The organism is Paracoccus sp. DMF-8, from assembly GCF_029309835.1.
In the GTDB taxonomy this organism is placed as follows: Bacteria; Pseudomonadota; Alphaproteobacteria; order Rhodobacterales; family Rhodobacteraceae; genus Paracoccus.
Map to the genome: position 1 here is coordinate 1 of NZ_JARJHL010000002.1, position 56,357 is coordinate 56,357.

General features: G+C 64.8%; 54 protein-coding genes, 3 pseudogenes and 1 riboswitch (1 of these 58 running past the window's edge). Of the genes and pseudogenes, 22 read left to right on the forward strand and 35 right to left on the reverse strand.

Features of this window, described 5'->3' with window-relative positions:
• The 10 genes from PE067_RS00290 to PE067_RS00335 form a co-directional block, all read right to left on the reverse strand.
• Positions 1-1,238: phage portal protein (locus PE067_RS00290; RefSeq protein ID WP_276187300.1), on the reverse strand; the 1,238-nt coding region annotated here is incomplete at its 3' end.
• 27 nt (positions 1,239-1,265) lie between these two features.
• The gene (locus PE067_RS00295; protein WP_276187301.1) at positions 1,266-3,038 is read right to left on the reverse strand and encodes a terminase TerL endonuclease subunit; all 1,773 of its coding nucleotides are present in this window, start codon (positions 3,036-3,038) and stop codon (positions 1,266-1,268) included.
• Positions 3,022-3,492, reverse strand: coding sequence for a phage terminase small subunit P27 family (locus PE067_RS00300; RefSeq protein WP_216033315.1), 471 nt, complete (start codon positions 3,490-3,492; stop codon positions 3,022-3,024). The genes PE067_RS00295 and PE067_RS00300 overlap by 17 nt, the downstream gene beginning before the upstream one ends.
• Positions 3,493-3,543: 51 nt before the next feature.
• Positions 3,544-3,789, reverse strand: coding sequence for a hypothetical protein (locus PE067_RS00305; RefSeq protein WP_062563245.1), 246 nt, complete (start codon positions 3,787-3,789; stop codon positions 3,544-3,546).
• The gene (locus tag PE067_RS00310; RefSeq protein ID WP_276187302.1) at positions 3,786-5,141 is read right to left on the reverse strand and encodes a ParB N-terminal domain-containing protein; all 1,356 of its coding nucleotides are present in this window, start codon (positions 5,139-5,141) and stop codon (positions 3,786-3,788) included. Before PE067_RS00310 ends, PE067_RS00305 begins: the two co-directional genes overlap by 4 nt.
• A 133-nt stretch (positions 5,142-5,274) precedes the next feature.
• Positions 5,275-5,613 (reverse strand): HNH endonuclease signature motif containing protein, encoded by a 339-nt coding sequence (locus PE067_RS00315; RefSeq protein WP_276187303.1) that lies wholly within the window; start codon positions 5,611-5,613, stop codon positions 5,275-5,277.
• A 138-nt stretch (positions 5,614-5,751) separates the two neighbouring features.
• Positions 5,752-6,132, reverse strand: coding sequence for a DUF6362 family protein (locus PE067_RS00320; protein WP_276187304.1), 381 nt, complete (start codon positions 6,130-6,132; stop codon positions 5,752-5,754).
• A complete protein-coding gene (locus PE067_RS00325; RefSeq protein ID WP_346429631.1) occupies positions 6,125-6,349 on the reverse strand; it encodes a hypothetical protein in 225 nt (74 codons plus the stop codon). Before PE067_RS00325 ends, PE067_RS00320 begins: the two co-directional genes overlap by 8 nt.
• 351 nt (positions 6,350-6,700) lie before the next feature.
• Entirely contained in the window at positions 6,701-7,171 is a 471-nt protein-coding gene (locus tag PE067_RS00330) for a hypothetical protein (RefSeq protein WP_276187306.1), read from the reverse strand.
• A complete protein-coding gene (locus tag PE067_RS00335; protein WP_018000084.1) occupies positions 7,168-7,368 on the reverse strand; it encodes a hypothetical protein in 201 nt (66 codons plus the stop codon). Before PE067_RS00335 ends, PE067_RS00330 begins: the two co-directional genes overlap by 4 nt.
• 123 nt (positions 7,369-7,491) lie before the next feature.
• Here PE067_RS00335 and PE067_RS00340 point away from each other — a divergent pair, with 123 nt between their 5' ends.
• Both PE067_RS00340 and PE067_RS00345 read left to right on the forward strand, forming a co-directional pair.
• Complete coding sequence (locus PE067_RS00340) at positions 7,492-7,731, forward strand: Arc family DNA-binding protein (protein ID WP_011748361.1); 240 nt, start codon at positions 7,492-7,494, stop codon at positions 7,729-7,731.
• A complete protein-coding gene (locus PE067_RS00345; RefSeq protein ID WP_011748362.1) occupies positions 7,728-8,162 on the forward strand; it encodes a type II toxin-antitoxin system VapC family toxin in 435 nt (144 codons plus the stop codon). The genes PE067_RS00340 and PE067_RS00345 overlap by 4 nt, the downstream gene beginning before the upstream one ends.
• Here the strand turns inward: PE067_RS00345 and PE067_RS00350 are convergent.
• Both PE067_RS00350 and PE067_RS00355 read right to left on the reverse strand, forming a co-directional pair.
• Positions 8,150-8,866, reverse strand: coding sequence for a sigma-70 family RNA polymerase sigma factor (locus PE067_RS00350; protein ID WP_276187307.1), 717 nt, complete (start codon positions 8,864-8,866; stop codon positions 8,150-8,152). The two genes, PE067_RS00345 and PE067_RS00350, sit on opposite strands and share 13 nt — an antisense overlap.
• Positions 8,867-9,290: 424 nt before the next feature.
• On the reverse strand, positions 9,291-11,453 hold the full coding sequence (locus tag PE067_RS00355; RefSeq protein WP_276187308.1) for a hypothetical protein: 2,163 nt from the start codon (positions 11,451-11,453) through the stop codon (positions 9,291-9,293).
• A gap of 333 nt (positions 11,454-11,786) precedes the next feature.
• On the opposite strand from PE067_RS00355, the pseudogene PE067_RS00360 reads away from it, so the two are divergent.
• Together PE067_RS00360 and PE067_RS00365 are read left to right on the forward strand one after the other, a co-directional pair.
• Positions 11,787-12,243 (forward strand): annotated as a pseudogene (locus tag PE067_RS00360) (DUF2924 domain-containing protein).
• 18 nt (positions 12,244-12,261) lie between these two features.
• Entirely contained in the window at positions 12,262-12,507 is a 246-nt protein-coding gene (locus PE067_RS00365) for a DUF4268 domain-containing protein (RefSeq protein ID WP_276187355.1), read from the forward strand.
• Positions 12,508-12,967: 460 nt separating this feature from the next.
• On the opposite strand, the gene preA is transcribed toward PE067_RS00365, so the two are convergent.
• From preA to PE067_RS00390, 5 genes are all read right to left on the reverse strand, one after another.
• On the reverse strand, positions 12,968-14,266 hold the full coding sequence (gene preA / locus PE067_RS00370; RefSeq protein ID WP_276187309.1) for an NAD-dependent dihydropyrimidine dehydrogenase subunit PreA: 1,299 nt from the start codon (positions 14,264-14,266) through the stop codon (positions 12,968-12,970).
• Position 14,267: 1 nt separating this feature from the next.
• Positions 14,268-15,605 carry an NAD(P)-dependent oxidoreductase gene (locus tag PE067_RS00375; protein ID WP_276187310.1) on the reverse strand — a complete coding sequence of 446 codons (1,338 nt, stop codon included), beginning with the start codon at positions 15,603-15,605 and terminating at the stop codon, positions 14,268-14,270.
• A gap of 114 nt (positions 15,606-15,719) precedes the next feature.
• Complete coding sequence (locus PE067_RS00380) at positions 15,720-17,102, reverse strand: ATP-binding protein (RefSeq protein ID WP_276187311.1); 1,383 nt, start codon at positions 17,100-17,102, stop codon at positions 15,720-15,722.
• Positions 17,099-17,761, reverse strand: coding sequence for a response regulator transcription factor (locus tag PE067_RS00385; protein ID WP_276187312.1), 663 nt, complete (start codon positions 17,759-17,761; stop codon positions 17,099-17,101). Before PE067_RS00385 ends, PE067_RS00380 begins: the two co-directional genes overlap by 4 nt.
• Positions 17,758-18,165, reverse strand: coding sequence for a hypothetical protein (locus PE067_RS00390; protein ID WP_276187313.1), 408 nt, complete (start codon positions 18,163-18,165; stop codon positions 17,758-17,760). The genes PE067_RS00385 and PE067_RS00390 overlap by 4 nt, the downstream gene beginning before the upstream one ends.
• A gap of 131 nt (positions 18,166-18,296) precedes the next feature.
• On the opposite strand from PE067_RS00390, the gene PE067_RS00395 reads away from it, so the two are divergent.
• The 6 genes from PE067_RS00395 (at position 18,297) to PE067_RS00420 (ending at position 26,474) form a co-directional block, all read left to right on the forward strand.
• Positions 18,297-19,142, forward strand: a complete 846-nt coding sequence (locus tag PE067_RS00395; RefSeq protein ID WP_276187314.1) for a hypothetical protein — start codon at positions 18,297-18,299, stop codon at positions 19,140-19,142.
• A 262-nt stretch (positions 19,143-19,404) separates the two neighbouring features.
• Positions 19,405-20,982: a glucan biosynthesis protein gene (locus PE067_RS00400; RefSeq protein WP_276187315.1), complete on the forward strand. Its 1,578-nt coding sequence runs from the start codon at positions 19,405-19,407 to the stop codon at positions 20,980-20,982.
• Between the two features lie 13 nt (positions 20,983-20,995).
• Positions 20,996-23,140 carry a glucans biosynthesis glucosyltransferase MdoH gene (gene mdoH / locus PE067_RS00405; RefSeq protein ID WP_276187316.1) on the forward strand — a complete coding sequence of 715 codons (2,145 nt, stop codon included), beginning with the start codon at positions 20,996-20,998 and terminating at the stop codon, positions 23,138-23,140.
• The gene (locus PE067_RS00410) at positions 23,137-24,276 is read left to right on the forward strand and encodes an OpgC domain-containing protein (protein WP_276187317.1); all 1,140 of its coding nucleotides are present in this window, start codon (positions 23,137-23,139) and stop codon (positions 24,274-24,276) included. The genes mdoH and PE067_RS00410 overlap by 4 nt, the downstream gene beginning before the upstream one ends.
• Before the next feature lie 33 nt (positions 24,277-24,309).
• Positions 24,310-24,933 (forward strand): nicotinate-nucleotide adenylyltransferase, encoded by a 624-nt coding sequence (locus PE067_RS00415; protein WP_276187318.1) that lies wholly within the window; start codon positions 24,310-24,312, stop codon positions 24,931-24,933.
• A complete protein-coding gene (locus tag PE067_RS00420; protein ID WP_276187319.1) occupies positions 24,930-26,474 on the forward strand; it encodes a D-alanyl-D-alanine carboxypeptidase in 1,545 nt (514 codons plus the stop codon). The genes PE067_RS00415 and PE067_RS00420 overlap by 4 nt, the downstream gene beginning before the upstream one ends.
• 60 nt (positions 26,475-26,534) lie before the next feature.
• Here the strand turns inward: PE067_RS00420 and PE067_RS00425 are convergent, their stop codons facing one another.
• Complete coding sequence (locus PE067_RS00425; RefSeq protein WP_276187320.1) at positions 26,535-26,957, reverse strand: tellurite resistance TerB family protein; 423 nt, start codon at positions 26,955-26,957, stop codon at positions 26,535-26,537.
• Positions 26,958-27,044: 87 nt separating this feature from the next.
• On the opposite strand from PE067_RS00425, the pseudogene PE067_RS00430 reads away from it, so the two are divergent.
• The 3 genes and pseudogenes from PE067_RS00430 to PE067_RS00440 all read left to right on the forward strand — a co-directional run bounded on the left by PE067_RS00430 (position 27,045) and on the right by PE067_RS00440 (position 31,041).
• Positions 27,045-28,627, forward strand: a pseudogene (locus PE067_RS00430) (lysine--tRNA ligase).
• Between the two features lie 124 nt (positions 28,628-28,751).
• Positions 28,752-29,558 (forward strand): glycosyl hydrolase family 28-related protein, encoded by an 807-nt coding sequence (locus tag PE067_RS00435; RefSeq protein WP_276187321.1) that lies wholly within the window; start codon positions 28,752-28,754, stop codon positions 29,556-29,558.
• Positions 29,443-31,041, forward strand: a complete 1,599-nt coding sequence (locus tag PE067_RS00440; RefSeq protein ID WP_276187322.1) for a hypothetical protein — start codon at positions 29,443-29,445, stop codon at positions 31,039-31,041. Before PE067_RS00435 ends, PE067_RS00440 begins: the two co-directional genes overlap by 116 nt.
• 11 nt (positions 31,042-31,052) lie before the next feature.
• On the opposite strand, the gene PE067_RS00445 is transcribed toward PE067_RS00440, so the two are convergent.
• Positions 31,053-31,589 (reverse strand): pyridoxamine 5-phosphate oxidase, encoded by a 537-nt coding sequence (locus PE067_RS00445; protein ID WP_276187323.1) that lies wholly within the window; start codon positions 31,587-31,589, stop codon positions 31,053-31,055.
• 222 nt (positions 31,590-31,811) lie between these two features.
• On the opposite strand from PE067_RS00445, the gene acs reads away from it, so the two are divergent.
• Together acs and PE067_RS00455 are read left to right on the forward strand one after the other, a co-directional pair.
• Positions 31,812-33,767, forward strand: a complete 1,956-nt coding sequence (gene acs, locus PE067_RS00450) for an acetate--CoA ligase (RefSeq protein ID WP_276187324.1) — start codon at positions 31,812-31,814, stop codon at positions 33,765-33,767.
• 109 nt (positions 33,768-33,876) lie between these two features.
• Positions 33,877-34,077, forward strand: a riboswitch (cobalamin riboswitch).
• A 141-nt stretch (positions 34,078-34,218) separates the two neighbouring features.
• Positions 34,219-36,108 carry a TonB-dependent receptor gene (locus PE067_RS00455; RefSeq protein ID WP_276187325.1) on the forward strand — a complete coding sequence of 630 codons (1,890 nt, stop codon included), beginning with the start codon at positions 34,219-34,221 and terminating at the stop codon, positions 36,106-36,108.
• Between the two features lie 3 nt (positions 36,109-36,111).
• Here the strand turns inward: PE067_RS00455 and PE067_RS00460 are convergent, their stop codons facing one another.
• From PE067_RS00460 to PE067_RS00490, 7 genes and pseudogenes are all read right to left on the reverse strand, one after another.
• Positions 36,112-36,609, reverse strand: a complete 498-nt coding sequence (locus PE067_RS00460) for a hypothetical protein (RefSeq protein ID WP_276187326.1) — start codon at positions 36,607-36,609, stop codon at positions 36,112-36,114.
• A gap of 66 nt (positions 36,610-36,675) precedes the next feature.
• The gene (locus tag PE067_RS00465) at positions 36,676-37,398 is read right to left on the reverse strand and encodes a molecular chaperone DjiA (RefSeq protein WP_276187327.1); all 723 of its coding nucleotides are present in this window, start codon (positions 37,396-37,398) and stop codon (positions 36,676-36,678) included.
• A 33-nt stretch (positions 37,399-37,431) separates the two neighbouring features.
• Complete coding sequence (locus PE067_RS00470; protein ID WP_276187328.1) at positions 37,432-38,055, reverse strand: lysoplasmalogenase family protein; 624 nt, start codon at positions 38,053-38,055, stop codon at positions 37,432-37,434.
• Positions 38,056-38,074: 19 nt separating this feature from the next.
• Entirely contained in the window at positions 38,075-38,557 is a 483-nt protein-coding gene (locus PE067_RS00475; protein WP_276187329.1) for a GNAT family N-acetyltransferase, read from the reverse strand.
• Positions 38,554-38,847: a VOC family protein gene (locus PE067_RS00480; protein ID WP_276187330.1), complete on the reverse strand. Its 294-nt coding sequence runs from the start codon at positions 38,845-38,847 to the stop codon at positions 38,554-38,556. The genes PE067_RS00475 and PE067_RS00480 overlap by 4 nt, the downstream gene beginning before the upstream one ends.
• The gene (gene trpA, locus PE067_RS00485; RefSeq protein ID WP_276187356.1) at positions 38,840-39,634 is read right to left on the reverse strand and encodes a tryptophan synthase subunit alpha; all 795 of its coding nucleotides are present in this window, start codon (positions 39,632-39,634) and stop codon (positions 38,840-38,842) included. Before trpA ends, PE067_RS00480 begins: the two co-directional genes overlap by 8 nt.
• Positions 39,635-39,805: 171 nt before the next feature.
• A pseudogene (locus PE067_RS00490) lies at positions 39,806-40,225 on the reverse strand (VOC family protein); the annotation flags it as partial.
• 60 nt (positions 40,226-40,285) lie between these two features.
• On the opposite strand from PE067_RS00490, the gene ychF reads away from it, so the two are divergent.
• Complete coding sequence (gene ychF, locus PE067_RS00495; RefSeq protein ID WP_276187331.1) at positions 40,286-41,383, forward strand: redox-regulated ATPase YchF; 1,098 nt, start codon at positions 40,286-40,288, stop codon at positions 41,381-41,383.
• A 65-nt stretch (positions 41,384-41,448) separates the two neighbouring features.
• On the opposite strand, the gene PE067_RS00500 is transcribed toward ychF, so the two are convergent.
• The 7 genes from PE067_RS00500 to PE067_RS00530 form a co-directional block, all read right to left on the reverse strand.
• On the reverse strand, positions 41,449-42,750 hold the full coding sequence (locus tag PE067_RS00500; protein ID WP_276187332.1) for an MFS transporter: 1,302 nt from the start codon (positions 42,748-42,750) through the stop codon (positions 41,449-41,451).
• A 272-nt stretch (positions 42,751-43,022) separates the two neighbouring features.
• Positions 43,023-44,105: a sn-glycerol-3-phosphate import ATP-binding protein UgpC gene (locus tag PE067_RS00505; RefSeq protein ID WP_276187333.1), complete on the reverse strand. Its 1,083-nt coding sequence runs from the start codon at positions 44,103-44,105 to the stop codon at positions 43,023-43,025.
• Positions 44,105-44,947: a sn-glycerol-3-phosphate ABC transporter permease UgpE gene (gene ugpE / locus PE067_RS00510; RefSeq protein WP_276187334.1), complete on the reverse strand. Its 843-nt coding sequence runs from the start codon at positions 44,945-44,947 to the stop codon at positions 44,105-44,107. Before ugpE ends, PE067_RS00505 begins: the two co-directional genes overlap by 1 nt.
• 4 nt (positions 44,948-44,951) lie before the next feature.
• On the reverse strand, positions 44,952-45,911 hold the full coding sequence (locus PE067_RS00515; RefSeq protein ID WP_276187335.1) for a sugar ABC transporter permease: 960 nt from the start codon (positions 45,909-45,911) through the stop codon (positions 44,952-44,954).
• A gap of 73 nt (positions 45,912-45,984) precedes the next feature.
• Positions 45,985-47,283 carry an extracellular solute-binding protein gene (locus PE067_RS00520; RefSeq protein WP_276187336.1) on the reverse strand — a complete coding sequence of 433 codons (1,299 nt, stop codon included), beginning with the start codon at positions 47,281-47,283 and terminating at the stop codon, positions 45,985-45,987.
• Positions 47,284-47,432: 149 nt separating this feature from the next.
• Positions 47,433-48,515: a signal recognition particle-docking protein FtsY gene (gene ftsY / locus PE067_RS00525; protein WP_276187337.1), complete on the reverse strand. Its 1,083-nt coding sequence runs from the start codon at positions 48,513-48,515 to the stop codon at positions 47,433-47,435.
• Positions 48,516-48,657: 142 nt separating this feature from the next.
• Positions 48,658-49,587: a class I fructose-bisphosphate aldolase gene (locus PE067_RS00530; protein ID WP_276187338.1), complete on the reverse strand. Its 930-nt coding sequence runs from the start codon at positions 49,585-49,587 to the stop codon at positions 48,658-48,660.
• A gap of 129 nt (positions 49,588-49,716) precedes the next feature.
• Between PE067_RS00530 and PE067_RS00535 the strand changes: the two genes are divergently transcribed.
• Together PE067_RS00535 and PE067_RS00540 are read left to right on the forward strand one after the other, a co-directional pair.
• Positions 49,717-49,962 carry a hypothetical protein gene (locus PE067_RS00535; protein WP_276187339.1) on the forward strand — a complete coding sequence of 82 codons (246 nt, stop codon included), beginning with the start codon at positions 49,717-49,719 and terminating at the stop codon, positions 49,960-49,962.
• Between the two features lie 18 nt (positions 49,963-49,980).
• A complete protein-coding gene (locus PE067_RS00540; protein WP_276187340.1) occupies positions 49,981-50,217 on the forward strand; it encodes a hypothetical protein in 237 nt (78 codons plus the stop codon).
• Between the two features lie 65 nt (positions 50,218-50,282).
• Here PE067_RS00540 and PE067_RS00545 read toward each other — a convergent pair whose 3' ends face one another.
• Complete coding sequence (locus PE067_RS00545; protein ID WP_276187341.1) at positions 50,283-51,479, reverse strand: phosphoglycerate kinase; 1,197 nt, start codon at positions 51,477-51,479, stop codon at positions 50,283-50,285.
• Between the two features lie 163 nt (positions 51,480-51,642).
• Here PE067_RS00545 and PE067_RS00550 point away from each other — a divergent pair, with 163 nt between their 5' ends.
• The 3 genes from PE067_RS00550 to PE067_RS00560 all read left to right on the forward strand — a co-directional run bounded on the left by PE067_RS00550 (position 51,643) and on the right by PE067_RS00560 (position 53,434).
• Complete coding sequence (locus PE067_RS00550) at positions 51,643-52,161, forward strand: peptidylprolyl isomerase (RefSeq protein WP_276187342.1); 519 nt, start codon at positions 51,643-51,645, stop codon at positions 52,159-52,161.
• The gene (locus PE067_RS00555) at positions 52,154-52,750 is read left to right on the forward strand and encodes a peptidylprolyl isomerase (RefSeq protein ID WP_276187343.1); all 597 of its coding nucleotides are present in this window, start codon (positions 52,154-52,156) and stop codon (positions 52,748-52,750) included. Before PE067_RS00550 ends, PE067_RS00555 begins: the two co-directional genes overlap by 8 nt.
• 120 nt (positions 52,751-52,870) lie before the next feature.
• Positions 52,871-53,434: a DUF2585 domain-containing protein gene (locus PE067_RS00560; protein WP_276187357.1), complete on the forward strand. Its 564-nt coding sequence runs from the start codon at positions 52,871-52,873 to the stop codon at positions 53,432-53,434.
• Positions 53,435-53,604: 170 nt separating this feature from the next.
• Here the strand turns inward: PE067_RS00560 and torT are convergent, their stop codons facing one another.
• Positions 53,605-54,681 carry a TMAO reductase system periplasmic protein TorT gene (torT, locus tag PE067_RS00565; protein ID WP_276187344.1) on the reverse strand — a complete coding sequence of 359 codons (1,077 nt, stop codon included), beginning with the start codon at positions 54,679-54,681 and terminating at the stop codon, positions 53,605-53,607.
• A 2-nt stretch (positions 54,682-54,683) separates the two neighbouring features.
• On the opposite strand from torT, the gene PE067_RS00570 reads away from it, so the two are divergent.
• Positions 54,684-56,357, forward strand: the 5' portion of a protein-coding gene (locus PE067_RS00570) for an ATP-binding protein (protein ID WP_276187345.1). Its footprint extends 1,272 nt past the window's final position; 1,674 of the gene's 2,946 nt are visible here — the first part of the coding sequence; the start codon lies at positions 54,684-54,686; its stop codon lies beyond the right edge, outside the window.

The following is a 56,357-nucleotide window of genomic DNA, read 5'->3' on the forward strand; positions in this document are numbered from 1 at the left end:
GCCGTCATGTTGGGCGGCGGATAATAGATGTCGCCGCCGTCACGTGGATTCTGGTCCTCGAGCGCGCGGATCTCGTTGGGGCTCCACACACCCCATTGCAGACCCTTCACATAGGCCTCCCAGCGGGCCCGGATGTCGCCCTTGACGAGGGCTGCGCGGTTGAAACGGGCATAGAGCAGATCATCCGCGCCGATCAGGTCGCGGTCGATCGCCTCCTCCCACATGGTCAGGTGATCCTCGAGCGTATAGGCCACGAAGCCGATCGACTGCTGCTCGATGCCGGTGCCCCAGCTGGTGGACTTCTCGGTATCGCCGATCATGTGCGGCGGCACCCCGAAGAACATGGCGATGTCGGTGCGGCTGAACTTTCTGCTCTCGATCCATTGCGCATCCTCGGCGGTCATCGCGATGCGGGCGTAATCCATACCTTCCTCAAGGATGAGGTGCTTGCCTTCCTGGTCACCGCCGGCTCGGAATGCCTCGAGCCCGGCCTTGAGATTGGCCACCGCCTCGGGTCCGAGCTTCTGCGGGTGCCTGAGCACGCCCGAGACCCGGGCGCCATTGCGGAAGGTGGTGGCGCCATGATCCTCCATTGCCAGCGCCAGCCCGATGGTCTCGCGGGCATAGGCGATGGGTGAGACCCCTCGCACCCCATCCAGTGTCAGCCCGACCAGATGCAGCACCTCGTCCTGCGCCAGCCGCAGACGCCTTCCATCGGGGCGGGTATAGAGAAAGCTCAGCGCCAGGTCCTTGTCCTGCACCACCTCGACCCGATCCGGATGCAGCGGGATCAGCGCCTGCACCGAACCGCGGGAGCGGACGATCATGGCATAGGCATTGCCGCGCAAGAGCAGATGCGCCTGCAGCATCCGGCGGAACTGCGATGGCGTTTGCCAGCGATTGGGCCTTCGCCGCAGCAGCTGCCAGATCGGGGCATCCGAGGCATCCTCGCGGGTCCGGGCATCGACCCGGCGCTTGATATGCAAGGGCAGCGTTGCCACCGCGCCGGAAATGATCCGCACGCAGGCATAGACTGCCGCCACCCGCATGGCGCTGTCCGGCGTCACCGCCATGCCGGAGCCGCTGACCGCCCCGGCCCTCAGCGCTGCGTCCAGCTCGCCAGCGGAGGTGATGACCAGCCCGCCACCCGCCTCCTGGACGGACGCGCGCGGTGATGGGGCGTGCGGAGGCGAGGCCGCAGGCGGGGCGCCTGCAAACCAGCGGGACCAGAAGGACATGGGCATTCTTTCCGTAAGACGGGTAGCCTACAGCACCAGGATGCTGCGGCTGTCATAGACCGAGCGGCCGGCATTGACGTCGCGCAGGAGCGCCCGGCCGAGGGCGTTGCAGATCGCGACAATGCCGTCGATGCGGTCCGAGGAGCGTTCCTTGTCCGGCTTGATATTGCCGGCCGGATCATGGCGCACGGCGACATTCGAGGCATTCCAGCGCAGCACCGGATGGCCGCCATGCCAAAGCATGCGCGAGACCGAGAGCCGCTCCAGTTCCGCCGTCGGTGCCGCCATGCTCAAAAAGCCCTGCCCAAATTGCACGAGGTTCAGCCCCTCATCCTGTAGATGCTGGACGATCTCACCGGCGAAGGTGCGGTCGTAAGAGAGCTCGCGCAGATCGTAGCGCCCCGCGAGTGCGATGATCTCCGCCTCGATGAAGCCAAAATCGGTGGCATTGCCGGGGGTGGCCACAAGGAAGCCCTGGTTGCGCCAGGTATCGTAGGGCACCCGGTCGCGCTTGCCGCGGCGCAGGATGTCCTCCTCCGGCACCCAGAAACGGGGCAGCACGATCCATTTCTCGGCGAGAACGCCGAGCGCAGGATCCAGCGTCGGCGGAAACAGCAGCACGAATGCCGAGAGATCGTTGACCCGGGCCAGGTCCAGCCCGCCATAGCACTCCCGGCCCAACAGCTTTTGTTCCAGATCATCCAGCCCGACGCGGATATCTCGCCAATCAGCCCCGTCACCCGGCCCGCCCTCGGCCCAGACGCCCATGTCGAGCCAGCGGGTGACCTGTTCGGTCCATTCATTCAGCCGCAGCCGCCGGATGGCGTTCTGCTGCGCCGGCATCTCGCGAGCCTCGTCGATCTGGCGCTTCAGGTCGTCCGGCTTCACCGTCACGCCAAGACTCGGATTGGCCTTCACCCAGACCGCAGGATCAGTCCAGTCATCGCCCGCGTCGATGGTGGCGATATAGGCAAACCAGCTATCGGCCGTCTCATGCGGCACAGACCCTTCCAGCGCCTTGACCGAGAACTCGTGATGCTGGCGACAGACCGAATGGCGGTCATGGCCGGCGGTGGTGATCTCGACGATCAGCGGCTGGCGCCGGGCACCGGTGGCGGTGTTGAGCTTCTGGATGATCTCCGGTCCGGGATGTTCATGCACCTCGTCCACGGCGGCCAGATGCACGTTGAGCCCGTCCATCTTGCTGGCATCGGCCGAGAGCGGCCGGAACCACGACGCGGTGGGCAGCACCGCGAGGTTGTTCACGGTGCGCGTCACCCGCGCTGCCAGCGCCGGGCTGGAAGCGACCATGCGCTCGGCCTCGCCGAACACGATGCGCGCCTGATCGCGAGTGGTGGCCGCGGCATAGACATGCGCGCCGGCCTCGCCATCGGCGATCAGCGCGTAGAGCGCGATGCCTGCGAGCAGCGCGGATTTGCCATTCTTGCGCGCCACCTCGACGTAAGCTGTGCGGAACCGCCTGAGTCCATCGGCGCGTTTCCAGCCAAAGACGGATCCGACCGCGAAGGCCTGCCACGGCTGCAGCACAAAGGGCTGGCCGGCCCATTCCCCGGTCGAGTGCCGCAGGTGGCCGAAAAACTCGATCGCGTGCAGCGCGGCGGCGCGGTCCCAGGAGAGGCCACGGGTCTTGCCGGTCTTCAGGTCCTCCAGATGCCGTGCGCAGGCCAGCTTCACCAGCCGGCCCGCGGTGATCTTGCCGCCGGTGACTGCCTTTGCATAGGCGGTGACCGGGCATGCCGGTGCCTTTCGCCCCGCACCGGATTTACGCGCTGCTGCCACGGTTCAGATAATCCTCGAACGGGTCGCGGGTGTCAGTCGGTTCAGCCATGCGCACCCGGGTGCGACTAGATGGCGTCATCCCGAACTCACTCTCGATCTGGCCCATCTGCGCGAGGCATTTATTGGCCACGGCCAGGAACGGGTTCTGGATGATATTGCCGCCCACGGTCTTCACCACCGGCCCGCGGCGCTTGACCTCGGCCTCCGCCTCGAGCCAGCGGCGCCAGATCACCACGTAACGGGCCAGCGCGCCGACATCGAGTTCGGTCATCACCCCATGCCGGGCCAGCAGCTCGGCCATCTCGGTGAACTTCGCCGCCGCTCGCTCATCAAGGTGGTCGGGCGGCGGCGGCGTTGTCACCACCGGCTTCGGCTCGTCGGGGTTCATCCGATGCGGCCGGGCTGTGCCCTTGACCAGTTTGAGCTGCGTCGGCAGCGGCTTGCGACCCGCCATGACCCTTGTCCTTTCCGGCTGTTCTCCTCCCGCAATGCTGATGAATCGGGCTTATCCCCGAGAGTCGGACTCGTGCTCACCGCCACCGACCCGCATAGCCTCGAACACCCGCCGCAAGGCGAAGGAACGCACTATCGATACGATGGTAAAAATCCCGCCCATCGCCATGTTCTGCGTCAGCGTGACGTGCAGCCCGAAGAACGGGAAGATCAGGATCTGCGTGGCGACGGCAACGCCATATCCGACGATGACATTGGCGATGGACTCGACCAGCGACATGAGGCGTGATTGTTTCATGCTGCCTTGCTCCGGCGGCGCTTGCGGGGGGCGGCGTCACCCTTAGCGTCGTCATCCGCTTTCTCGGCCCCGGCATCATCGCCCAACCGCTCCGCCTTCACCTCGGCAAACGTCCGGCCGTCTCTGTCGAGGATCGCATCCTTGCCAGTTTCCACCTGCCAGCGCTCGACGGCGACATCGACATAGGCCGGGCTGATTTCCATGGCATTGACGCGCCTTCCATTTGCTTCGCCCGCCATGATCTGCGAGCCGGAGCCGCAGAACGGCTCGTAGCAGAGGCCGCCACGGGCGACATGCTGGCGCATCGGGATCCCGAAGGCGTCGAGCGGCTTCGGCGTCGGGTGGTCGGGCCGGTCATCCTTGGCGAAGCTCGGCATCTCCCAGGTCGAGGGCAGCGTCTGCTCGGCGACCTTCGGCGGGCGGTTCGGGCGGCGCCAGCCCATGAAGCAGGGCTCGTGCTTCCAGAGGTAATGCGATCGGGTCAGCACCCCACGGTCCTTCACCCAGATGATCTGCTGATGCACGAAGGCGCCGGCCTTCTCCCAGCACTCCTCGAGCATCGCCTGACGGCGCGAGGCGTGCCAGCAATACCAAGCCGCATCCTCGGTGATCGCCTCCGCCACCGCGGCGGCGATGAAGCCGTCGTAGAGTTCTGCGCCTTGGCTGCTGTCATCCCAGGTCGTGCCGTAGGACTGGCTCCAGTCCTTGTTGCGGGTTGGGTGGTTCGAGCCATCGTAATCGACCAGATAGGGCGGATCGGTCGCAAACAGCACGGCCCGCTCGCCGTTCATCAGCCGGCGCACATCGTCGTGGGATGTGCTGTCACCGCAGAGCAGCCGGTGGGTGCCGAGGATCCACAGATCGCCGGTACACGAGGCCGGGCGACGCGGAGGCTCGGGGATAATGACGGGTGGCGTCGACGTCTCGTCCTCCGCTTCCGCGCCGGCCAGCAGTCGGTCCAGTTCGCCGTCCTCAAAGCCCATGATCCCGAGATCGAAACCAGCCTCCTTCAGATCGCTCAGTTCCAGCGCCAGCAGCGCCTCGTCCCAGCCCGCATTCAGCGCGATGCGGTTGTCGGCCAGCACCAGCGCCCGGTGCTGGCTGTCGCTGAGGCCGGTCAGGGTGATCGTCGGCACGGTCTCCATCCCCAGCAGCCGCGCCGCCAGCACCCGCCCGTGACCGGCGATCAGCGTGCCGTCCTCGGCGATCAGCACCGGGTTCACGAAGCCGAACTCGCGGATCGAGCCGGCGATCTCGGCCACCTGCGCCTCGGAGTGAGTACGGGCATTCCGCGCGTAGGGCACCAGGCTGTCGAGGGGCCGATAGGCGACGGCGAGTTCACGATCGAGCATGGAATAGTTCCTTCGGATCGGGGGCTACCCCCCCCTTCGCCATTTTGGCCATGGATGCAGAAAGCTTGGCGCCTGGTCCTGGCGTCGAACGTTCCAGAGATCTGACCTCCCCCGGGGTGGCTTGGGGCTCGGTTCAGCGGCGCGGATTGCCGAAGCCGCCGTCCTCGCGCGCGGTCTTGCGGCTGTGGCAGCTTGCGCAGAGCGCCTGCCAACCGTCCGGGTCCCAGAACCGACCCGTATCGCCGCGATGGGGGATGATGTGATCGACGGTATTGGCCGCGCTCACCAACCCCTGTCGCTGGCATTCCTGGCAGAGCGGGTGGCGGGCGAGGAACATCCGCCGCGCGTGCTGCCAGCGAGCGGATTTGTAGAGCGCCCGGATGGCGGGGTCGCGTTTGCGGTCGGCGTCGCGATCGGCCTCACGCTTGTCACGCGTCCCCACCGGGCGATGGATGGGCGGGCGCACAGGCATGGGATGCCCTCGCAAGTCGGATGAAACGGGGAGGAAACGACCGGTGGCGCTCCGAGGCGCTCTTCTCCCGATCATATCCTGTTTATAGCACCGGCATGTTGCAGATGTCGAAGGAAAAAGTGTTGCAACACATTGGAGTCACTGCGCATTCAGGCGCGCGGCGATCTTGGTCAGCGCCAGCTGCCAGCGCCGCCACGCGGTCGTGCGGTCGCACCCCAGCTCGCCGCTGATCTGCTTCCACGGCACGCGGGCCGCGCGCGACCAGACCAATTTGCGCTCCGCCTCCTCGATCCAGAGCACCCAGTCGAAGGTCTGCTCAAGCCGGGTGATCGCGGCGGCCGAGGGCCAGACGCGCATCGGCTGCGGTTCCATCGCCGCAATCTCGCGCTGACTGCGCAGGGCCTGTGGCCAGGCGCTGAAATAACCCTGCACCTTGACCGGCGGCAGCTTGCGCAGGGTGCGGAACGCCTCGGCGAATTGGTCGGCAACATCGTCCGCGGTCCAGTCCCGATCAGCCATGGCCACGCCCTCCCTCGCCGGCGCGGGGGCCGTAGAGCTTGCGACCCAGTTGCGCGATCATCTCGCGCTCGGGCCAGGTCAGCCGCGGGTCGTCCACGCTGACCGCCAGCAGACCCATCTCCTGCCAGCCATCACGCTTGACCTCATCGGGGCTGCGCCGCGTGCCGCCGTAGCCGGGGGGCGTGTAACGCATCGTCGTCAGTTTCATTCGGGCCATCGTCATCTCCTGTCGTTCTGGCCGCAGTGGTCGGGGGAGGCAGAGACGAAAGAGAACGGCGGACCGCGGGCACGGACGTCACGGATGGGGGGCTCGGCCCCGAGGCCGGCCCTCCCATACGTAGTATGGGGGGTCCCGTTGTTCGTCCTCAAAAGCAAGTAAGTCTCTGTAGTAAAACGGGAAAAGAGGACGAACAGAGGTCGAACAAGAGGACGAACATGTTCGTCCTCGTCCTGCCATAATACATTGATTTTGCAGGATTGAGGACGAACAACGGGGGAGGACGAACATGTTTGTCCTGAGGTCGAACAAGAAATCCGGCAGGACGAACAACCGCGGTCGAGGACGATTTCACGCATGGTCGTCCTCCGGATCGGGCCAGTTGCAGGGGTCATCCAGCTCCATGCAGAGGCCGTTGGCGGGCGACTTGTAGTGGCTGGCAACGACCGGTTTGCCGGTCGACAGCACCTCGCCGGACTCCGGATCGACCTGCGCCTCGCTGCCGAACACCATATCGCCCTCGTCGAGATCGACGACCAGTGCCTGCATCTGGACGACATGCTCGGCGCGGGCTTCGCCACGCTGCGCCACCGTGCCGGGGATGACATAGATGGCTCGGCCGATGGGCGCGGCAGCCTCGGCACAGCCCGCGATGGTCGCGGCCGCACCCCCATCGGCCGGCAACCAGCGCAGATCACTCGGCGAGGGCGGCGTCACGCCCTTATCGGGCAGGCCGCGCAAGGGGATCAGCCCGTCGCACCAGGAGAAGACGACATCGAGAAACAGCGCGATCTGCGCCGGATCGACCGCCGGCACGCTCATTGTAGCCGCCCTTCGCCGGGCTCCAGATCGGCGGGCTGGATATAGACCGCGAAGAGGTCCTCGCCATCCTCATGCTGGCCGGCTGCTTCGAAGAAGTAATACCGATCTGGCATCACCAGCTCGGTCAGCTCCCAGCGGCGATAATAGCCGGGAAGGCGCTTCAGGAGATCAGGCGGCGGAATGGGCGGCAGTGTCATCGATCGGGCTCGTGAACAGGGGCTTCACCTGTTTAAAAGCCAATCCCGAAGGCCGATCGGGACATTGAAGTCGCGATCAAATATGATATCTATAAATAAAATTGATATCGAGCGAGCTTCATCATGGCCCAGATCGTCGTACGCCAGATCCCGGAAGAGGTGCATCGCGCGCTGAAGGCGCAGGCCGCCGCGCATGGTCGCAGCGCCGAGGCCGAGTTGCGCGAGATCATTGCCCGCGCGGTGCTGCCGCAGTCGCGCCCGCGCGCGGGTGATCTGATGCGCAGTATCTGGTCCGGCGCCGAGACGGACGACCTTTCGGTCGAACGCGACCGGACGCCCGCGAAGCCGGCCGGTTTCGAATGATCATCCTCGACACCAATGTCGTCTCGGAGACGATGAAGCCGGCGCCAGAGCCGCGGGTGATCGACTGGCTCAACCGGCAAGAGCTGACCACCCTGCACCTGACCACCATCAGCCTGGCCGAGTTGCGGTTCGGCATTGCATGCCTGGACGCTGGGCGGCGTCGGGACGATCTTGACGCGCGGCTCGAGCAGATGCTGGCCGAGGTATTTCCGGCACGTATCCTGTCGTTCGACGAGGCCGCTGCCAGTGCCTTCGGAGTATTGATGGCAACGGCGCGCCGGCAGGGACAGGCCGTGAGTTTTGCCGATGGCGCGATTGCTGCCATTGCCGCGGCACAGGGCTATCCCGTCGCCAGCCGCGACACCGCGCCCTTCGCCGCCATGGGCGTGGAGGTGGTGGATCCGTGGCACGAGGCGGCTCAAGGCCGGTAATGGCCTCGCAGGCGCGCAGCGGCGCGTTGATAACGTTTCCGCGCCGCCCCATCGGACAGGCCGAGCACCATACCCATTTCGATCTGGCTGGCACCGTCCACCGCGACGCCAAGGACCAGATCGGCATCTGACCCGATTACCGCCGACAGATCAGCACGCAATTCCGCCCGCATCCGGGCCCGATCCGCCCATGACGGCGGCGCGGCAATCCAGTCGGGTTCTACCTCCGCGCAAGATTGCTGGCGGTCGATCTCGCGTCGATGGGCGCGCAACAGATCGCGTTCGGTGTTCATCAGCACGGTGGCGGCGATATTGGTGACTCGACCGAGATCAAGGGTCCGGATGATTTCCGTGCTGCGGGCCAGGAGGTCGGAGCTGATCTCGTCAGCAGTGCCGACACGACGACGCAGGCAGCGGTTGCGGATCGCATCGAGCCCCGGCCACAGGGAAAGCAGCATGACGTGCAGGGCCAATCCCGCGGGACGATCGCGGCCTTGTGACCTGCGCACGAGGGCGGCGAGAATGGCGTTTCGCTCGTCGAAAGCGAGATGCCCATGATGCAGGGCGCCGAGCAGTCCGACGATGTCAGCGTAAGGCCGAAGCGACGGTTCGGCCGACCGGACGGCACGATAATCGCGTTGAGATTGCAGGGTCGACGACGAACGGGCGAGATCCTCGCGGATCGCGAACCAGGAGAAAGACACGGGACGCCAGCCTTCCGGCCGGGCGTCCAGCGCCTCTCTCGGGCCTCAGGGCGTCATGCGCCTCTGATGATCGGGAAATCGGGTGGAACGGCGCGGCTTAGCGCGCCGCACCAGTGGCTTGGTTCAGGGTGCCGCAGCGGCGGCAGGTCGCCGTCGCCGGGAAGCTGACGAGGTATTCGTGACCGCGCGCGAAGCTCACATGCATCAGCCCGTCACGGTGGATGCCAAGCAGTGCGCCGCAGCGGCAGCAACGCCAGTCATTTCCGGACCTGCGGGGCGTACGGTCCAGGGTGCGGCGCACTGCCGGGAGGTGGGAGATTTGGTTCGGCATTTGGAATGCTCCTTCGTTGATGGAGCACCTCAAATGAAGCAGAGAATCGGAGTTAGTCAGACCCCCCGAACGGAGTTGGAACGGAGTTGGCGGTCAGGTCGCGATTTCCCACAAGCCGCGTTTGGGCGAGCGCAGGAAGTCGGCCTTCAGCTTGCTCCACAAGGACTGACCAAAGATGTTGCCGAGTGATTGGTTGCCAATGCCAGCAACCATGTCGTCTGTTTTCATGGGTGTCGGATACGCCTGCACCAGACGATCGATGACCATCACACGCTGGGCACCGACGATATCGATAGTGCCTTTTCCGGGGACACTCAGCACACCGGCGCCGTTGCCCGACTTGTGAAACTCCACGGCAGCGCCACCTTGGGCCAGAGATCGGTTCCGACGAAACGCCGATATGAGGCTCGTCATGTCTACGGCAATTTCGGTTGCCTCCAGCAGGATATGGTCGGCAAGTCTCGCGAGCACATTTGCTGCCACGCAGGAGCCGGCGGCGTCCCCCGCCTGCAGGACGAGCCCGATCCCCTGCTTGTCCCGCGCGCGAAGCTCGGTATCGATGGCGGCGCGGACCCGCTCGTCCTCGAGTCTGCGGGCGAGATAGAGCGGCACGTCACTTCCGTCGATTTCGAGATCGCCGAGCGCGATGAGGTCGGGCCGGATGTTCTCCATCGCTGCGATGTCCAGCGCCTTGCCAAGCTGCTCGCGCAGGTGGCTGGCGACCCAACCGTCTCGGATCCGATAGACACGGTAGCGCTCCGGCAGCGCGGCCGACGATGACTGGCCATCGGTCGAGTATAGCTCGAGTCCCTCAGGACGCTCCACGACCTTTGCCACATGTTCCGCAAAATCGTCTTCATCGTCGATCAGGTCGTCACCCTCCCAACCTGAGGGGACCAGGAACCCGAGATCGAGCAGGGTTTTGACGTCTACCCCCCGCTCGTGAAGCCAGGCACCGTTTATGCGGTCAGACCCCAGGTTCCACAAAGCCAGCAACGCAGGCAGCACCGCCATGCTCTCTCTGGGCGTCGGTGCGCGACCATCACGCAATATGCCCCAGTGGCGGAGCAAGCGGTGACCGAGGACGCGCTCGAACGGATCATGCAGGCTCAGCAGGCTCGTAGTGTTTCGATCCGTCAGGGTGAAGTCCAGCGTACGCTCGCCGTCCACGCCCCCCCGCCGGTACTGAACAGCGATTTCCACGAACCGGATCGCGAGAGCATTGCGAAATATCCTCTCAAGTCCCGGCTGATCGCTGATCAGCTGGCCGATGTCCTCATCCAGGGACGTCGAGACCGACAGCCTGTTGGCGAGATTTCCGATACTGATGTCCACGCGGATCACGCGAGCTCGCAGGATGCTGACATCGTCAAATTCGGGCAGTTCAAGATCGAAGCCGTGGAAGAACCGTGCGATGTCATAGGCTTGAAAATCGATGGGCTGGCTCGATAGCTCCTGCTCGAGAATTTTGGTGATGAAGCTCTCGGCGGCATCGTGGCGGAGACGTCGTGTTCCCGCCCGCACATGTACCCGTCCCGTCGCGGGCGAATGCACGATCATGATCTCGCCGGGCGGGCGGAAATATGTCGTCGTGCGCTGCCCGTCGTCGTGGAGTTCTCGAAAGCTGGCGGGCCGCTCGGGGTGGATCACCAGGTACATGACCTCGGTTGGTTCTTCGCCTTCTGCAGGAATTTCAAACCGGTCGACTTCATAGCCATCGCCCCGATCGAGTCTGGTGCGCAGATCGTCCAGCATCCCTTTCAAAGCAGAAGCTTCGACATCCGTTGAGACGCCTTCATCCGGCTCGACCATGAACGTTTGATAATGGCGGTCGTAACGGCGGTAGAGTCGCAAATGCAGGGTGTTCTCGGCGGCCTCGAACAGCATCGGCTCGTTCAGATACGCCCAGAAACTGCGTGCCAGCGAGTCTCGTTGGATATCAAATTCGTGCTTCCGTTCGGGTGCCAATTTCGTGCGGACCAAACCGTCGAGCGCGAATTCGCCGCGATCTGAAGAAACAGTGAAGATTCGCGCGGCTTCGGTTTCAAGAGAGGACAAATTGTCCTTCTGCTGTTCGCGCAACATGGCTGCCGCAGGCACATCTCCATCGGCGCCATCGGGTTCGAAATGGTAATCTGCCAACCATGTCAGCTTGTCGAAGACACGCATTCGCAGGAATGCGGCAATCATCGAGGGCTCGGCATCGTCGAACAGCCGCGACAGGTTGGGACAGGATTTGGCCGGCGCACGAACCACGTGTACCTCCGTGATCAAGGTTTCGTGAAGGCTAACCTCACATGGCCCCCCGACGCAAAGAATCTTCGATCGCTGTCCCGATTTGCTTCCTGAACCGGCTTTTCATCGTCGAGAACCCTGCGAGTTACTGATGATGAAACGTCCCAACCCTCTGTCACCCTTCCTGATGACTGCCGCCGAGCGCCGCGCCGAACTGTGCGGCCTGCTGGCGCTCGGGCTGGTCCGGCCGCGGATGCGGGATAGGGGCGAAGTATCTGACGATACCGAAGAAAGTTGCCTACACTATCCGGCAGACGAATGCCGTCATGCAACTCCAACGCACCGGAGAAACGCATGACGACCCACGATCCCATCCCCGCGCGCCTGGCCGCGCTGAAGACCACGCCGACGCCCGAGTTGAAGGCGCAATGGCGGGACCTGTTCGACCGCGAGCCGCCGCCCTTCAACCGGCGCTACCCTCGAATCCCGACTGGCCTATCGCATTCAGGAACTCGCCTATGGCGGGTTGAAACCGGAAACCATCCGGCGGCTGGAGCGGCTGGGCGAGGAACTGGACGGCGGCGACCGATTGAGGCGCAGCATCCGCGCCGACCGTGATCGCCCCATCACCGGCACGCGGCTGCTTCGCGAATGGCAGGGCGTCGAGCATGTCGTCACTGTCACTGCGGACGGGTTCGAGTGGCAGGGGCGGCCCTACAAGTCGCTCTCCGCCATCGCCCGCGCCATCACCGGCACACGTTGGAACGGCTGGGTGTTTATTGGCCTAAAAAATCACCGGAGGCGGACATGATGGACAACGCTTATCAGGCTGGCCCCATATCCCCTCGAGTGGGAGGAACTCCCCACGCGGCGCGATTGCCGTATCTCGGTCTACATGACGAATGTCGATCCGGAAGACGAGCGAGACTGGCCCCGCCAGCATCAGTGGCTGACCTCCAAGATCAACGATTTCAACAGGGTTTTCCTTGCTCGTGTGCGGGATCTGGACGCCGAAGACTGGAAGCAAGATGGCGTGGTGGACGTCTCGGCCGGACCATCTCAGGCTGACGGTTGAGGAGTGCGAACCGCTGACAGAGTTCGATTTGTGTTCCTTCTGGGGTGCGACCCTGAAATCCAAGTGTTCAGCACGCCACCCCAAAAGGTCTAATAATTACATTCGCTTAGAAAAAAATCACCAAATCGACGCAGGCAACAGGTCCGGAGAATATCGACCCCGAGAGACCACTTCCGGGCCTCCTGGCACCGGTGCCAGTTGCTCAGCCTCATCCCGCATAACCCTCGAAAACAACGGAAAAATCCGGCCGCAGCAGGATCGGGAGACACGCTTTCGCTGAGGGCAGGTGGCGGAAGCGGTGGGATTCGAACCCACGGTGGAGTCTGCCCCCACGTCTGGTTTTCAAGACCGGAGCATTAAACCGCTCGGCCACTCCTCCGACCCGGGTTGGTTAGCCTGTGCTTGGCGATAGGGCAAGGGGCGATAGGGTGGGGCGAAGCGGGGGCTTCGCGCCTCGGGTTCATTCGGCGGCGGTGCTCATCGGGTTGTTGGGATGGGTCGTCCAGTTCTGGTAGCCGCCGATCACGCGGCCGGTGCGGGGGTCGGTGTCGCCGGGGGGCAGTTCGCGCATGGTGATGCAGTCGTCCACCGGGCAGACATCGACGCAGAGATTGCAGGCCACGCATTCCTCGTCATCGACGGTGAAGGTGCGGCTTTGGCCCATGTTGATCGCCTGATGCGAGGTGTCCTCGCAGGCGGCATAGCAGCGCCCGCATTTGATGCACAGGTCCTGATTGATCTGGGCCTTGGTGGTGTAGTTCAGGTTCAGATATTGCCAGTCGGTGACATTCGGCACGGCGCGGCCGATCAGGTCGGACATCTGCATGTCGTGGCTGTCCAGATAGTCGCGCAGGCCGGTGATCATTTCCTGAACGACCTTGAAGCCATAGGTCATTGCCGCCGTGCAGACCTGCACCGTGCCCGCGCCAAGCGCCATGAATTCGGCGGCATCGCGCCATGTGGTCACGCCGCCGATGCCGGAAATCGGCAGGCCGCGCGTTTCCGCGCTGCGGGCGATTTCGGCGACCATGTTCAGGGCGATCGGCTTGACCGCCGGGCCGCAATAGCCGCCGTGGCTGCCCTTGCCGTCGATGGTGGGCTGCGGCGCGAACAGGTCCAGATCGACCGAGGTGATCGAGTTGATGGTGTTGATCAGGCTGACCGCATCGGCGCCGCCGCGCATCGCGGCCTCGGCCGGTTTGCGGACATCGGTGATGTTCGGGGTCAGTTTCACGATGCAGGGCATGCGCGAATGGGTTTTCACCCAACGCGTGACCATTTCGATATATTCCGGCACTTGCCCCACGGCCGAGCCCATGCCGCGTTCGGCCATGCCGTGGGGGCAGCCAAAGTTCAGTTCGACCCCGTCGGCGCCGGTGTCCTCGATCTGTTTCAGGATGGCTTTCCACGATTCCTCGTCGCAGGGGACCATCAGCGAAATGATCAGCGCGCGGTCGGGGTAGTCGCGTCTGACCGATTTGATTTCGCGCAGGTTCACCTCCAGCGGGCGGTCGGTGATCAATTCGATATTGTTGATGCCCAGAACGCGGCGGTCGGCGCCGTAGACCACGCCGTAGCGCGGGCCGTTGACGTTGACGACCGGCGGGCCTTCGCTGCCAAGCGCCTTCCACACGACCCCGCCCCAACCGGCCTCGAAGGCGCGGCGGACGTTGATTTCCTTGTCCGTGGGGGGCGCCGAGGCCAGCCAGAACGGGTTCGGCGATTTGATCCTGATGAAGTTCGAGCGCAGGTCAGCCATATCAAGCCCCCATCAGTTGCGCGTGGATGTCTTCGGCCGCATCGCGGCCTTCGGCGACGGCGGTGACGGTCAGGTCGTCGCCCCCTGCGGCACAGTCGCCACCCGCCCAGATCCCGGGCAGGGATGTGCGGCCGGGGCCGGTCACCGCGATCTTGCCACCCTCCAGCGCCAGCCCTTCGGGGGCGCCGGACAGGCGTTGGCCGATGGCGCGGAAAAGCTGGTCGGCGGGCAGGCGAAAGCGTTCGCCGGTATCCTCGATCCCGCCGGGGCCGTCGGTGGTATGGGCGAATTCGACCTCGCGGACGGTGCCATTGCCGTGGATGGCCACGGGGATGGCGTTGCAGATGATGCGCACGCCCGAACTGGTCGCGTGATCCTGTTCATGGCGCGAGGCGCCCATGCGCTCCTGTCCGCGCCGATAGACGATGGTGACATTCTGCGCGCCCAGCAGCCGGGCCTGAACGGCGGCATCGACCGCCGTCATGCCGCCGCCGATCACCACGACATCGCGGCCGATGGGCAGGCTGGCCAGATCATCGGCCTGACGCAGATCGCGGATGAAATCGACGGCATCCAGCACATTGCCGCGCTGTTCGCCCGGCGCGTTCAGCGCATTCACGCCCTGCAGGCCCAGCCCCAGAAAGACGGCGTCATAATCCCTGCGCAACTGGTCCAGCGACAGGTCGCGGCCAAGCGCGCGGCCGGTTTCCAGCGTGATGCCGCCGATGGCCATGACCCAATCCACCTCGCGTTCGGCGAAATGGCCGGGGGCCTTGTAGCTGGCGATTCCGTATTCGTTCAGCCCGCCCGGCTTGGTGCGGGCGTCGAACAGGGTCACGTCATGGCCCTTGGCGGCAAGGCGATGGGCGGCGGCAAGGCCGGCGGGGCCTGCGCCGATGACGGCGATGCGCCTGCCCGTGGGGGTGCCGCGCCGGAACGGGTGTTCGCCCTGATCCATCAGCCCGTCGGTCGCATAACGCTGCAGGGCGCCGATCTGCACGGGCTTGCCTTCGGCGGTTTCGCGGACGCAGGCGCCTTCGCACAGGTTTTCCGTCGGGCAGACCCGGGCGCAGATCCCGCCCAGGATATTCTGGTGAAAGATCGTCATCGCCGCCGCATCGGCCGTCCCGGTCGAGATCTGGCGGATGAACAGCGGAATGTCAATCGAGGTCGGACAGGCCGTCACGCAGGGCGCGTCATAGCAGAAATAACAGCGGTCTGCGGCGACCCGCGCCTCGTGATCGTCAAGCGGCGGCGCGACATCGGAAAAGTTGCGCGCGTAGATTTCGGCGGTCAGACGGCCGGGTGCCACGCCGGGCGTCAGCTGGCTGTTGGGCATCGGACAGACCCCTGTGCTTGCTGATATCTTCGGGAATCAGGCTGGCACAGGTCTGAATTTTTATCAAATGGTAAAATTTGGACCTTGGTTCTTTGCGGGAATTTCGGGCAACCTTCAGGCGGGCAGGGCGATTTCTGCCCGCAACCCGCCCAGATCGGAACGGTCCAGCACCAGTTTCCCGCCATGCAGCGCCGCCAGATCGGCGACGATGGCCAGCCCAAGACCCGAACCCGCAGGGCCGGTTTCGTCCAGCCCGCTGCCACGCGCCAGCGCCAGCGCGTGATCCTTGTCCGACATGCCGGGGCCGTCGTCCTCGATCACGACACGCAGCTCTGCCACGCCTGCCGCCTGCACCGGGCTGGCGCTGATGCGGATGCGGCTGCGCGCCCATTTCGCGGCGTTCTCGGTCAGGTTGCCGATGATTTCCTCAAGATCCTGACGGTCGCCGGCAAAGGCCAGATCGGGCGGGAGGATGTCGGTCCGGACCGTGATCCCGGCATCGTCCAGCGGGCGGCGCAGGACCAGCAGGATGTCATCGACAACCGGGCCGATTTCGGTGCGCTGGCCCAGCAGGCGCGGCGCGGCAGAGCTGCGCGCGCGGCGCAGGTGCCAGCCGATCTGACGGTCCATGCGCGCGATCAGCGCCTGTCCGGGGTGATCGGCGGGCAGGCCGTTCGACAGGGCGGCCAGCGGGGTTTTCAGCGAATGGGCCAGGTTGCCGACATGTTCGCGCGCGCGCGCCAGAACGCTGCGGTTCTGGTCCAGCAACCCGTTGATCTCGACCGCGATGGGGCGCAGTTCGGCGACCGGGGGCAGGGGCAGGGTTTCGGATTTGCCCGCGCGGATGCGGCGCAGGTCGCGGCCAAGCCGGTCCAGACTGCGCAGCCCCGCCGTGACCTGAATGACAGAGGCCAGCGCCAGCCCGATCCCCAGCATCAGCAATGATATGGCCAGCGGCTTGCGCACCAGCGCCAGACTGCCTTCGATATCGGCCCGGGGGATGGTGACGGTGACGGCCATGCGGCTGTCGCTGTCGGGCAGGGTAAAGCTGCTGCGGGTCAGGCGCAGGGCTTGACCCGCGGGGCCTGCGATAGTGGCGCCGCTGCTGTCGCCTGCAGGCACGCTCAGCACATTGTCGAAAAGCGAAGCCGATTTGGCCATCACCCGGCCATCCTCTTCCAGCTGCCAATACCAGCCGGTCAGCGGCATGGAAAAACGCTGGTCGGCAGGCGGCGTCCCCGCCACCAGCCGCCCGTCATCCGCCACCTGCGCGCCCGCGATCAGCGCCTCGGACACGCTGGCGGCCTCGGCATCGAAACGGCCGGTGATGAATTCCTGAAGGATCGCCGAAATCAGCAGATAGCCGGCGACCAGCGCCGCCCCGATCAGCAGCGCCGACAGCGCCAGCAGGCGCAGCCGGATGGAATCGCCGCGAAACCGGCGCCGGTCATCGGGTTTCGGGTCGTGGGCGTGCGGGTCGCGTGTCGGGTCGTTCATGCGCGGGTTCGCAGGACATAGCCTTCGCCGCGCCGCGTCTCGATCAGGCCCTCGCCGATCTTGCGGCGCAGGCGGCCGATGACGACCTCGATGGATTTGAAATCGCGGTCGGCGGCGGCGTCGTAAAGGTGATCGGACAGTTCGGTGCGGCTGACGACGCGATTCTGGTGATGGATCAGATAGGTCAGGATGCGCGCCTCGAATGCGGTCAGCTTCAGGGCCATGCCGTTCAGGGTGATGATGCCAAGCTGGCTGTCCAGCCGCAGCGGCCCGGCCTCGATCACCGCCTGCGCATGGCCTGCGGCACGGCGCACAAGGGTTTGCGCGCGGATCACGACCTCGTCCAGACGAAAGGGTTTGACCGCGTAATCATCGGCGCCCGCGCGAAAGCCCGCGACCTTGTCGGTCCAGTCGCCCCGCGCGGTCAGGATCAGCACGGGCATGGTGATCCCGGCCTGTCGCCAGCGCGTCAGAACCTCGATCCCCGGCAGGCCCGGCAGGCCAAGGTCCAGAACCGCCACGTCATAGGATCTGGTCGAACCCTGGAATTCGCCCTGTTCGCCATCCGCCGCGCTGTCGCAGGCAAAGCCGCTGGCCTGCATCGCCTCGACCAGTTGCGACGACAGCAGGGGGTCGTCTTCGACAATCAGGCATCTCATTCCGGGGCCCCGTTCCCGTGGCGGCTCCCGTGGCGGCGGGCCTCGGTCAGGCCGGTGCCGGCGATGTCCAGAAATTCGCCCGTCCGGGCATCCAGACGAAAGAGTAGAACGTCGCGGCGCGGGGTCAGCAGACGCAATTCGTGAATCAATTCGACACCTTTTTCACGTTCCCAAGGCCGGGGCGGGGCCAGCCTTGCGGCGATCAGCTTGCCATCGAAACGCTCCTCGACCAGATCGGCGGCGCGGCTGAGCGGCAGGACGTCAAAGCCGTCGAACCGCTCTTCCAGCGCGATATCATCGGGGTCGGGGGGATAGTGGTCACCATCCTCATCCGGCCATGCGATGCCCGCGGCCAGCCCAAGGATGGCGGCAAGCGTGCAAAGAATGGCAAGGGCGCGTTTCATGGGGTCAATATAGGGGCATGAATCCCAACGGAAACCAAATAGGCCATTGGCCTTTCATTGCCGCGTTCCGACCTATTGATGATCTGCAAGGGGCCACGATCTTTGCCCCGGACCATACAGGAAACACAGAGATGAGCAGATTTTTCAAAGGCACCGTTGCCGCATTTGCCCTGGGCGCCGTGATCGGCATGCCGCTGTCGTCGCTGGCACAGGACAGCGACGCCCCCGCGCAGGAAACCACCCGGCAGGCGCCCGCCGCCGATCTGCCGCCGCTGCTGCAATCGCTGAACCTCGGCGATCTGCGCATCAAGGATGAGCGTCGCGGCGGCAAGCGCATCAAGGGCGAAACCGCCGAAGGGCTGGAAATCCGCGCCTTTGTCGATGAGGCGGGCAATCTGCGCGGCATCTTTGCCGGTGACGATGACGATGACGATGACGCACAGGCCGCCCTGCCGCAGGCCGTCATCGACCAGATGATCCCCGAAGCCGTGCGCAGTCAGGAGATTCTGGGCCAGATCGCGACGGTTTCGGCGATCTTCAGCCATGATCGCGGCGTGATGGTCGCGGGCGCCGATGCGGATGGCGAAGACATCCGTGCGGTCTTTACCACGGATGGCACGCTGATGCGCTTTGGCCGTGGCGATGATGCGATGGGCCCCAAGGGCGGCTGGCATCACAAGGGCAAGGGCGATGACCGCCGCGAGGGGCGTGGCCGCCACGACGACGACCGGGGCGGAAAATTTCATCGCGACCGTCATGGTGACCGCCACGGCGATCACGCCGAACGTGGCCCGCGCGGCGCCGCCCTGAACGAGGAAAAGCTGCGCGAGGCCCTGGGGGCGGCGGGCTATACCGCGCTTGGCGACATGTCGCGCCAGGGGCCGCGCATGGTGGTCGAGGCGACCAATCCGCAAGGCGAATCCGTGGTTGTCGAGGTGAACCCCGGTGGCGAGGTCGTGCGCGAATCTGCCCGGTGATCGCGCGGACAAGCATCTGAATCCGCTGAACGACCGGCGTCAGGGGCAGAAAACAGGCAGGACGGTCGCAGGCGGCGGGATCGGGGCATGGCTTTCCATGCCCCGATTTCCGATGACATGGCTTCACATTTCTGTTGCTTTTGCGTTTGGGGTCGGCGGCAAGATGCTGCTGACCTTAAAACTACTTGCGACTGACGGGCGTCGATGCGAAACCCGCTGGAAAATTCTGGCCGTCTGGCCGACTGCTTCATGGGGACGGGCGATGCATCGTCGTAGCTTTGTCATGTCATCCGCCGCCGCGCTTGCTGCAGCTGGCGGTTTTTCGAATGCCGCCTTTGCGCAAGAGGGGGCAACCCCCGATCCTGTGGCGCAGGACACGCCGGAATCGGGCGAGATCGTCACCCCCGACCGCTTCGATTTCAACGAGGTGATCGAGATCGCCCGTCAGACCGCCGGCCGCGAATACGTCGCCCCGGCCTCGACGCTCGAAGGCAGTTTTGCCGGGCTGAACTATGACCAGTATCGCGCGATCCGCTATCGCCGCGACCGCGACCCCTGGGCGGGCAACCGCGATTTTGCGCTGGACCTGCTGCCGCCCGGCGCGATCTTTCACGAGCCGGTCGAAATCAATCTGGTCAGCGATGGTGTCGCCACGACGCTGAAATTCGACCCGCGGCTGTTCGAATTCGACACGGCGCAATTCCCTGACGGGCCGGATTACGATACCGTCGGGAACATGGGTTTTTCCGGCTTTCGCCTGCGCACGCCGCTGAACCGCCCGGATGTCATGGACGAATTCGCGGTCTTTCAGGGCGCCAGCTATTTCCGGGCCGTGTCGCGCGGCACGCTATACGGGCTGTCGGCCCGCGGTCTGGCGATCAACACCGGCCGCCCCGAGGGCGAGGAGTTCCCGATCTTTCGCAGCTTCTGGATCTATGACCCTGAATCGCAGGAAAGATCCGTCCGGGTCAATGCGCTGCTGGACAGCCGTTCGATCACCGGTGCCTATGAATTCATCCTGTCGCCGGGGGCCGAGACGATCATCAACACCCGCGCGGTGCTGTTCCCGCGCCGCGATGTGCAGAATATCGGCATCGCACCCCTGACCTCGATGTATTGGTTCGGGCCGGGCGACCGCTCGCGGATCGACGACTACCGTCCCTCGGTCCATGACAGCGACGGGTTGCAGATGCTGACCGGGTCGGAAACGCGGATCTGGCGGGCGCTGTCGGGGCCGACGACGCTGCAGTTTTCGTCCTTCATGGACAATGATCCGCTTGGCTTCGGCCTGGCTCAACGCGCCCGCGATTTCAGATCCTATGAGGATGCCGAGGCGCGCTATGAGCTGCGCCCCTCGGCCTGGATCGCGCCGCAGGGGGATTGGGGGCGCGGTTCGGTCACGCTGGTCGAAATTCCGGTCGAAAACGAATTCAACGACAATATCGTGTCCTTCTGGCAGCCCGCCGATCCGCTGAAGGCAGGCGAGCGTCACGAGTTCAGCTATACTCTGACGTTCTCCGAACAAATACCTGATTCTGCACCGATTTCGCGGGTTTTGCGGACCATGTCCGGGCGTGCGGTGAACAATCCGCAGGCGCGGAACTATATCGTCGATTTCGACCTGTCGCTGTTCGGCGGCGACGATCCCGTGGCGCAGATCAAGGCTTCGTCCGGGCGGATCGGGGAAAGCTATCTGAAGCGTCTGCCCGCAAAGGACCGGATGCGCCTGTCCTTTGAATTCATCCCCGACAGCAGCCGGGTCGTCGATCTGTCGGCCGTTCTGAACGGTCCCGAAGGTCCGCTCAGTGAAACCTGGGTCGCCCGCTGGTCGCGCGAATGAGGTATCTGGAACCGTGACCGATACCGCTACCCATCCGGCAAGCGAGACGCGGCTGCTTGATCTGCCGATCGAGCAGATCGCGAATGAAACCCCTGATTACGCCGGCCTTGCGACCCCGCCAGAGGCGCCGATGGCGATGCCGGAACAGGATTTCCGCGCCGCGCCCCCCGAAGGTCCCCGGGTCGGATCCCCCGGCCTGCGCACCATTCTGGCGCGGATCATCGCCTTTGGCGGCACGCTGGCCGTGGGCGCCTATGGCACCTCGGAAATGCTGCTGGTCTTTGGCGAGAACATCACCTTTCTGCAGGTGGTTCTGCTGGTGCTGTTCGGGATCACCTTCAGTTGGGTGGGGTTTTCCTTTTGCTCGATGCTGGCGGGTTTTCTGGCCCCGCGGCTGCGCACGCCGACCGGGCCGAACGACGCCCGCATTGCCATCGTCATGCCGGTCTATCACGAAAACCCGGCCGAAACGACCGGTCTGCTGGCCGCATTGGCCCGCGATCTTTATCGCGAGGGGCTGGCCGAACGGACCGAGATATTCATCCTTTCGGACAGTCGCAAGCCGGAACTGCTGGTTGCCGAAATGGCGGCCGTCAGCCGGTTGCGCGACCTGTCACCGGTGCCGGTCTGGTATCGCCGCCGGGTGACCAACGAAGGCCGCAAGGCAGGCAATGTCGCCGAATTCATCCGCCGTTGGGGCGGGCGCTACGATCAGTTCGTGGTGCTGGACGCTGACAGCGTGATGAGCGCCGCCACCATCAAGGCCCTGTCGGCGCGGATGAATGCCGATGCGACGGTCGGTCTGATCCAGACCATGCCGATGCTGGTCGGGGGGCAGACCATGTTCGCGCGGCTGACCCAGTTCGCGGGCCGCGTCTATGGCCCCGCGATCGCGCGCGGTGTGGCCGCATGGTCGGGCGACAGCGGTAATTTCTGGGGCCATAACGCGATCATCCGGGTCGCAGCCTTTGCCCGCTGCTGCGGGTTGCCCGACCTGCCGGGCAAGGCGCCGTTCGGCGGCGCCGTCCTGAGCCATGACTTTGTCGAGGCGGCGCTGATGCGGCGCGCGGGCTGGAAGGTGCGGCTGGATTACGACCTTCGCGGCAGTTTCGAAGGCGGCCCGCCGACCCTGCTGGACATGGCGCTGCGCGAACGGCGTTGGGCGCAGGGCAACCTGCAACATCTGCGCATCATCAATGCGCGCGGCTTCAAATGGATCAGCCGGGTGCATTTCACCATCGGCGTGCTGGGCTTTCTGATGTCGCCGATCTGGCTGGCAATGATTCTGGTGGGGCTGGCGCTGTCGGCGAATGTGCTGCTGTCGCGCCCGGATTATTTCCCGCAGACCTATCAGCTTTTCCCCGAATGGCCGGTCTTTGACCCGGTCAGGATGCTGTGGCTGTTCGTCGTCGCGATGAGCTTTCTGCTGGTTCCGAAATTCCTGTCCATCGCCCGGGCATGGCTGCGGCCGCTGGCGCGGAATTCGGGCGGCAAGGTCCGGCTGCTGGCCTCGGCCCTGTTTGAAATCATCCTGTCGGCGCTGATCGCGCCGGTGCAGATGCTGATCCAGACCCGTCAGATCTATGACATCCTGCGCGGCCGCGATTCCGGGTGGGAGGCGCAGGTCCGCGCCGGTCAGATGCCGCCCTGGTCGGTGGTGCTGCGCCGTCATGCGCTGCATGTCGCCCTGGGCGCCCTGACGCTGCTGGTGCTGGCCTATCTGTCGCCCGAACAGCTGATCTGGCTGTCGCCGATTCTGGCCGGGCTGATCCTGTCGCCGGTGACCTCGCGCGTGTCGGCCAGCGCGGTTTTGGGGCGTTGGGCGCGGCGGCAGGGCCTGCTGGTCACCCCCGAGGAACGCGACCCGCCCGAGGTGCTGACCGCCGCCAATGCGCTGGCGCATCGGATCGGCAATGGCGCGCAGGTCACGCTGGACGATCTGCCGGGCAACCCGGCGGCGCTGGCCCGGCATCGGGCGCTGATGCCGGTTCCGGTTCAGCGTCCCGCAGCCAAGCGTCTGGATGCGATTTCCGGCGCGGCCAAGATCGCCGCCGCGCAGACGCGGGCCGAGGCGATATCCTTTCTGACCCCCCCGGAGCTTCTGGCCCTTATGGAGGAACGCGAGCTGCTTGACGCCTGGATGCGGTTGCCTGCATGAGCCGGATCGCCTGGCTGGATATGCTGCGCGGCTATGCGCTGGTCTGCATCATGCTGGACCATATGCCGATTTCGGTGCTGCGCAATCTGACGCTGACGAATTTCGTCGTCTTTGACGCGGCAGAGCTGTTCGTGCTGCTGTCGGGCTTTCTGGTCGGGCTGGTCTGGGTCAAGGTGGCGGGCGCGGACGGTGTCACCGCGGCGCAGAAACGGTTCTGGCGCCGGGCCTTTCAGGTCTGGCGGGCGCTGATCGTCGGTGCCATCGCACTGGCGCTGCTGTCGGCGCTGCTGTTCTCGCTGGAGTTGAAACATACCGCCGTCTGGTTCCAGTATTCGATCTGGATCATCGAAAACCCGCTTGGTTATATCGCCACGGTCGCGCTGATGTGGATGCAGCCGAACCTGATGGATGTGCTGGCGCTTTATGTCCTGCTGATCGCCACGGTGCCGGTCGCGGTGCCGCTGTTGCAGCGCTGGCCGGTGCTGTTCATGGCCGGATCCGTCGCGATCTGGCTGGCGGCGCTGCCCCTGAACGCGATGATCCCGAACCAGCGACCGGGGCCGGGCCTGCTGTTCAACCCCTTTGGCTGGCAGCTTCTGTTCTTTGTCGGGGTCGCCCTGGGCATGTATCGCGAGGCGCTGATGCGGGTGCTGAAACCCTGGTCGCGCTGGATCACCATCGCATCGGCGCTGGTGCTGCTGTTCAGCTTTGTCATCGTCATCGCCGCAAGGATCGGAGAACCGGTTCAGGCGCTGCGTGACGTGATGTTCATGGTCCATGGCAAGATCGACAAATGGTCGCTGGATTTCATGCGGCTGCTTGCGGTCATGGCGGCAAGCTGGCTGGTTTCGGTGCCGCTGTCGCCGCAGTTCGGCCGGATGGCCGCGACCACGCCGGGGCGCGCATTGGCCGAAATCGGGCGCGGCGGGCTGTGGGCCTTTGTCGCCTGCGTTCTGTTGTCGATTTTCGGCGACGCGATGGAGATGATGGCCCCCAAGAACGCCCTTGGCTGGATCCTGCGCGTGATGATCGACATCTGGGTCGTCGTGGCGCTGTGGGCGATGTCGGCGGCGTGGTTGCGGCGGGACGAGTTTATCGGGCAGTATCGCGCGACCCGTGCCTCGCGCGCGGGCTGAGAACGCATCGGGCAGCAAAGGACCAGCGCGCGCGTGGCGGAAGGCTTTCCCCTGACCTTGCCGGGCATGAAGATCGGTTTGCTGGGCGGGTCCTTTGATCCGGCCCATGCGGGTCATGTCCATATCACCGAAATGGCGCTGCGCCGCTTTGGGCTGGACCGGGTCTGGTGGCTGGTCAGCCCCGGCAATCCGCTGAAGGCCCATGGCCCGGCGCCCTTGCCCGACCGCATCGCCGAGGCGCGGCGGATCATGGATGATCCGCGCGTCATCGTCACCGGCATCGAACAGGCCCTTGGCACCCGCATGACCGCCGACACCATCGCCGCGCTGCGCAGGCATTACCCGCAGGTGCGTTTCGTCTGGCTGATGGGGGCCGACAATCTGGTGCAATTCGACAAATGGGACCGCTGGCAAGAGATTGCGGCCTCGGTGCCCATCGGCGTGATTGCGCGCCCCGGCTGGCGGATGCCGGCCCGCTTCTCGAAAACCGCGCGGGTTCTGGGCAAGATGCGCCTGCCCGAATCAAAGGCGCGGCTTCTGGCGCAGTCAAAGCCGCCTGTCTGGGCGATGATCAATGTGCCGATGAGCAGGCTGTCGTCCAGCGCGATCCGTGCCGAACGCCGCAGGGCTGCCGTGAAAGAGGAACAACGAAGATGAAAACCGCCACCCTGTCCCGCCGTGGCCTGTTACTGGGCATGGCGGCCTCGCTGACCCTGCCGCTGATCGCGCGGCCAGGGCGGGTGCAGGCGCAGGCGCAGCAGGCGCTGGACGATGCCGAGGCGCTGATTGCGCAGGCCGGGCTGGCGGCAGAGGTCGGCTTTGTCGCGCAGGATGCCCTGACAGGCGAGGTTCTGGCGATCCGCAACGGCGACATGCCGCTGCCGCCCGCCAGCACGCTGAAACTGATCACCGCGCTTTACGCGCTGGACCGGCTTGGCCCGGTGCATCGCTTCACCACCCGCGTCTGGCGCGATGGCGATACGCTGGTGCTGGCCGGGGGCGGCGATCCTGAACTGGACAGCAAGGGTCTGGCCGAACTGGCGCGCTTGACGGTTGCGGCGGAACAGGCGGCGGGGCGGGGCGCGCCCTTGCGGTTTCAGGTCTGGGGCGGTGCGCTGCCGCATATCCCCCGGATCTCGGCCGTTCAGGCCGAACATCTGCCCTATAATCCGACGATTTCGGGAATGATCCTGAATTTCAACCGGGTGCATCTGGGCTGGCGGCGGACCGACAAGGGGCACAGCCTGTCGCTGGAGGCACGCGGGGCGGGGCAGTCGCCGCGCGCCTATACCATCGGGATCGGGGTGGCGGATCGCAGCCAGCCCTGTTCACCTGGTGATGACAGCGGTGCCAGGGAACAATGGACGATCGCGCGGGGTGCGATGGGCAAATCCGGCAGCCGCTGGCTGCCCGTCCGCCGCCCCGAGCTTTATGCAGGCGATGTGTTCCAGACCCTGTGCCGCGCGCAAGGTTTGGTCCTGCCCACGCCCGAGGTGACCGGAGCCCCGCCGCAGGGGCAGGTGATCGCCAGTCTGGAAAGCAGGGCGCTGTCCGATATCCTGCAAGGGATGCTGGAATATTCCAACAACCTGACCGCCGAGGTCGTGGGGCTGTCAGCCAGCGGCCAGCCCGAGCTGCGCGCATCGGCCCGCGACATGCAGAACTGGCTGCAAGCCAAGGGAATCACGGGGAATTACAGTTTCGCCGATCATTCCGGCCTGTCGGCGGACAGCCGGGTCACGGCGCGGCTTCTGGCCGATACGGTGACCCGTTTGGGCGCGCAGCAGCCCTTGCGCGCGATGCTGAAACATATCGCGCTGCGCGACGGCAAGGGCCGCGAGATCGACAGCCCGATCCGGGTGGATGCCAAGACGGGGACGCTGAATTTCGTCTCGAATCTGGCGGGTTTCGCGCAGGATGGCGGGGGCCGGCTGCTGTCCTTTGCGATCCTGACCGTGGACGAGCCGCGCCGTTCGGCCAGCCTTGGGCAGGAATTGCCCGATGGCGTTCTGGTCTGGACCCGACGCTCCAAGGCGCTGCAACAGGCGCTGATCGAGGATTGGACCGCGCGTTTCGGCGCCCGGATCGCGCAACTGCCCGATCTGCCGCTGCCCGCAGGGGGGCAGGATCTGGGCTTTTCCGATGCGACAAGGCCGGTGATCCGGCCTGCGACCATGAACAGCGGGGTGTTCCGCTAAAGCATTTTCAGCAAAACCGGATACCGGCTTTTGCGTCCGAAAATGCGCAAGAACAAAAGGCTACAGCACCTGATGGCGGACCCGGGCCGACAGTTCGATGGCCGCCGAATGCAGGCGGTCGATGGCGAATTGATGGCGGATTTCGGCCAGCATCACGGCTTCGTCCTGACCCGAGCGGCCATCGGCGGCGGCAATGTCGCAGCACAGCGCATAGGCGGTCAGATACAGTTCATCGGGCAGGGCATCGCGAACCAGACCGAACAGGGCATCCAGCCCGTCCTCTTCCTCGAAGAGCGTGATGACCGTCTGCGACACGGCGCGGATCCGGTCGATGTCGTAGTTGGCGAAGATCGGGGCATGGTTCACCGTGCGCTCGATCGCGACCAGTTCGGCGGTGCGCATGTTCATGTCCGACGCGGAAACCGCGACCATCAGCGCCACCAGCGCATCACAGGGCGAGAACGAAGGCAGGTCGATGGTCATGGCAGCTTTCCTTTGGTGTTGCGCCAGCAATTATTGACGATTTTGCGCAGTTTCAATACGGAGGATGCACAAGCGATGGAGACTGACATGACGACCCTGCGTGACGCCGCGATGAAATCCAAGGCCTGGCCCTTTGAAGAGGCCCGCCGCGTGCTGAAACGCTACGAAAAGAAGGACCCTGAAAAGGGTTACGTTCTGTTCGAAACGGGTTACGGGCCGTCGGGTCTGCCCCACATCGGCACCTTCGGCGAGGTCGCGCGCACGACGATGATCCGCCGCGCCTTTCAGATGATTTCGGACATCCCGACGCGGCTGTTCTGCTTTTCCGACGACATGGACGGGATGCGCAAGGTTCCCGACAATGTCCCGAACACCGACATGCTGCGCCAGCATCTGCAGGAACCGCTGACCACGGTGCCCGATCCCTTTGGCCAGTTCGACAGTTTCGGCGCGCATAACAACGCCATGCTGCGCCGCTTTCTGGACACCTTCGGCTTTGAATATGAATTCATCAGCGCGACCGAATTCTATAAATCGGGCCGGTTCGACGACACGCTGCTGCTGGCGGCCGAACGCTATGACGCGATCATGAATGTCATGCTGGCCAGCCTGCGCGAGGAACGCCAGCAGACCTATTCCTGCTTCCTGCCGATCAGCCCGAAAACCGGCAAGGTGCTGTATGTGCCCTTGAAAAACGTCGATGCGAAAAACGGCACGATCACATTCGACGACGAAGACGGTCAGGAACTGACCCTGCCGGTCACGGGCGGCCATGTGAAACTGCAATGGAAACCCGATTTCGGCGCCCGTTGGGCGGCGCTGGATGTCGATTTCGAAATGTATGGCAAGGATCACAGCACCAACACCCCGATCTATGACGGGATCTGCGAAATCCTGGGCGGGCGCAAGCCGGAACATTTCACCTATGAACTGTTCCTGGATCAGGAAGGCCAGAAGATCAGCAAATCCAAGGGCAACGGTTTGTCGATCGACGAATGGCTGACCTATGCGGCCACCGAAAGCCTGTCCTATTTCATGTATCAAAAGCCCAAGACCGCGAAACGCATGTATTTCGACGTCATCCCCAAGGCCGTCGATGAATATCACCAGCAGCTGCGCGCCTACCCGGATCAGACGCCGGAACAGCAGCTGGCGAACCCGGTCTGGCATATTCATGGCGGCGAGGTGCCCGCCAGCGATCTGGTCGTGCCGTTCCAGATGCTGCTCAACCTCGCCTCTGTCGCGGGGGCCAAGGACAAGGGCGGGCTGTGGGGCTTTATCCGCCGCTATGCGCCCGAGGCCAGCCCGGAAACCAATCCCGCGCTGGATCAGGCGGCCGAATTCGCCGTGCGCTATTTCAACGATTTCGTCGCGCCCACCCGCAGATTCCGCGCGCCGACCGATCAGGAACGCCGCGCGTTGGAGGATCTGGCCGGGCGGCTGGCCGCATGGGACCAGCCCGCCGATGCCGAGGCCCTGCAGACCATGGTCTTTGCCATCGGTCGCGACCATCAGTTCGAACCGATGAAAGACTGGTTCCGGGCACTGTATCCAGGTGCTAGCTTGGCGCCGATCAGGGGCCGCGTTTCGGCGGCTTCATCGCGCTGTTCGGCATCGAGGAAACCCGCGCGCTGATCGAAAGCGCGCTGGCCGGCGAGTTGCTGGGCTGAGCCTGCCCCTGTTGCGCGCCGCCCGTTGCGGCGCGCGCGTTAACAAGGTGTTAATGCCGGATTCGAGATTGCCTCCCGACCGCACGGGCCTGATGCCCGTATTCGCCAAAGGGAGACATCTGGCATGAGCATTATCGGCAATTCGTCCTTGATGCCGCGCGCGTTCAGCGGTGGGCTGGGCGTCTGGTCGCGCACCAACGGAACGCCGGGATCGCCGACCCGGGCAGGACAGGCCAATGCCGCGATCGTCCCCGCCGATGAGGATTTCGGCGGTTGCCTTGAAATCCTGAAAACGCAGGAACCGACCTCGCTGCGCTATGTGGGGCGCACGCCGATCCGGCCCGGCACCTATCTGCGCATTTCAACGCGGGTCAAGGCAATCGCGGGCAATATGCCGCGCGTCCGCATCGCGGCATGGGCGGGCAATGCCGCGGGCACCAATGTCGCGGCCGCCGTCCAGATCGGCCCCGAGGTCACGCTGACCAGTTACGGCCAGGTGGTCGAGGTCTCTGCCGTGGTCGGCACCGGCCAGCGCAGCGGCGTGGACATGCCCTGGGGGCGCAATGCGACCTATGGCCATTTCGGTCTGGACCTGCTGGGCGCGAATTCGGGATCGGTCCGCGTTGAAAATCTGGTGATCGAAGATGTCACCGCCGCCTTTCTGCCGCAGATGCTGGATTGGGTCGATGTCCGCGATTATGGCGCGGTGGGCGATGGCGTGACCGATGACCGCGCGGCCTTTGTCGCGGCGGACAATGCGGCCAATGGCGGCCATATCGTCGTGCCCGAAGGCAGCTATCGCATCGCGAGCACCCTTGCCATCCGCGCGCCGATCCGCTTTCGCGGCACGCTGGTCATGCCGCGCGCCGCGCGGCTGGCGCTGCATTCCAGTTTCGATTTCCCGACCGTGTGCCGATGCCTTCGGCGATGAGACCGAAGGGCTGAAGCGCGCGCTGCAGGCGCTGTTTGGCTATGTCGATCATTCGACGCTGGACCTGTGCGGGCGCAGCGTCCAGTTGACCGAGCCGCTGGACATGGCCGCGATCATGCCGGGGCTGACGTCGTTTTCGAACCGCCGGGTGATCGCCAACGGCCAGATTTCCCTGATCGACGGTCCGGCATGGAACACGCGCATCGTCAATTCGGTCGGGACCTATAATCCCAACAATGAATATGTCCTGACCGGCGTTGCGAATGTCGCCAATATCGAGGTCGGCTCGCGGGTCGTCGGCGCGGGTGTCGGGCGCGAGGTCTATGTGCAGGCGCGCAATATCGGGGCGGGCACGCTGACCCTGTCGCAACCCCTGTTCGGGGGTGCGGGCACGCGCAGCTATGCCTTTCATCGTTACCGCTATGTGTTTGACTTTTCGGGTATGGAGCGGCTTGACCGCTTCAATATCGCGGATATCGAATTCCTGCTGGACGGGATCGGCAGTTGCCTGATGCTGGCGCCGACGGGGTCGATGATCCATATGCGCGACTGCTATGTGACGCGGCCCAAGGATCGCGGCATCACCTCGATCGGGACGGGTTGTCAGGACATTCTGGTCGACCGCTGCCAGTTCCTGTCGAACGAAATGACCATGAATGCGCAGAACCGCACGACCATCGCGATCAACGTCAACAACAACGACGCCAAGATCCGCCACAACCGTTTCGTGCGCTTCGGCCATTTCATGGTTGCCAATGGCGGTGGCCATATCATCGAGGGCAACCACTGGTTTCAGGGCGACAATGCCCAGGCCGGGGTGCGTTTCGCGGGGCTGGTGCTGACGCGCACCAATATCCAGACGACGGTGACGGGGAATTATATCGACAATGCCTCGATCGAATGGACGAACGAACACAGCGCGCGGCCGAATTTCACCAATGACGAATATTCCTTTGGCGGGCTGACGATCACCGGCAACACGTTCCTCGTGTCGAATTCGACGCTTGGGTTCTGCTGGCTGGTGATGAAGCCCTTTGGCACCGGGCATTTCATCCACGGGCTGAGCGTCATGGGCAATGTGTTCAAGGCGATGTATGGCCGCGCGCAGCGCATCGACAAGGTCGATACGACTTATGCCGATATGGATTACACCCGGATGCGCAACCTGCAGTTTCAGGGCAATATGTTCAACGGCATCAACCAATATGTCGCAGATCCGGTCGATCTGACGCTGACCCAGAACACGGTGGCGAACCGCTGGATCATCAATGCCTCGAATGCGCTGCCGTTCCGGGGCAATGCGCGGAAGGTGGAATCGGTCGTGGCCGAGGCGGCCATCGTCAATGCCGCGAATGCGCGGGTGACTGAAATGCCATGGGTGCAGACGCAATATGGCGTTGCGCGCAAATCGGTGGCGGTGAACTGGACGACGCCGGTACGCGGGCAGTTGTCGGTGCGGGTCCGCATGGATACCGCCGACTAGGACGCATCCGTTCAGCCCGTTGCAGTAATACCCCGGCAGTCATCCTGCCGGGGTTTTCCCATGTCCGGCGCGGCCGGCAGCAGATCCGCGGGCAGCAGGCGATAGGCGCGGGCAAAGCCTGCGTTCAGCAGCGCGCCCTGCGGCTCGATCCGCCAGAATGTGAAATCGGGCAGGTCGATATAGACCCTGGCCTTGGGGTCGCGCTCCAGCCAGGCGGCGCGGCGGTCGGGGTCGGGTGCCGCGGGCACCGCAACCGCCTGGATCGACAGCCGCGCATGGGTCATCACATCGCCCTTGACCGCCGTACCATCCGCGACCATCAGCCCGGCCCGCCGGTCGGCGGCCAGCGCGCGGCTATGCGCGGCCAGCCCCGACAGCAGCGCCAGCGGCGTGCCGTCATGATCGGTCTGGATCGCGATCCGCGTCAGCAGCGGGCAACCGCTGTCGGGGTCAAGCGTGCCCAGAACCGCATGGCGCATGTCCCGGATCAGGCGCCGGGCGATGTCGCGCGCCTCGTCATCGGTGGTTCGGATCGGATCTTCTTCCATCTGCGAAACCTGTGTCAAAGCGCCGCCGGGGGCAAGGGGTGAATAGATCGCCGACTGTCAAGCGCAAACATTCGACCTTGGTCCAAAGTCATGATCAATTCCGGTTTACGACGCTGCGGAAACCGGATTAACCTTGCCCCAACCGTCTGCGGTTTCCAGCGACCCCAAGGGGAGCGGGCGCGGAAAAGCCGCAGCATCGGCAAGTCGAGAGGAGCCACGTTTATGTCTGTTGAAGCTGTTTCCAAACACCCGATTCCGCCCGGATTCGAAAACGCCAATATCAACGCGGACAATTACCACAAGCTATACCGTGAATCGATCGAGGACCCCGAAGGGTTCTGGGGCAGAGAGGGCAAGCGGCTCGACTGGATCCAGCCCTATACCAAGGTCAAGGACACCAGTTTCCAGATCCCCGATGTCTCGATCAAATGGTTCGAGGACGGTGTCCTGAACGTCGCGGTCAATTGCATCGACCGGCACCTGCCCAAACGCGCCAACCAGACCGCGATCATCTTTGAACCCGATGATCCCGAAACCCCGGCCCAGCACATCACCTATGCCGAACTGTCCGAAAAGGTCAGCCGCTTTGCCAACGTGTTGCTGAGCCAGGGGGTGATGCGTGGCGACCGCGTGGTGATCTATCTGCCGATGATCCCCGAAGCGGCCTATGCGATGCTGGCCTGTGCACGGATCGGGGCGATTCATTCCATTGTCTTTGCAGGGTTTTCCCCGGATGCGCTGGCCAACCGGATCAACGATTGCGGCGCCAAGATCGTCATCACCGCCGATACCGCGCCGCGTGGCGGCCGCCGCACCGCGCTGAAGTCGAACACCGATGCGGCCCTGCTGCATTGTTCGGACAAGGTGCGCTGCCTTGTCGTCAAGCATACCGGCGACCAGACCACCCGGGTCCAGAACCGCGATGTCGACGTCAAGGCGATGATGGAGCAGGTCAGCCCCGAATGTCCGCCGCGCCCGATGGGGGCCGAAGATCCGCTGTTCATCCTCTATACCTCGGGGTCGACCGGCAAGCCCAAGGGTGTCGTCCATACCTCGGGCGGCTATCTGGCCTATGCCTCGATGACGCATGAATATGTCTTTGACTACAAGGACGGCGACGTTTTCTGGTGCACGGCGGATGTGGGCTGGGTCACGGGGCACAGCTATATCGTCTATGGTCCGCTCGCGAATGGCGCGACGACGATCATGTTCGAAGGCGTGCCGACCTTCCCCGACGCCGGTCGCTTCTGGGCGGTTTGCGAAAAGCACAAGGTCAACCAGTTCTATACCGCGCCGACCGCCATCCGGTCGCTGATGGGCCAGGGCCCCGAATGGGTCGAGAAATACGACCTCTCCAGCCTGCGCGTGCTGGGTTCGGTGGGCGAGCCGATCAACCCCGAGGCCTGGGTCTGGTATGACAAGCATGTCGGCAAGGGCCGTTGCCCGATCGTCGACACCTTCTGGCAGACGGAAACCGGGGGCCACATGATCACCTCGCTGCCCGGCGCCATCGAAACCAAGCCGGGTGCCGCGACCTTGCCCTTCTTTGGCGTCAAACCCGCCGTTCTGGACGCCACATCGGGCGAGCTGATCGAGGGCAACGGGGTCGAAGGCGTGCTGTCCATCGCCGATAGCTGGCCGGGCCAGATGCGCACGCTGTGGGGCGATCACGACCGCTTCATGGAGGCGTATTTCCAGCAATATCCGGGCTATTACTTTACCGGCGACGGCTGCCGCCGGGACCAAGACGGCTATTACTGGATCACCGGCCGCGTCGATGACGTCATCAACGTTTCGGGCCACCGCATGGGCACGGCCGAGGTCGAATCGGCGCTGGTCGCCCATGCCAAGGTCGCCGAGGCTGCGGTCGTCGGTTACCCGCATGACCTGAAGGGGCAGGGCATCTATGCCTATGTCACCCTGATGAACGGGATCGAGCCGACCGAAGAACTGCGCAAGGAGCTTGAGGTCTGGGTCCGCACCGAAATCGGGCCGATTGCCAAGCCTGACCTGATCCAATGGGCGCCGGGCCTGCCAAAGACCCGCTCGGGCAAGATCATGCGCCGCATCCTGCGCAAGATCGCCGAAAACGACTATGGCAGTCTGGGCGATATCTCGACGCTCGCCGAACCCGCCGTGGTCGATGAGCTGATCGAAAACCGCATGAACCGCGTCTGACGCCGGAACATTGCTGAAAACTGTGACACGCCCGCCGCATTCCGGCGGGCGTTTCGCATGTGCAGGCCCCAGGACCTTGGCGGGACTTGACGGCATCGTGATCTTGCGGCGAAACAAGAGCCAGCACGGTTCCGGATCGTTTCGCGCAGGCGGGACGCCCGGATGAAAAGGGAATGCGGTGCAGATCCGCAACTGCCCCCGCAACTGTAAGCGGCGAGCGACGGCCAAAGACCACTGGGGACACCCCCGGGAAGGCGGCCCAAGCAGCGACCCGCAAGTCAGGAGACCTGCCGTGCGATCACCCATTTTCCGGGGCGGGGCGCCCAGGAAAAGCGGATTGCCGCAGTGGTGACGATCACCGTCTGCGGCCGGCCCATGCCTGTCCGGACTCGTTACGCACTTGCCCCCCGGCCGGATGGCGCCGCGGGGCCCATGTTCAGGTAGTCAGACCATGACACGATCCCAGACCCAGACCCCTTTGCGCCGCGCCCTGCTGCTGGCCGCCGCGCTGCCTTTTGCGCAACCCGTTCTGGCGCAGGATGCCGCGCCGATCACGCTTGACCCGGTCTTCATCAGCGGCGGGCTGTCCCCGATCGCGCCCGATGCCTATGGGCGGGCCTATTCGGTGGTTTCGGGGGATGATCTGCGCGAACAGGGGATTTCGTCGGTCAAGCAGGCCCTGACCGGCCTGCCGGGCGTGTCCGTGACCGAAACCGGCGGCAGTTTCGCGACGCTGCGGATGCGCGGGGCGCCTGCGAACCACGCGCTGATCCTGATCGACGGGGTCGAGGCGCAGGGCGGCGGCGGCGATTACGTCCTGTCGGGGCTGGCGACCGACGACATCGCCCGGATCGAGGTTCTGCGCGGCCCGCAATCGGTGTTCTTCGGCTCGCGCGCCTCGGCCGGGGTGGTCAATATCGTGACGCTGCGCGGCGCGGAACAGGAGCGCGGCGGGGCGCTGTCGGCAACCCGGGGCAATGGCTGGTCGCTGTCGGGCCGCGCCCATGTCCGGGGCGAACGCGGCGGGCTGGCGCTGTCCTATGCGACGCGCCATGACAAGGGCTATGACGCCTCGGGCAAGGGAGGCGAAAGGGATGGGATCCGCCGCCGTGCGCTGTCGCTGAACGGCGACTGGCAGGCGACCGAAGATCTGGAAATCGGCTTTTCCCAAAGCCTTGCGCGCGAAATCTATGGTTATGACAATTCCGACTGGATGGCTTCGGACGAAGCCGGCTATATGGTCGACACCCCCGATCTGACCAGCCGCCGGGATGAGCGCGCGGGTCAGCTTTATGCCAGCCTTTCGACGCTGGACGGGCGTCTGACCCATCGCCTCAGCTACGAGCGCAGCCGCTATGCGCAGGAATTTCCCGGCGATTTCCCCTATGAGATGCTGGGCATCACCCGCGCGCTGAAATACCGCGCCAGCCTGTCGCTGGACGGGGCGCCGGTGGATCAGGCCGGGCAGATGGTCAATGCCATGGCCGACTGGACGCGCTGGAACGAATCGAACAGCTATGTGCCGGTTCAGGAAAAAAGCACCCGCTCGGTCGCGCTGGAATATCGCGGATTCTTTGACAGCGGGCTGGATGTGCAGGCCGGTCTGCGCCGCGACGAAAACAAGGGTTTCCGCGATTTCACCAGCTGGACCATCGGGCTGTCGCAGGATCTGGGGCGCGGGCTGCGGCTGCATGGCTCGGCCGGGGCGGGGATGGCCAACCCGACCTTTACCGAACTGTTCGGCTATCCGGGTTTCAGCATCGGCAACCTCGATCTGTCGTCCGAAATCAACCGCAGCCTTGATCTGGGGATCGAGGCGCGGCTTGCCGACGCCCGCATCGACGTGACGCTGTTTCGCGAAAAGCTCACCGACCTGATCGGCGCGGGCAGTTGCGGCGGCCAGACCTGCTATGTCAATTACGCGGGCGACAGTGTCCGCAAGGGGGTCGAGATCGCAGGCGACTGGCAGATCCGCGACCATATCGCCCTGCGCGGCAGCTACAGCTATATCGACGCGAAACTGCCGGATGGTGGTCGTGTCACCTATGTTCCGCGCCATGAACTGACTCTTGGCGGGGCATGGCAGGCCGGTCGCGTGACGCTTGGCGGCGATCTGCGCCATGTCGCGGGCATGGTCGCGCCGCAGGGCTGGTCCGGGGGCGATCCGGCGGCGGAACTGCCCGATTTCACCACGGTCGGCATCTGGGGCGATTACCGGCTGAGCGATGACATCAAGCTGACCGGACGCATTGACAATCTGTTCGATGCCGATGCGAAACAGGCCTGGGGCTATGGCTGGCAGGGCCGCCGCGCCCAGATCGGGCTGAGCGCATCCTGGTAGGGGCTACAACTCGACCTCGCCCGTTTTGCCCGCACCCGTGCCGTCGGGTGCGGGCAGCGCATCCGGGCTGTCTTTGGGCCGGTTTTCGGGCGAGGGTTCGACCAGATCCTGAAAGCGGCGGCTGACCACGGGCGGCGGCGGGGCACCGGCCTTGCGGCGGATCAGGATATCGCCGTTTTCCAGCCGCTCGGGCGCCTGATAATGGCGGATATCATCCATCAGATTGCCCAGATCCTTCAGCACGGGGAAAGACTCCTCGATCCGCAGGCCGAGTTCGCGGGTGATGCTGTTCATATGCGGCTCGACATCGCTGAACAGATCGCGCAGCAGGCTTTGCGCGCCGCGTTCGAGCAGCGAACCCGGATCGTCATCGGGTGCGTCACCCGGCATGGTCTCGTCAACGCCCTGATCGGCGGCGGGGGGCTGGTAATCATCCTGCGCCAGCACCGGGACGGCCAGAAGGGGCAGGGCGCAGATCAGGGCGGTGGCTGTCTTTTTCATCCGGAACTCTCTTGCGGTGCAATCTGCGGTTTCCCGACACCGGGGCGGTGGCGGGACAGGCCAGCCTCAGGCCATTTGCGGCCTGCGGCGCATGGCGCGGAACTGGTCCAGTGCATCGTTCAGGGCGCGGGTGCGGGCCTCGGCCAGACGGATCGCCTCGGGCGGCAGGCCACGGGCGATGGCGCGGTCGGGATGCGATTCGCGGATCAGGTCGCGCCAGCGCTTGCGCGCCTCGGGCAGGGGGGTGTCGACGCTGACGCCCAGCACGTCGCAGGGCAGGCATTTGCGTTTCGGGTCGTGGCGCATCCGTGCGGCCATGACCTGTGCGGGGCTGACGCCCAGAATGCGCGCGACCTCGTCGATAAAGATGATTTCGGCCTCGTGCAGGTCGCCATCGGCCAGGGCGATGATGAACAGCCCCTCGATCAGGTCCAGCAGGGCGGGATCGCCCGGCGGGAACATGCGGGCGACGCGCTGCGCCCACAGCTCGAACCCCGCGACATCCTGACGGGCAAGGTCAAAGACGCGGGCGGCGTTCTTTTCCTCGGACCGGGGAATGACGAAGACGCGGCGAAAGGCCGAGACCTCGGAACGGACGACCTGACCGTCGGCCTTGGCCAGTTTCGCGCCAAGCGCGATCACGGCGATGGTAAAGGCCACGGATTTTTCCGGCGGCGTCGCCGCCGGGCAGGCACCGACCAGCACCGCCAGACGATCGGCGATTCGGCGCCAGAAGCTGCGGGGCTTTGGCAGTTCGGGGGTGTCGGCAAAGGTCGCGCGGTCATCCATGCCCGCAAGGTTACGCGCTTTCCCGGCGCGGTGCTAGGCCAGCAGAAAGCCCCGGAGGATCAAAAGCTGGCCAGCCCAATATAGCGGCCACAGGGACATCGACAGGATGTGCCGGACCTGCGGCGTGGTTGCGCGGAAAAGTCGCAGCGCCAGCAGCAGGTCGGACAGGGTGAACATCAGCGCGCCGATCCGGACCAGCCGGTAGCCCGGCCCCAGCATCATCGCAAAGGCCAGCATCAGGGAAATGATCGCGCTGTAGCCGATGACCGGCAGGGCCAGCGCGCCGCAATGGCGCCAGAGCCAGACCCGGCCCGAGGCGAACAGCACCAGCCCCGCCCCCAGTGCCAGCGCAGGCGGCGGCTCGTCGCCGATCAGGGGCCGGAAGGCGGCCAGATAGGCCCAGATGCCCCACCGCGAAGCCGCCATGCCGCCCAGAAAGGCGCGCTGCGACGGGCGCGACAGCAGCAGATCGCCAAGCGCGTCCAGGGCCAGCCCGGCGATGACCGGCGCAGGCGCCCCCGCGACCACCCCGGCCAGCGCCAGCGCCCTGGTCGCCCCGGTCTTGATCAGGGATTTCAGGGCCGAAGGCGGCGCCTCGGTCAGGCACGCCCCGAAGATCAGGGCCAGCGCTGCGCCGATGGCGACCAGCGCGGTCATGCCTGAAGGTCGAGGCCCATCAGCACAAGTTCGTGCCATTCACCGAATTTGCGGCCCGCCGCCGGATCCGGCCCCAGTCGGCATAGCCCAGCCTTTCGTGAAACCGCAGCGATTCCACGTTCGACCCGGTGATGCCGCCGATCATCAGCCGTGCGCCGCGCGCCCTTGCGTGATCTTCGATCGCGTGCATCAGGGCGCGGCCCAGCCCCTTGCCGCGCGCGCCGGGGACAAGGTGGATCGTGTGTTCCATCGAATGGGCATAGCCGCCGCCCGCGCGGAATTGCGCATAGCTGGCAAAGCCCAGAACCTGCCCGTCTTCTTCGGCAACCAGCACGGCATGGCCCTGTTTCTGGCGTTCGGCGACATAATCGCGGACCTCCTGTTCGGATCTTTCGCCGGGCCAGAATGAAATCGCGGTGTCGCGCAGGATCGGGTTCCAGATCGCGGCAATGGTGGGGATATCGTCGGGGGTGGCGTCGCGGATCATGGCAGGGTGGGTCATGGCGGGATGGGGCCTTTCGGGGTCAGGATGCGGGCGCGGATGGCAACGGGCCCCTCGCGCAGGGTGACGCGCGGAACATCGACCGGCAGATCGGGCGGGGGTGCAGGATGGCTCAGTTCCGGCGCGGTCAGGCGCAGCCCGTGATCGGGCGGGTGGTCATGCGTTCCGGTCCGGGGGTGGCGGCCGCCGGCATCGGGCGGGATGCCCAGATGCGCCCCGACCCATGCCGCACCTTCATCAAGGTTCCGGCAGGCGACGGCCAGATGGTCCGGAACGGGCGTGTCAGCCATGCGCCCCCTTGGCCAGACTTGCGACGAAATCCAGCACCTCGGCGACGGGGCGCCCTTCGCCGATCTGCCTGACGATGGCGGAACCGACGACGCAGCCATCGGCGACGCCGGCGATGTCGCGCGCTGCCTCGGGCGTGGAAATGCCGAAACCCACGACGACCGGCAGTCCGGCGGCGGCGCGGATCCGGGCGACCTCGGGGGCGACGCTGGCGGCATCGGCGGCGGCGCTGCCGGTGATGCCGGTGACGCTGACGTAATAGACAAAGCCGCTGGTGTTTTGCAGGACGGCGGGCAGGCGGCGTTCGTCCGTGGTGGGGGTCGCCAGCCGGATGAAGTTCAGCCCGGCGTCACGCGCGGGAATGCACAATTCGCTGTCTTCTTCGGGGGGCAGGTCGACGACGATCAGCCCGTCGACGCCCGCCTGAACCGCTTCGGTCAGGAAACGCGCGACGCCGCCCGCGCGGGCATAGATCGGGTTGTAATAGCCCATCAGCACGATCGGGGTGGTGTCGTCACCTGCGCGGAATTCGCGGACCATGCGCAGGGTTTCGGTGACGCTGCCGCCCGCTTCCAGCGCGCGCTGGCCTGCGGCCTGAATGGTCGGGCCATCGGCCATCGGATCGGTGAAGGGCATGCCCAGTTCGATGATGTCGACTCCCGCGCCGGGCAGGCCCCGCATGATCTGCAAGGCGCTGTCGAAATCGGGATCTGACGCCATCATATAGGTGACAAAGGCCTTGCCGCCGCTTGCCCCAAGGCGCTGAAAGGTGTCGTCGATCCGTGTCATGCCAGTCCCCAGTTTATCATGATCGGGATATCCCCCGCTCGCGCGCCCGTCAGGGCCTGTCCGGGTTTGCACGGGCCGCGCGGGAAAATCAATCCCGACCGGCGTGGGAAGGCCCGTGACCCTGCCGTTCCGGCCCCGCCACCATCCAATGCGTGCTGCAAAACGGTCGCGGACCATGCCATAGCCATCCGACCAGAAGGTCGGGCCGAAATCCAGCATCACCGCGCCGCCTTCGGCCAGCGCATCGAAAATCCGCCGCGCCTCGTCGATGCTGGCGGCGGTGTGGCTGATCGCAAAGCCCGCCTGCGGATCGCCCGTCATGCCGGGCGGGAAATCCCCCGCAAAGATCACCCGGCCGCCCGTATTCAGCGAGGCGTGCATGACCAGCCCCGAGGCGCGCATCTGGTCCGTCGCATCGGGCGCCTGCGCCCAGTCCATGATCTGCAGATCCCCGCCAAAGATCTGCCGGTAGCGCGTCATCGCCTGACGGCAGTTGCCCTGAAAGTGGATATAGGGGTCGTAGGACGTGGCTGTGCCTTGGTTTGTGGGCGCTGTCCGGGCATCTTTGCCCAGGCCCGGTTGCGGCTCAATACTGGACTTGCGCGCGCGTGCCGCCTAGATAGCGCCCAACAGCATCAGAAGGGATGAAACATGGGCTTTCGCATGGGGATCGTCGGTCTGCCGAATGTCGGCAAATCGACCCTGTTCAACGCGCTGACGAAAACCGCCGCCGCGCAGGCCGCGAATTTCCCGTTCTGCACGATCGAGCCCAATGTCGGCGAGGTCGCGGTCCCCGATCCGCGTCTGGAAAAGCTGGCCGCGATTGCCGGGTCGAAACAGATCATCCCGACGCGCATCACCTTTGTCGATATCGCGGGGCTGGTCGAAGGCGCCAGCAAGGGCGAGGGGCTGGGCAACCAGTTCCTGGCCAATATCCGCGAGGTCGACGCCATCGCCCATGTCCTGCGCTGTTTCGAGGATGGCGACATCACCCATGTCGAGGGCCGCATCGACCCGGTGGCCGACGCCGAAACCATCGAAACAGAGCTGATGATCGCCGATCTGGAATCGATCGAGCGGCGTTTGCAGAACATCGCCCGCAAGATCAAGGGCGGCGACAAGGATGCGGTCGCGCAGGAAAAGCTGCTGAAACAGGCGCAGGCGGCGCTGTCGGACGGCCGCCCCGCCCGCACCGTCACGGTTGCCGATGACGACCGCCGGGCACGGGACATGCTGCAACTCCTGACCGCCAAGCCCGTGCTGTTCGTCTGCAATGTCGAGGAAGACAAGGCCGCGACCGGCAACAGCCAGTCCGACCGCGTCGCCGAAATGGCCGCGAAACAGGGCGCGGGCTGCGTCGTGATCTCTGCCCGGATCGAGGAGGAGATCAGCCAGCTGTCCCCCGACGAGGCGCAGATGTTCCTCGAGGAGCTGGGCCTGCACGAGGCGGGTCTGGACCGGCTGATCCGCGCAGGCTACGACCTGCTGGGCCTGCAGACCTATTTCACCATCGGCCCCAAGGAAGCCCGCGCCTGGACGATCCTGAAAGGCACGTTGGCCCCGCAGGCGGCGGGCGTGATCCACGGCGATTTCGAACGTGGCTTTATCCGCGCCGAAACCGTCGGCTATGACGACTATATCGCCGGAAACGGCGAAGCCGGTGCCCGCGAGGCCGGCAAGTTCCGCGTCGAGGGCAAATCCTACGAGGTGCAGGACGGCGACGTGCTGCATTTCCTGTTCAACGCGTAATCGCCAGACAATCTGATCGCCAGACAGGCTGCATGAAAAGGGGCCCATCCGGGCGCTTTGTCGTTTCAGCGCAGGATCTTGCGCTTGGTTTCCGGCGCCCAGAGGATCGACAGCACCATCCCCAACAGCGGGAAGGCCGCCATGATCAGCATGGTTGCCGAAGCGCCCATCCTTTCCAGCGCAAAGGGTAGCAGATAGACCGCAGATGCCGCCGAAATCCGCGAAAACGCCGCCGAAAAGCCGACGCCGGTCGAACGCAGCCGGGTGTCGAAAATCTCGGCCGGATAGACATACTGGATGTTGTTGGCCGCAGGCGCCACGAACATGTAGATCGCGAACAGCGCGACGATCAGCCACAGCGGCGGGCTTTGCAGTGCCCCGATGGCCAGCAGCGCCACGAACATCACCGCAAAGGTCCAGATGACAAAGGACCGGCGGCTCAGCCAATACAGCAGGAACAGGCCAAAGATCGCGCCCGCGATCTGCAACCCGTTCAGCCAGATGTTGACCGTGGTTTCGTCCTGCATGCCAAGCGCGTCAAAGACCGGGATGATAAAGGTGAAGATCGCAAAGAACGGCCCGACCTGACAGAACCAGAACAGGCCGGAATACAGGTGCTGGCGCTTGTTCGGCCCGACCAGCAGCTCGCGCGGGCTGGGGTGGGTGGTTTCCGGCTCGACCTCGGGGATGGCATATTCGGGGCCGAAATGGCGGTCGATGACCCGGCGCGCATCGGCGCTGCGGCCGCGGGCATTCAGCCACATCGGCGTTTCGGGCAGGCCCATGCGCAGGACAAAGGTGATCAGTGCGGGAATCGCGCTGGTCGCCAGCAGAAACCGCCAGTCGCCGCCGTCATACAGCGTGCCGACGATAAAGGCGACGGTAAAGCCGACCTGCCAGCCGACCGAGAAACTGCCCAGCAGGACCCCGCGCCCCTTGCGCCGCGAGAATTCGGCCAGAACCGAGGTGCCGACCGCATATTCGACCCCGATGGCCAGCCCCAGGGCCAGCCTCAGCACGACCAGTTGCCAGACCTCCTGCACAAAAAATTGCAGCAGGGACAGGACGAAAAAGGAAATCAGGTTCCATGAAAATACCGGGCGCCGACCGTAGCGGTCGGCCAGATTGCCAAAGATCAGCCCGCCGATAAAGACACCGATCAGCGCGCTGGCCGCGATCAGCCCCTGGCTCAGCGCCGACAGCGCCATTTCCGATTTGGCCAGCGCCAGCGCCGGGCCGACGATGCCCAGCACATAGCCGTCCAGAATGGCGCCGCCCAGAACCGCGGCGGCGGCCAGAATATGGATGGGCTTCAATGGCGCATCGTCAAGCGGGATGCCGCCCGGATGCGCGGATGGGGTGGTCACGTTCATTTCTCCTCCAGAAATATCCACGCCTGAAATGGGGCGAAGACCTTGCGGACATCGCACTGCGGCGTGACGCGAAACCGGACCTGGGAAATGCCGGGGGCCGGCCTTGGCCATTGCGTAACGGAATGCGCCGCGCCGCGCACGGAGTGCCGCCTGCAGGGCTGCGACAGTCGCGGCGCAGGAATGCGACGGGGCCGGGGCGCGCTCTGGACGGGGTCGACCGGGCCACGCGCCGCAGACCATCCGCCGAGGGCGCGGGATGGTTGCCGTCAGGCCGGGGCGTGGATCTGCTGCCGTTCGGATTCCGGCAAGGACAGGCGTTTGCCGGTGTTGGTGTCGAACAGATGCAGGGCGCCGGGACGGATGGCCAGATGCATCTGATCCGAAATCGCGATATCGGGCGACAGGGACAGGGTCAGCGGCTGGCCTTCGACATGGCCGTGGACAAGGCGCTGCGCCCCCAGTTCCTCGATGAAATCAAGGCGGAAGGGCAGGCCCTGGGTGGCGATGGACAGATCTTCGGCCCGGATCCCAAGCGAGACGGGCCCCTGCGCCGCCGTCGCGATCCGCGCAATTTCGACCGTGCCAAGCCGCAGGGTGCCGCCGGCGATCTCGGCGTCCAGCAGGTTCATCGCGGGCGCGCCGATGAAGCTGGCGACAAAGGTCGAGGCGGGGCGGTGATAGATGTCCAGCGGCGCGCCGATCTGTTCGATGCGGCCACCGTTCAGCACCACCAGCCGGTCGGCCAGCGTCATCGCCTCCAGCTGGTCATGGGTGACGTAAAGCGAGGTCGTGCCAAGCCGCTTCTGCAACCGCCGGATTTCGCCCCGCATCGACACGCGCAGCTTGGCGTCAAGGTTCGACAGCGGTTCGTCGAACAGGAATGCGGCGGGCTGGCGCACCACGGCGCGGCCCATGGCGACGCGCTGGCGCTGGCCACCCGACAGGGCGCGGGGCTTGCGGTCCAGATAGGGGCGCAGTTCCAGCATCCGCGCCGCCTCGGCCACGCGGGCCTCGATTTCGGCGGCCGGGGTTTTGCGGTTCTTCAGCCCATAGGCCATGTTTTCGCGCACGGTCATATGCGGGTAAAGCGCATAGTTCTGAAACACCATGGCAATGTCGCGGTCGGCGGGATCGACGCGGTTCACCAGCCGGTCGCCGATATGGATCTCGCCGCCGGTGATGTCCTCCAGCCCCGCGACCATGCGCAAGAGCGTCGATTTCCCGCAGCCCGACGGGCCGACCAGAACGATGAATTCGCCGTCCCGGATCGACAGGTTGATATCCGCGACCGAAGGGCCGGAGGCGCCGGGATAGGTTTTTGACAGGTTGGTGATCTGGATCGAGGCCATCACTTGTCGCTTTCGGTCAGGCCCTTGATGAACCAGCGCTGGAACACGACGACCACCAGAACCGGGGGCGCCAGTGCCAGAACGGCAAGGGCGAATGCTTCGTTGTAATCGGGGATCTGGCTGCCGACCCAGACCTGCAGGATCTGCTTGATGCCGCGCATCAGGGTAAAGAACCGCTCATCCGTGGTCATCAGCATCGGCCACAGATATTGATTCCAGCCATAGACGAACATGATGATGAAGATCGCGGCCATCATGGTTTTCGACAGCGGAATCAGCACGTCGATCAGGAATTTGAACGGTCCCGCCCCGTCGATGCGCGCGGCTTCAAGCAGTTCGTCCGGGACGGATTTGAAGAACTGCCGGAAATAGAACGTCCCCGTGGCAGAGGCCAGCAGGGGCACGATCAGCCCGGTATAGCTGTTCAAAAGCCCCAGTTCCGACATCACCTGATAGGACGGCATGATGCGCACCTCCAGCGGCAGCAGCAGCGTCGTGAAGATGATCCAGAACATCACCGTGGCAAGGCGAAAGCGGAAATAGACCAGCGCATAGGCGGCCAGCATCGACAGGACGATCTTGCCCACCGCAAAGCCCACGCCTAGGATCAGCGAATTGATCATCATCCGCGTGCCGGTGACCTGACCCGTGAAACCGCCCTGCCGGGTCAGCACGGCCGCATAGGTTTCCGCCCCATGCCCCGCGGGTGTCAGAAACAGCCCGTTCGAATGGATATCCACCGCCGTATGGGTCGAGGTCATGATCGCGACCAGCACCGGCAGCACCATGAACAGCGTGGCAAGGATCAGGACCGCATGGTCAATCAAGTTGGTTCGGTTCATCGCATCACCCGTAATGCACGCGCCGTTCCAGCCAGCGGAACTGCACCAGAGTCAGGATCAGCACGACGACCATCAGGATCACCGATTGCGCCGCCGATCCGCCGATGTCATTGCCGCGAAACCCGTCGCTATAGACCTTGTAGACCAGCGTGATCGGGTTGTTGGCGGGCTTGTCCTTGACCATCACGTCGATCACCGCAAACGTGTCGAACAGCGCATAGGTGATGTTGATGATCAGCAGGAAAAACGCGGTCGGCGCCAGCAGCAGCAGGATCGCGGTGCGAAAGCGCGTCAGCCCGTTGCGGCAGTCGATCAGCGCGGCTTCGCGGACGCTGGCGGGGATCCCCTGCAGGCCGGACAGGAAAAAGATGAAATTATACGGCACCTGTTTCCAGACAGAGACCAGAACCAGCGCGAAAGCCGTATCCCAATAGTCGATGCCGACCTGCATGTTCCAGCCGAACCAGCCCGCCAGTGTGACGAATGGCCCGATATGCTGGTCGAACAGCATCATCCCCATCAGCCCGGCAACGGGCGGCGCAATCGCATAGACCGAAATCAGCGCCGTGCGATAGGTCGCGCGGCCCCGGATGATCTTGTCCGCCTTGACCGCGAACAACAGCCCCAGCCCAAGCGAAAAGACGGTGACCAGCAGCGTGAAAAGCGCCGTGAACCCCGCGATCTTGCGATATTCGCCGGACCCAAGCGCCGCGCCGTAATTTTCCAGCCCGACAAAGGTCGCGCCAAAGCCGAACGGGTCCTCAAGGTAAAAGGACGATGAAATCGCCTGCGCCGAAGGCCAGTAGAAAAAGACGAAAATCACCGCAAGCTGCGGCATCAGGAACAGCCAGGGCAGCAGCGGCTGGTCGAATTGCACGCGCTTGGCGGGCAGGGCGGGTCTGCCCCGATACCAGCGGCGCAGACCTGTGCGGGGCGTTGCGGGAAGATGGGAAAGTTCGGTCATCGGGCCTGCTTGCGGGGGCGGAAATGGCAGCGCCGGGCCCTTGCGCGGGCCCGGCACCGTTCAGGTCGTGCGTTCAGCCCGAGGTGCGGGCGAAACGCGACAGCAGTTCGTTGCCCTCGGTCTCGATCGCCTTGAAGGCATCCTCGACCGTGGTCTGGCCCGAAAACAGCTTGTTGAACTCGCGTTCCTCGATCACGCGGATCTGCGGGTAAAAGCCAAGCCGGTAACCGCGCGACCATTCGCCCTGCGGCAGCATCAGCTGCTGGATGCCGACCTCGGCCTGCGGATGCTGTTCATACCAGCCATCGGCCTTGGATTTTTCATAGGCCGCCGTGGTGATCGGCACATAGCCGGTCGCCTGATGGTAAAAGGCCTGAACCTCGGTCGTGGTCAGGTAGTTGAAGAAATCTGCCGTGCAGGCGTTCTGATCATCGGGCTTGCCGGAAAAGGCAAACAGCGCCGCACCACCGATAAAGGTCGATTTGTCGCCATCGGGCGCGGTTTCGTCATAGGGCATGAAAGTGGCCGAAAACGGCATGCTCGCGGTCTGCGACAGCCCGCCGAACGACCCCGAGGACCCGATCCACAGCGCGACCTTGCCCTCCTCGAAAGGTTTCTGGTTGTCGGCCCAACCGGCACCGTAAAACCCGAACAGCCCGTTGTCGTGCCATTCCTTCAGCCGCGTCCAGAAGGCGATCATCTGGGGTTGCGTCGCCAGCAGCCGCGTCCCGTCGAAACTGTCGTAACCGTTGGTATTGCTGGCCATTTCGACATTGTTGCGCGAGAAGTAATTCTCAAAGAACATCCAGGTCAACTGGCTGGCGGTCATCGGGATATAGCCCGCCTCTTTCAGCTTGGGGGCGATTTCCGCGAATTCGGCCCAGGTCTTGGGCGCGCTGACGCCCGCCTTGGCCAGCGCCTCGTCATTGACATACATGATCGGGGCGGACGAATTGAACGGCATCCCCACGAACTTGCCCTCTGCATCGGCATAAAACCAGCGCACGCCCGGAATAAAGGCTTCGCGGTCAAAGGCATGGCCGTTCTGGGCCAGCAGATCCTCGGCCGGGATGGTGGCACCCGGCGCATTCATGATCGTCGCGGCACCCGCGTCGAAGATCTGGATAACATTGGGCTGTTCGCCCGACCGGAACGCCGCAATCCCCGAGGCCAGCGCCTCCTCATAGGTGCCTTTGGACACGGGCGTGATGGCACAGGCCTGCTGGGCCGCGTTGAATTTCTCGGCGATCTGGTTGATCACCTGCTCATTCGCGCCACCCATCCCGTGCCACCAGGTGATGGCGGTGGTTTCGGCATGGGCCGCCTGCGCGGCGATGGCGGCAATCGCGGCCATGGCAAAGGTGCGTTTCATCTTCTGTCCCCTTGTGTCGAGCTTTCGCAGCGCAGTAGGGAACCGCCGTGACACCCGCTTGACGCGGGCATAAAACTTTCATGACATGCGCGGATTTCGCCTCTGTCGGCACGATCCGTGCCGCCATTTGTCCAGACAAATCGCGGCAATCAGCGCGGCTCGACCCCGACCAGCGCGCGCGCGAAATCGCCCGCGTCAAAGGCATCCAGATCGTCGATCTGCTCACCCACGCCAATCGCATGGATCGGCAGGCCAAAGCGGTCGGCCAGCGCGACCAGCACCCCGCCGCGCGCCGTGCCATCCAGCTTGGTCATCACCAGACCCGACACATCGGCCAACTTGCGAAAGGTCTCAACCTGGCTCAGCGCGTTCTGGCCGGTGGTCGCATCCAGCACCAGCAAGGTGTTATGCGGCGCCGATGGGTCTTTCTTGCGGATCACCCGGACGATCTTGGCCAGTTCCTCCATCAGGTCCTGACGGTTCTGCAAACGCCCGGCGGTGTCGATCATCAGCAGATCGGCGCCGTCGCGTTCCGCCTGAACCATCGCGTCAAAGGCCAGGCTGGCCGGGTCGGATCCTTCGGGCGCGGTCAGCACCGGCACACCGGCGCGCCTGCCCCAGACCTGCAACTGCTCGACCGCCGCCGCGCGAAAGGTATCGCCCGCCGCGATCACGACATTCTTGCCCGCCGCCCGGAACTGGCTGGCCAGCTTGCCGATGGTCGTGGTCTTGCCCGAACCGTTGACGCCCACCACCAGCACGACCTGTGGCTTCTTCGGATAGATCGGCAAGGGCCGCGCCACCGGGGTCATGATCCGCGTGATCTCATCGGCCAGCAAACCCTTCAACTCGCGCGACGACATCATCCGCCCCAAACGCCCCTCGGCGATATTGGCGGTGACGCGCAGGGCCGTTTCGACACCCATATCGGCCTGAACCAGCATGTCCTCCAGCTCTTCCAGCATCCCGTCGTCCAGCTCGCGCCGCGGCTCTGCTGCATCGCCACGCCCGAACAACCGCCCCAGCATCCCCGGCCGCGCCTCTTCGGCCGGACGCTCGACCGGCGCGGGCATGGGCGGCAAACCGGGCGCGGGGGCAGGGGCCAGACCGGTTTCCTCTGGCGCCTCGCTCCGCGTGGCCTGCGGCGCCTCGCCCACGATATCGTCGATCCCCTCGCCGATCCTCGACGAGGATCGCGTCAACCGATCGCGCAGCTTGGAAAAAAACGACATGAGTCCACCCTTTTGCCTTCGCCGTAGAAACTAGGGCTTTCGCGGCAAAAGGAAAAGGGCGCCCGCAGCGCCCCTCATTCTTCATCACGAAAATACCCCACGGGGGTGTGGGGGTGTGAAACCCCCACCGCATCCGGCGAAATCAGGCCTTGCCCAGATAGATGTCGACCAGCTTGCCCAGCATCTCCAGCGCGTCGGCGCGCGAACGCTGGAAGCTGTTGCGCCCGATGATCGAACCGTTGCCGCCGCCGTCGCGGATTGCGCGGGCATCGTCGTAAACCGCATCGGCCCCTTTCGCGGCCCCGCCCGAGAACACGACGATGCGGCGCCCGTTGAAGGCCGCCTGCATGCAATGTTCGACGCGCTTGGCCTGGGTCGCGATGTCGATCTTCTTGTCCTCATAGACCTTTTTGGCCTCGGGCAGCATCAGATGGTCGGTCGACAGCTTGATCTTGATGACATGGGCGCCGATCAGGGCCGCGATCTGGGCGGCATAGGCGGCGATGTCGATGGCGGTTTCGCCGTCCTTGGTGATCGCCTCGCCGCGCGGATAGGACCAGACGACGCTGGCGACGCCCTTGGCGGCGGCTTCCTTGCGCATCTCGACGATCTCCTCGATCATGTCCAGCGCCATGTCCGAACCCGGATAGATGGTGAAACCGATGGCCGCGCAGCCAAGGCGCAGCGCATCGTCGACGGATGCCGTGATCGCCTGGTTCTTGCCTGCGGTTTCCGACATCAGGCTGTTGGCGCTGTTGACTTTCAGGATGGTCGGGATCTGGCCGGCGAAGGTATCGGCGCCGGCCTCGATCATGCCAAGCGGCGCGGCATAGGCGTTCAGCCCCGCGTCGATCGCCAGTTGGTAGTGGTAATGGGGATCATAGCCGCCGGGGTTGGGCGCAAAGCTGCGCGCCGGGCCATGTTCGAAACCCTGATCCACGGGCAGGATGATCATCTTGCCGGTGCCTGCCAGTTTCCCGGTCATCAGCATCCGGGCAAGCTGCGCCTTCACGCCCGGCGTCTCGCCTTCATAATTGGCCAGGATCTTGCGAACGGTATCGGTCATTTGCATCGTCAACTCCAGATTCGGGATTGTCCGCTGCTTACCAGACCTTGACAGGGGCGCAACGCAGATTGCGCTAACGGGAACCTGCGGGGGGCCATCGCGGTTAACCCTGTGTCATTGTCAGGAGAAACCATCATGGCAAATGAAGATCCGGCAGGCATTCCCGAACAGATCCGTCAGAACCGGCCGTTTTTCGCGGTGCTGATCCTGGCGCTTGTGATCGCCATCGGCACATTCCTGTTCGTGCTTTCGCGCGACACGGAATCGACCGATATCGAACGCAACGTGATCCACGACCCGAACGCGTCAGCCCCGGCCCCCGCCACCACCCCGGCGGAGGAACCGGCGCCCGCGACGGGTGGCACACCCGCCACCCAATAGACTGGCAAAGGAGGTTTCATGAGCCACAACACCGATCCCGAACGCGCTGCGCGCCGCCATCCTGCGGCCCTGATCGCCATTCTTGCCGCCGTGGTCGTCGCGGCGCTGGCGGCATTCTGGTTCCTTGGCTCTGATCCGGTCGAGGAAGGGCCGGTCGAGGAAGGGGACGTGTCGCGCAATCCGGAAATCCAGCAAGAGATGCCGGCGCCCGATCCGTCCGCACCGGCACCCGATCCGGCCAGCCCCGCGCAATAGCGGCCCGGATATAAAGTCAAGGGGCCGCGCAGGCCCCTTGATCCGATCCACCAGATAGGTCGCGGTCAGCCTTTCGTCAGCGCGACGACGCCGGGCAGTTCCTTGCCCTCCATCCATTCCAGAAAAGCGCCGCCCGCGGTCGAGATATAGGTGAAATCATCGGCCACGCCCGCCTTGTTCAGCGCGGCCACGGTATCGCCGCCGCCAGCGACCGACACCAGCTTGCCGTCGCGCGTCAGTGCCGCCGCAGCCTGTGCCGCCGCATTGGTTGCCGCGTCGAAAGGCGGGATTTCAAAGGCGCCAAGCGGGCCGTTCCAGATCAGCGTGCGCGACGCGGCAAAGACCTCGGAAATCGCGGCGACGGTTGCCGGGCCTGCATCCAGAATCATCGCATCCGCCGGGCATTGATCGGCGGGCAGGACCTCTGACGGGGCATTCGCCGCGAATTCGCGCGCCACGACGATATCGACCGGCAGGTGGATCGTGCAGCCCGCGCCGGCGGATTTTTCCAGAATCTCGCGCGCCGTATCCGCCATGTCGCGTTCGGCCAGCGATGTGCCGACCTCGATCCCCTGGGCGACCAGAAAGGTATTGGCCATGCCGCCGCCGATCACGAGATGTTCAACCTTCTCGATCAGATTGGTCAGCAGCTCCAGTTTCGTGGACACCTTGGCGCCGCCGACGATGGCGGTGACCGGGCGGTCGGGGTTGCCAAGCGCCGCGTCCAGCGCCCTGAGTTCGGCCTCCATCAACCGCCCTGCGGCCGAAGGCAGCAGCCGCGCGATGCCTTCGGTCGAGGTATGGGCGCGATGCGCCGCCGAAAAGGCGTCGTTGACGTAGATCTGGCCCAAAGCGGCGACCGATGCCGCAAATGTCGGATCATTGGCTTCCTCGCCCGGATAAAAGCGGGTGTTTTCCAACAGCAGCACATCGCCCTTGACCAGATCGGCCACGGCGCGTTTCGCCGGGCCGCCGATGGCCTCGTCCGAGAATTTCACGGGCTGGCCAAGCGCCGATTCCAGCGCGGGGACCAGTTGCTTCAGGCTCATCGCGTCGACGCGCTGGCCCTTGGGGCGGTCGAAATGTGCCAGCAGAACCGGAATGCCGCCCCTGGCCTGAATATCCTTGACCGTGGGCACGATCTTTTCGATCCGGGTGGCATCGGTGACGCGGCCGTTTTCGACCGGCACGTTGATATCGACGCGGGTCAGGACGATCTTGCCGTCCAGATCAAGGTCGTCGATCGTGTTGAAATCTGCCATTCCTGCGTCCTTTCACGGTGCATCGCTGTCGTCGCGGGTTTTCCGACATGTTGACATTTTCGTCAACCGACCCCTGCCGCAGGGACCCGATATGGTCGCAGCGCCGTTGTCCAATGCGCATGAAAGCCTTAACGCTTGTCGCGTCAGACGAAAGGAATCGCCCATGGCCGAGATCAAGGATCCCGAAAACACCATCATCATCACGCTCAGGGACGGGCCGGTGGTGATCGAGCTGCTGCCCGATGTCGCCCCCAAACATGCCGAGCGGATGAAGGAACTTGCCCGTGCGGGCGCCTATGACAACGTGGCCTTCCATCGCGTGATCGACGGTTTCATGGCGCAGACCGGCGACGTGAAACATGCGAACATGGAAAAGGACTACAACCCCGGCCGCGCCGGGACCGGTGGTTCGGACCTGCCCGATCTGCCCGCCGAATTTTCCAAACTGCCGCATGACCGTGGCACGCTTGGCGCGGCGCGGTCGCAGAACCCGAATTCCGCCAACAGCCAGTTCTTCATCAACTTCAACGACAACCATTTCCTGAACGGCCAGTATACCGTCTATGGCCGGGTCGTTTCGGGGATGGAACATGTCGACAAGATCGTGCGCGGCGAACCGCCCGCGAATCCCGACCGCATGATTTCCGTTCGCGTGGCCAAGGATGTGGACGAAAATGCTTAAGTATTTTCTGACCTCTGCCGCGCTGACCGCCGCCGCCACCACGGCCATGGCCGAGGGCCTGCCCGGCGTCACCGACGGCCCCGGCCCGAACCTCGTGATCGAGGTGGCGGATACCGCGGGCACGTCCAAGGGCACGATCGTTCTGGACCTGTATGCCGACAAGGCCCCGGCCCATGTCGACCGCCTCATCACGCTGGCCCGCCGCGGCGATTACGACGGTGTCGTCTTTCATCGCGTGATCGAGGGCTTCATGGCCCAGACCGGCGATGTCCAGCACGGCAAGCAGTCCGGCGACACCAGCCGGGCGGGCATGGGCGGATCGGAACTGCCCGACCTCAAGGCCGAATTCAACGATGTCTCGTTTCAGGCGGGCACCGTCGGCATGGCGCGGTCCCAGGACCCGAATTCCGCGAACAGCCAATTCTTTATCGACCTGGCCCCGGCGACCTTCCTTGACGGCCAGTATACGGTCGTCGGGCAGCTGGTCGATGGCTGGGACGTGCTGAATGCGATCAAAAAGGGCGATGCCGCCGCCAATGGCGCCGTGGACAAGCCCGATTACATGCTGAAGGTCACCGTTCAGGACTGATCCCGACGGGCCGTCACATGAATGACTGAACAAGGCCCCGCCATCGTTGCGGGGCCTTGTCTGTTTCTGCGCGGCGCGGCAAAGCTGGCGGGGATGATTGTCACATTCGCCGGGCAGGACATGTTCACGCGCAAAACCTTGCCCCTTTGGGTCACTTTTTTCATCATCCTTGCCGCCGCCGCGCTGCTGCTGATCATGGGTCGCGAACCGATCTGCACCTGCGGCCATGTCAAGCTGTGGCACGGCGAGACCTATAGTTCCGAAAGCTCGCAGCATCTGGCGGATTGGTATACGCCTTCGCATCTGATCCACGGGCTGCTGTTTTATGCGGCGCTGTGGCTGGTCGCGCGGCGGGTGCCGATGGGCTGGCGGCTGGTCATCGCGACCCTGATCGAAGCGATCTGGGAAATCGTCGAAAACTCGGACGCGATCATCGAACGCTACCGCGCCGTGACCATCTCGCTGGATTATTACGGTGACAGCGTCGTCAATTCGGTGTCGGACATGCTGGCGATGGTGCTGGGCTTTTTCCTGGCCGCGCGGCTGCCGGTCCGGGTCTCGGTGCTGATCGTTCTGGGGTTCGAGGTGCTGACGATCTGGCTGATCCGCGACGGGCTGGCGCTGAACGTGCTGATGCTGCTGTGGCCGCTGGACGCGGTGCGCGACTGGCAGGCGGCGCTGTAACGGCGCGGTCCGGCGGCGAGCGGGGACAGCAGCATCAGGCCGCAGCCCGGAACGCCCCAGCCAAGAACGCAGGCGGCAAGCCGGGGGCCAAAGCGCCGGGGGCAGGGCGCGCGCGAATTCCTGCACCGCGCCCGCCGTCTTTCTGCCCTGACCGGACATCGGGTCCGGGTCTATTCCGCCACCACGCTGAAGCTGGCGACGAAACTCGCGGGGGCGAGGTATTGGTCCGCGCCGGCCTCCGAAATGTTTTCCGGGGTCGTGACGATGATCCTTGGCCCGGCATGGGGGATGTCCAGCTTGCCCTCGACCGCGCGGACGGCCTGTTCGATGGCCAGACGCCCCTGCAGCACCGGGAAATCATTCGGCGCGGCAAGGATACGGCCGCGCGAGATACCGCGAAACACGCCATGCGTCATGTAGATCGAGATGATCCCGGCCCGATGCCCGATGTCGCGGTCCCGCGTCAGCGAAACGGCGGCATCGGCCATCGGCGCATTTCCCACGAAATAGTCGATGTCGGGAAACTCCTCCAGAACCTCCTCGACCAGCAGGACCTGATGCTCGCGGCCGGTATCGCCGTATTTCGTGACCACGATTTCGGCGGAGCTGTCGCGCAGCGCCTCGCGAAAGCCCTGTTCGACGAAATGCACCCATCCCGCGCCCTTCGGGCCGGGAAACCATGCGACGCGAACGGGCGGGCTGCCCCTTGGATGGCGGCGGGCCAGAACGCGCCCCGCTTCGGCGGCCATGTCGCGCCACGACACGGCGGATTTCGCGGTGATCCCCTGCGGGTCGATGTCGTTGACGGTGGCGATCACCGGCATGGTCCGGCCGATGTCGCGGATCAGCGGCGTCAGCCCGTCATAGGATACGGTGCCGATGATCATCGCGTCGAAACCGCCCCCGGCGCAGGCGGCGACCTGTTCGGCCTGCCGTTCCAGATTGGGATAGCCGCCCGCCTCGAACAGCTCGAACCCGACGCCAAGGCGCCGCGCCTCTTGCACCATGCCGTAATTGACGCTGAGCCAATAGGCATCCTTGAGATGGGGATAGAGCACGCAAAAACGCAGCGGCCGTTCGGCGTGGTCCAGCGGCTGATAGCGGATCGCGCGGGTCGGGCTGCCCGTCTCGAAAGGGTGCAGATATGCGTTCAGCAGCCAGTCTTCGGCCCCGGCGGGCAGGGCGCAAAGGCAAAGGGCCGCCACATTCAGAAAGCCCGCCTTCAGAAAGCCCGTGACTGCATTCATGCGTGTTCCGCTACCCCTGCGTCGTGGAATTCGGCATAGTCAATCTGGGCCGAAAGACAGGGGGCGGCAAGCTGAATATGGATCGCGATACCAGCCTTGGCCGGCGGCTGTTTCTGGCATTCCTTGTGATTGCGGGCCTGCCGGCGCTGACCGGCCTGTGGGGCTGGATCCAGCTGGCCGATGTCGAACGCGACCAGAATGCGCTGATCAACAACACGCTGCCGGCGATCATCGACGTGCGCGGCTTTACCGAGGAAAGCAGCAAGGTCGTCGCCGCCGCCCCCGAATTCGCCGCCGTCACCCGCGAGGAGGATCGCGTGCAGCGGGCGGCCTATCTGTTCGGGCAGGTCGATGCCCTGCGCCAGCGGCTGGAGCGGAACCGCAACCACAGCAACCTGCCGCCCTATGCGCTGTCGGTGACGGTCATGGACATGCGCAACAGCATCGGCGTTCTGGATGTGCTGGTCCAGCGCCGCATCGCCGCGCTGGACCAGCAGCGGGCGCAGCTGGCGGCGGGGCTTGAGGCGGCGGCCGAACTGTCCGACATCGCCGATACGCTGGTCGCCAATGCCGAGGCCGGCAGTTCCGCCGTGGTGACCAGCCTTTACGATTTCGCCCGGCGCCCGTCCGATCCCGAGGGGTATTTTCAGACATTGGACAAGCTGGTCGAGGTCGATCTGTTCCAGCTTGGCCTGATGTTCGACATGCGCGCCCAGACCGCCGAACTGGGGATGATCCTGTCGCGCATCGCCGCAGCCGGAACGCCCGAGGCGCTGGCGCTGGCAGGGCGGGATCTGACGCGCAGCACCGATATCATCACCCGTCGCATCCGCGCGGTTCAGGATCCGATGCGCGCCGCCCATGCCCGGCAGTTGCTGCAGGTGATCGCGCCGCAGGACGGTCGCCCCGATGACCTGAACGCGGTATCCGCCCGCCTGCTGGACATCAACGCCCGCATCGTCACGGTCGAGGCCTCGGTCCGCGCGGCGGCGGCGCAGATGGACCGTGAGGCCGCCGCCCTTGCCGAAGAAATCCACGCCCGCGCGGTGGTGTCGGGCGGTCAGGCCAGCGCCACGATCAAATTCGCCCGGCAGTTGACCACGCTTGGCGCGGTCTCGGCGCTGCTGGTGTCGCTGGCGGTGCTGTGGTTCTATGTCCGGGGCAATATCCTGCGCCGGCTGGAGGGGCTGGCCGCGACCATGGCGCGTCTGGCCGGGGGCGATACGCGCAGGCCGGTCGTGCCGTCCGGCAATGACGAAATCGCCCGGATGGAGGCCGCCGTCGAAATCTTTCGCAGGCAGGCCATCGCGAACCGCGATCTGGAGGATGAGCGCAGCCGCCATCTGGACGAGCTGAACCAGCATCGCAACGAATTGCAGCGTCTGGTGCAGGACCAGACCGAACAGTTGCGCGGCGAGGTCGCGGCCCATGCCGAGGCCCGCCATCGCGCCGAAGCCGCCGACCGTGCGAAATCCGAATTCCTCGCGATGATGAGCCATGAGCTGCGCACCCCGATGAACGGCGTTCTGGGCATGTTGCGCAGCCTTGGCCGCGATCCGCTGACCCATCGCCAGCGCTCCTATCTGCGCGCGGCCGAAGTGTCGGGCCACGGCCTGATGGCGATTCTGAACGATATCCTTTACCTGCCGCTGATCGAATCGGGGCGGCTGATCGAA

Excerpts from the sequence above, each read along its gene's own strand:
- trpA (WP_276187356.1), bottom strand. The coding sequence starts at position 39,634 with ATGACACGGATCGACGACACCTTTCAGCGCCTTGGGGCAAGCGGCGGC.
- PE067_RS00535 (WP_276187339.1), top strand. The coding sequence starts at position 49,717 with ATGGCAAATGAAGATCCGGCAGGCATTCCCGAACAGATCCGTCAGAAC.
- PE067_RS00340 (WP_011748361.1), top strand. The coding sequence starts at position 7,492 with ATGGCCCAGATCGTCGTACGCCAGATCCCGGAAGAGGTGCATCGCGCG.
- PE067_RS00315 (WP_276187303.1), bottom strand. The coding sequence starts at position 5,613 with ATGCCTGTGCGCCCGCCCATCCATCGCCCGGTGGGGACGCGTGACAAG.
- PE067_RS00455 (WP_276187325.1), top strand. The coding sequence starts at position 34,219 with ATGACACGATCCCAGACCCAGACCCCTTTGCGCCGCGCCCTGCTGCTG.
- PE067_RS00305 (WP_062563245.1), bottom strand. The coding sequence starts at position 3,789 with ATGAAACAATCACGCCTCATGTCGCTGGTCGAGTCCATCGCCAATGTC.
- PE067_RS00435 (WP_276187321.1), top strand. The coding sequence starts at position 28,752 with ATGAGCATTATCGGCAATTCGTCCTTGATGCCGCGCGCGTTCAGCGGT.
- PE067_RS00395 (WP_276187314.1), top strand. The coding sequence starts at position 18,297 with ATGAGCAGATTTTTCAAAGGCACCGTTGCCGCATTTGCCCTGGGCGCC.
- PE067_RS00425 (WP_276187320.1), bottom strand. The coding sequence starts at position 26,957 with ATGACCATCGACCTGCCTTCGTTCTCGCCCTGTGATGCGCTGGTGGCG.
- PE067_RS00400 (WP_276187315.1), top strand. The coding sequence starts at position 19,405 with ATGCATCGTCGTAGCTTTGTCATGTCATCCGCCGCCGCGCTTGCTGCA.
- PE067_RS00345 (WP_011748362.1), top strand. The coding sequence starts at position 7,728 with ATGATCATCCTCGACACCAATGTCGTCTCGGAGACGATGAAGCCGGCG.
- PE067_RS00515 (WP_276187335.1), bottom strand. The coding sequence starts at position 45,911 with ATGACCGAACTTTCCCATCTTCCCGCAACGCCCCGCACAGGTCTGCGC.
- PE067_RS00480 (WP_276187330.1), bottom strand. The coding sequence starts at position 38,847 with ATGGCTGACACGCCCGTTCCGGACCATCTGGCCGTCGCCTGCCGGAAC.
- PE067_RS00475 (WP_276187329.1), bottom strand. The coding sequence starts at position 38,557 with ATGACCCACCCTGCCATGATCCGCGACGCCACCCCCGACGATATCCCC.
- PE067_RS00505 (WP_276187333.1), bottom strand. The coding sequence starts at position 44,105 with ATGGCCTCGATCCAGATCACCAACCTGTCAAAAACCTATCCCGGCGCC.
- PE067_RS00420 (WP_276187319.1), top strand. The coding sequence starts at position 24,930 with ATGAAAACCGCCACCCTGTCCCGCCGTGGCCTGTTACTGGGCATGGCG.
- PE067_RS00460 (WP_276187326.1), bottom strand. The coding sequence starts at position 36,609 with ATGAAAAAGACAGCCACCGCCCTGATCTGCGCCCTGCCCCTTCTGGCC.
- ftsY (WP_276187337.1), bottom strand. The coding sequence starts at position 48,515 with ATGTCGTTTTTTTCCAAGCTGCGCGATCGGTTGACGCGATCCTCGTCG.
- PE067_RS00545 (WP_276187341.1), bottom strand. The coding sequence starts at position 51,479 with ATGGCAGATTTCAACACGATCGACGACCTTGATCTGGACGGCAAGATC.
- PE067_RS00300 (WP_216033315.1), bottom strand. The coding sequence starts at position 3,492 with ATGGCGGGTCGCAAGCCGCTGCCGACGCAGCTCAAACTGGTCAAGGGC.
- preA (WP_276187309.1), bottom strand. The coding sequence starts at position 14,266 with ATGGCTGACCTGCGCTCGAACTTCATCAGGATCAAATCGCCGAACCCG.
- PE067_RS00470 (WP_276187328.1), bottom strand. The coding sequence starts at position 38,055 with ATGACCGCGCTGGTCGCCATCGGCGCAGCGCTGGCCCTGATCTTCGGG.
- PE067_RS00520 (WP_276187336.1), bottom strand. The coding sequence starts at position 47,283 with ATGAAACGCACCTTTGCCATGGCCGCGATTGCCGCCATCGCCGCGCAG.
- ychF (WP_276187331.1), top strand. The coding sequence starts at position 40,286 with ATGGGCTTTCGCATGGGGATCGTCGGTCTGCCGAATGTCGGCAAATCG.
- PE067_RS00310 (WP_276187302.1), bottom strand. The coding sequence starts at position 5,141 with ATGCTCGATCGTGAACTCGCCGTCGCCTATCGGCCCCTCGACAGCCTG.
- PE067_RS00410 (WP_276187317.1), top strand. The coding sequence starts at position 23,137 with ATGAGCCGGATCGCCTGGCTGGATATGCTGCGCGGCTATGCGCTGGTC.
- PE067_RS00320 (WP_276187304.1), bottom strand. The coding sequence starts at position 6,132 with ATGGCTGATCGGGACTGGACCGCGGACGATGTTGCCGACCAATTCGCC.
- ugpE (WP_276187334.1), bottom strand. The coding sequence starts at position 44,947 with ATGAACCGAACCAACTTGATTGACCATGCGGTCCTGATCCTTGCCACG.
- PE067_RS00375 (WP_276187310.1), bottom strand. The coding sequence starts at position 15,605 with ATGCCCAACAGCCAGCTGACGCCCGGCGTGGCACCCGGCCGTCTGACC.
- PE067_RS00380 (WP_276187311.1), bottom strand. The coding sequence starts at position 17,102 with ATGAACGACCCGACACGCGACCCGCACGCCCACGACCCGAAACCCGAT.
- PE067_RS00560 (WP_276187357.1), top strand. The coding sequence starts at position 52,871 with ATGTTCACGCGCAAAACCTTGCCCCTTTGGGTCACTTTTTTCATCATC.
- PE067_RS00550 (WP_276187342.1), top strand. The coding sequence starts at position 51,643 with ATGGCCGAGATCAAGGATCCCGAAAACACCATCATCATCACGCTCAGG.
- torT (WP_276187344.1), bottom strand. The coding sequence starts at position 54,681 with ATGAATGCAGTCACGGGCTTTCTGAAGGCGGGCTTTCTGAATGTGGCG.
- PE067_RS00445 (WP_276187323.1), bottom strand. The coding sequence starts at position 31,589 with ATGGAAGAAGATCCGATCCGAACCACCGATGACGAGGCGCGCGACATC.
- PE067_RS00385 (WP_276187312.1), bottom strand. The coding sequence starts at position 17,761 with ATGAGATGCCTGATTGTCGAAGACGACCCCCTGCTGTCGTCGCAACTG.
- PE067_RS00330 (WP_276187306.1), bottom strand. The coding sequence starts at position 7,171 with ATGAGCGTGCCGGCGGTCGATCCGGCGCAGATCGCGCTGTTTCTCGAT.
- PE067_RS00335 (WP_018000084.1), bottom strand. The coding sequence starts at position 7,368 with ATGACACTGCCGCCCATTCCGCCGCCTGATCTCCTGAAGCGCCTTCCC.
- PE067_RS00465 (WP_276187327.1), bottom strand. The coding sequence starts at position 37,398 with ATGGATGACCGCGCGACCTTTGCCGACACCCCCGAACTGCCAAAGCCC.
- PE067_RS00325 (WP_346429631.1), bottom strand. The coding sequence starts at position 6,349 with ATGGCCCGAATGAAACTGACGACGATGCGTTACACGCCCCCCGGCTAC.
- PE067_RS00555 (WP_276187343.1), top strand. The coding sequence starts at position 52,154 with ATGCTTAAGTATTTTCTGACCTCTGCCGCGCTGACCGCCGCCGCCACC.
- acs (WP_276187324.1), top strand. The coding sequence starts at position 31,812 with ATGTCTGTTGAAGCTGTTTCCAAACACCCGATTCCGCCCGGATTCGAA.
- PE067_RS00540 (WP_276187340.1), top strand. The coding sequence starts at position 49,981 with ATGAGCCACAACACCGATCCCGAACGCGCTGCGCGCCGCCATCCTGCG.
- PE067_RS00390 (WP_276187313.1), bottom strand. The coding sequence starts at position 18,165 with ATGAAACGCGCCCTTGCCATTCTTTGCACGCTTGCCGCCATCCTTGGG.
- PE067_RS00530 (WP_276187338.1), bottom strand. The coding sequence starts at position 49,587 with ATGCAAATGACCGATACCGTTCGCAAGATCCTGGCCAATTATGAAGGC.